General features: G+C 66.6%; 46 protein-coding genes (2 of these 46 cut by a window edge). 25 read left to right on the top strand and 21 right to left on the bottom strand.

What is annotated here, in order from left to right; all coding sequences use genetic code 11:
* The 3 genes from V3596_RS12915 to V3596_RS12925 all read left to right on the top strand — a co-directional run.
* Positions 1 to 1,634, top strand: partial view of an indolepyruvate ferredoxin oxidoreductase family protein gene (locus V3596_RS12915; protein ID WP_334278164.1) — the 3' portion only. The gene continues 1,921 nt to the left of window position 1, outside the view; the window shows 1,634 of its 3,555 coding nt (coding positions 1,922-3,555); the start codon falls outside the window, past its left edge; it ends in the stop codon at positions 1,632 to 1,634.
* Between the two features lie 87 nt (positions 1,635 to 1,721).
* Entirely contained in the window at positions 1,722 to 3,266 is a 1,545-nt protein-coding gene (locus tag V3596_RS12920) for a DUF1800 domain-containing protein (RefSeq protein ID WP_334278165.1), read from the top strand.
* Positions 3,267 to 3,268: 2 nt separating this feature from the next.
* Entirely contained in the window at positions 3,269 to 4,477 is a 1,209-nt protein-coding gene (locus tag V3596_RS12925; RefSeq protein ID WP_334278166.1) for a DUF1501 domain-containing protein, read from the top strand.
* A 4-nt stretch (positions 4,478 to 4,481) separates the two neighbouring features.
* Here V3596_RS12925 and V3596_RS12930 read toward each other — a convergent pair whose 3' ends face one another.
* A complete protein-coding gene (locus V3596_RS12930; protein ID WP_334278167.1) occupies positions 4,482 to 5,162 on the bottom strand; it encodes a glutathione S-transferase family protein in 681 nt (226 codons plus the stop codon).
* A gap of 11 nt (positions 5,163 to 5,173) precedes the next feature.
* On the bottom strand, positions 5,174 to 5,611 hold the full coding sequence (locus V3596_RS12935) for a DoxX family protein (RefSeq protein WP_334278168.1): 438 nt from the start codon (positions 5,609 to 5,611) through the stop codon (positions 5,174 to 5,176).
* 88 nt (positions 5,612 to 5,699) lie between these two features.
* Between V3596_RS12935 and V3596_RS12940 the strand changes: the two genes are divergently transcribed.
* Positions 5,700 to 6,578: a LysR family transcriptional regulator gene (locus V3596_RS12940; protein ID WP_334278169.1), complete on the top strand. Its 879-nt coding sequence runs from the start codon at positions 5,700 to 5,702 to the stop codon at positions 6,576 to 6,578.
* Positions 6,579 to 6,604: 26 nt separating this feature from the next.
* Here the strand turns inward: V3596_RS12940 and ald are convergent, their stop codons facing one another.
* From ald to V3596_RS12960, 4 genes are all read right to left on the bottom strand, one after another.
* Positions 6,605 to 7,720, bottom strand: a complete 1,116-nt coding sequence (gene ald / locus V3596_RS12945) for an alanine dehydrogenase (RefSeq protein ID WP_334278170.1) — start codon at positions 7,718 to 7,720, stop codon at positions 6,605 to 6,607.
* 131 nt (positions 7,721 to 7,851) lie between these two features.
* On the bottom strand, positions 7,852 to 9,273 hold the full coding sequence (locus V3596_RS12950) for a M20/M25/M40 family metallo-hydrolase (RefSeq protein WP_334278171.1): 1,422 nt from the start codon (positions 9,271 to 9,273) through the stop codon (positions 7,852 to 7,854).
* A 91-nt stretch (positions 9,274 to 9,364) separates the two neighbouring features.
* On the bottom strand, positions 9,365 to 11,053 hold the full coding sequence (locus tag V3596_RS12955) for an AMP-binding protein (RefSeq protein WP_334278172.1): 1,689 nt from the start codon (positions 11,051 to 11,053) through the stop codon (positions 9,365 to 9,367).
* 93 nt (positions 11,054 to 11,146) lie between these two features.
* A complete protein-coding gene (locus tag V3596_RS12960) occupies positions 11,147 to 12,439 on the bottom strand; it encodes a tryptophan--tRNA ligase (protein WP_334278173.1) in 1,293 nt (430 codons plus the stop codon).
* A gap of 136 nt (positions 12,440 to 12,575) precedes the next feature.
* On the opposite strand from V3596_RS12960, the gene V3596_RS12965 reads away from it, so the two are divergent.
* Positions 12,576 to 14,849 carry a putative bifunctional diguanylate cyclase/phosphodiesterase gene (locus V3596_RS12965; protein WP_334278174.1) on the top strand — a complete coding sequence of 758 codons (2,274 nt, stop codon included), beginning with the start codon at positions 12,576 to 12,578 and terminating at the stop codon, positions 14,847 to 14,849.
* A gap of 6 nt (positions 14,850 to 14,855) precedes the next feature.
* Here the strand turns inward: V3596_RS12965 and asd are convergent, their stop codons facing one another.
* On the bottom strand, positions 14,856 to 15,701 hold the full coding sequence (gene asd / locus V3596_RS12970; RefSeq protein WP_334278175.1) for an archaetidylserine decarboxylase: 846 nt from the start codon (positions 15,699 to 15,701) through the stop codon (positions 14,856 to 14,858).
* Between the two features lie 91 nt (positions 15,702 to 15,792).
* Between asd and V3596_RS12975 the strand changes: the two genes are divergently transcribed.
* The 3 genes from V3596_RS12975 (at position 15,793) to trhO (ending at position 19,102) form a co-directional block, all read left to right on the top strand.
* Positions 15,793 to 16,212, top strand: coding sequence for a DUF1801 domain-containing protein (locus V3596_RS12975; RefSeq protein ID WP_334278176.1), 420 nt, complete (start codon positions 15,793 to 15,795; stop codon positions 16,210 to 16,212).
* A 66-nt stretch (positions 16,213 to 16,278) separates the two neighbouring features.
* A complete protein-coding gene (locus V3596_RS12980) occupies positions 16,279 to 18,282 on the top strand; it encodes an aminotransferase class V-fold PLP-dependent enzyme (protein ID WP_334278177.1) in 2,004 nt (667 codons plus the stop codon).
* Positions 18,275 to 19,102, top strand: a complete 828-nt coding sequence (trhO, locus tag V3596_RS12985) for an oxygen-dependent tRNA uridine(34) hydroxylase TrhO (protein ID WP_334278178.1) — start codon at positions 18,275 to 18,277, stop codon at positions 19,100 to 19,102. Before V3596_RS12980 ends, trhO begins: the two co-directional genes overlap by 8 nt.
* Here trhO and V3596_RS12990 read toward each other — a convergent pair whose 3' ends face one another.
* Positions 19,103 to 20,839 (bottom strand): diguanylate cyclase domain-containing protein, encoded by a 1,737-nt coding sequence (locus tag V3596_RS12990; protein WP_334278179.1) that lies wholly within the window; start codon positions 20,837 to 20,839, stop codon positions 19,103 to 19,105.
* Entirely contained in the window at positions 20,836 to 21,957 is a 1,122-nt protein-coding gene (locus tag V3596_RS12995) for an extracellular solute-binding protein (protein ID WP_334278180.1), read from the bottom strand. Before V3596_RS12995 ends, V3596_RS12990 begins: the two co-directional genes overlap by 4 nt.
* A 67-nt stretch (positions 21,958 to 22,024) precedes the next feature.
* On the opposite strand from V3596_RS12995, the gene V3596_RS13000 reads away from it, so the two are divergent.
* The 4 genes from V3596_RS13000 (at position 22,025) to V3596_RS13015 (ending at position 25,831) form a co-directional block, all read left to right on the top strand.
* The gene (locus V3596_RS13000) at positions 22,025 to 22,567 is read left to right on the top strand and encodes an Lcl domain-containing protein (protein ID WP_334278181.1); all 543 of its coding nucleotides are present in this window, start codon (positions 22,025 to 22,027) and stop codon (positions 22,565 to 22,567) included.
* 101 nt (positions 22,568 to 22,668) lie between these two features.
* Entirely contained in the window at positions 22,669 to 23,973 is a 1,305-nt protein-coding gene (locus V3596_RS13005) for a UDP-N-acetylglucosamine 1-carboxyvinyltransferase (RefSeq protein WP_334278182.1), read from the top strand.
* Between the two features lies 1 nt (position 23,974).
* A complete protein-coding gene (locus tag V3596_RS13010) occupies positions 23,975 to 24,874 on the top strand; it encodes a hypothetical protein (protein WP_334278183.1) in 900 nt (299 codons plus the stop codon).
* 33 nt (positions 24,875 to 24,907) lie between these two features.
* Entirely contained in the window at positions 24,908 to 25,831 is a 924-nt protein-coding gene (locus V3596_RS13015) for a pseudouridine synthase (RefSeq protein WP_334278184.1), read from the top strand.
* A 10-nt stretch (positions 25,832 to 25,841) separates the two neighbouring features.
* On the opposite strand, the gene V3596_RS13020 is transcribed toward V3596_RS13015, so the two are convergent.
* Both V3596_RS13020 and V3596_RS13025 read right to left on the bottom strand, forming a co-directional pair.
* Positions 25,842 to 26,660 (bottom strand): HDOD domain-containing protein, encoded by an 819-nt coding sequence (locus V3596_RS13020; RefSeq protein ID WP_334278185.1) that lies wholly within the window; start codon positions 26,658 to 26,660, stop codon positions 25,842 to 25,844.
* 57 nt (positions 26,661 to 26,717) lie between these two features.
* Positions 26,718 to 27,479, bottom strand: coding sequence for a TSUP family transporter (locus V3596_RS13025; protein WP_416383982.1), 762 nt, complete (start codon positions 27,477 to 27,479; stop codon positions 26,718 to 26,720).
* Positions 27,480 to 28,270: 791 nt separating this feature from the next.
* On the opposite strand from V3596_RS13025, the gene V3596_RS13030 reads away from it, so the two are divergent.
* The 4 genes from V3596_RS13030 to V3596_RS13045 all read left to right on the top strand — a co-directional run bounded on the left by V3596_RS13030 (position 28,271) and on the right by V3596_RS13045 (position 34,258).
* Positions 28,271 to 31,738 (top strand): TonB-dependent receptor, encoded by a 3,468-nt coding sequence (locus V3596_RS13030; RefSeq protein ID WP_334278186.1) that lies wholly within the window; start codon positions 28,271 to 28,273, stop codon positions 31,736 to 31,738.
* Positions 31,739 to 31,888: 150 nt separating this feature from the next.
* The gene (locus tag V3596_RS13035) at positions 31,889 to 32,473 is read left to right on the top strand and encodes an RNA polymerase sigma factor (RefSeq protein ID WP_334278187.1); all 585 of its coding nucleotides are present in this window, start codon (positions 31,889 to 31,891) and stop codon (positions 32,471 to 32,473) included.
* Positions 32,470 to 33,024 (top strand): hypothetical protein, encoded by a 555-nt coding sequence (locus tag V3596_RS13040; protein WP_334278188.1) that lies wholly within the window; start codon positions 32,470 to 32,472, stop codon positions 33,022 to 33,024. Before V3596_RS13035 ends, V3596_RS13040 begins: the two co-directional genes overlap by 4 nt.
* A gap of 52 nt (positions 33,025 to 33,076) precedes the next feature.
* Positions 33,077 to 34,258 carry a hypothetical protein gene (locus V3596_RS13045; RefSeq protein WP_334278189.1) on the top strand — a complete coding sequence of 394 codons (1,182 nt, stop codon included), beginning with the start codon at positions 33,077 to 33,079 and terminating at the stop codon, positions 34,256 to 34,258.
* Between the two features lie 97 nt (positions 34,259 to 34,355).
* On the opposite strand, the gene V3596_RS13050 is transcribed toward V3596_RS13045, so the two are convergent.
* The 3 genes from V3596_RS13050 to gabT all read right to left on the bottom strand — a co-directional run bounded on the left by V3596_RS13050 (position 34,356) and on the right by gabT (position 38,995).
* Positions 34,356 to 36,128, bottom strand: a complete 1,773-nt coding sequence (locus V3596_RS13050; protein ID WP_334278190.1) for a hypothetical protein — start codon at positions 36,126 to 36,128, stop codon at positions 34,356 to 34,358.
* Between the two features lie 81 nt (positions 36,129 to 36,209).
* A complete protein-coding gene (locus tag V3596_RS13055) occupies positions 36,210 to 37,685 on the bottom strand; it encodes an NAD-dependent succinate-semialdehyde dehydrogenase (RefSeq protein WP_334278191.1) in 1,476 nt (491 codons plus the stop codon).
* On the bottom strand, positions 37,682 to 38,995 hold the full coding sequence (gene gabT / locus V3596_RS13060) for a 4-aminobutyrate--2-oxoglutarate transaminase (RefSeq protein WP_334278192.1): 1,314 nt from the start codon (positions 38,993 to 38,995) through the stop codon (positions 37,682 to 37,684). The genes V3596_RS13055 and gabT overlap by 4 nt, the downstream gene beginning before the upstream one ends.
* 138 nt (positions 38,996 to 39,133) lie before the next feature.
* Here gabT and V3596_RS13065 point away from each other — a divergent pair, with 138 nt between their 5' ends.
* Complete coding sequence (locus V3596_RS13065) at positions 39,134 to 40,534, top strand: aminotransferase-like domain-containing protein (protein ID WP_334278193.1); 1,401 nt, start codon at positions 39,134 to 39,136, stop codon at positions 40,532 to 40,534.
* 18 nt (positions 40,535 to 40,552) lie between these two features.
* Here the strand turns inward: V3596_RS13065 and V3596_RS13070 are convergent, their stop codons facing one another.
* The 4 genes from V3596_RS13070 to V3596_RS13085 all read right to left on the bottom strand — a co-directional run bounded on the left by V3596_RS13070 (position 40,553) and on the right by V3596_RS13085 (position 47,004).
* Positions 40,553 to 41,353: a helix-turn-helix transcriptional regulator gene (locus V3596_RS13070; protein ID WP_334278194.1), complete on the bottom strand. Its 801-nt coding sequence runs from the start codon at positions 41,351 to 41,353 to the stop codon at positions 40,553 to 40,555.
* Positions 41,354 to 41,422: 69 nt separating this feature from the next.
* Positions 41,423 to 42,997, bottom strand: coding sequence for a tetratricopeptide repeat-containing sulfotransferase family protein (locus V3596_RS13075; protein ID WP_334278195.1), 1,575 nt, complete (start codon positions 42,995 to 42,997; stop codon positions 41,423 to 41,425).
* 39 nt (positions 42,998 to 43,036) lie between these two features.
* Positions 43,037 to 45,415, bottom strand: a complete 2,379-nt coding sequence (locus V3596_RS13080) for a TonB-dependent receptor (RefSeq protein ID WP_334278196.1) — start codon at positions 45,413 to 45,415, stop codon at positions 43,037 to 43,039.
* A 50-nt stretch (positions 45,416 to 45,465) separates the two neighbouring features.
* On the bottom strand, positions 45,466 to 47,004 hold the full coding sequence (locus V3596_RS13085; protein WP_334278197.1) for an ABC transporter substrate-binding protein: 1,539 nt from the start codon (positions 47,002 to 47,004) through the stop codon (positions 45,466 to 45,468).
* A 295-nt stretch (positions 47,005 to 47,299) separates the two neighbouring features.
* Between V3596_RS13085 and V3596_RS13090 the strand changes: the two genes are divergently transcribed.
* From V3596_RS13090 to V3596_RS13115, 6 genes are all read left to right on the top strand, one after another.
* Entirely contained in the window at positions 47,300 to 48,322 is a 1,023-nt protein-coding gene (locus tag V3596_RS13090; RefSeq protein WP_334278199.1) for an ABC transporter permease, read from the top strand.
* Complete coding sequence (locus V3596_RS13095) at positions 48,319 to 49,197, top strand: ABC transporter permease (RefSeq protein ID WP_334278200.1); 879 nt, start codon at positions 48,319 to 48,321, stop codon at positions 49,195 to 49,197. Before V3596_RS13090 ends, V3596_RS13095 begins: the two co-directional genes overlap by 4 nt.
* A complete protein-coding gene (locus V3596_RS13100) occupies positions 49,194 to 50,177 on the top strand; it encodes an ABC transporter ATP-binding protein (RefSeq protein WP_334278201.1) in 984 nt (327 codons plus the stop codon). The genes V3596_RS13095 and V3596_RS13100 overlap by 4 nt, the downstream gene beginning before the upstream one ends.
* A complete protein-coding gene (locus V3596_RS13105) occupies positions 50,170 to 51,096 on the top strand; it encodes an ABC transporter ATP-binding protein (RefSeq protein WP_334278202.1) in 927 nt (308 codons plus the stop codon). Before V3596_RS13100 ends, V3596_RS13105 begins: the two co-directional genes overlap by 8 nt.
* Entirely contained in the window at positions 51,093 to 51,950 is an 858-nt protein-coding gene (locus V3596_RS13110; RefSeq protein WP_334278203.1) for a carbon-nitrogen hydrolase family protein, read from the top strand. Before V3596_RS13105 ends, V3596_RS13110 begins: the two co-directional genes overlap by 4 nt.
* Positions 51,951 to 52,016: 66 nt before the next feature.
* Positions 52,017 to 52,460: a VOC family protein gene (locus tag V3596_RS13115; protein ID WP_334278204.1), complete on the top strand. Its 444-nt coding sequence runs from the start codon at positions 52,017 to 52,019 to the stop codon at positions 52,458 to 52,460.
* Between the two features lie 7 nt (positions 52,461 to 52,467).
* Here the strand turns inward: V3596_RS13115 and V3596_RS13120 are convergent, their stop codons facing one another.
* Complete coding sequence (locus tag V3596_RS13120) at positions 52,468 to 53,445, bottom strand: MipA/OmpV family protein (RefSeq protein ID WP_334278205.1); 978 nt, start codon at positions 53,443 to 53,445, stop codon at positions 52,468 to 52,470.
* Positions 53,446 to 53,586: 141 nt separating this feature from the next.
* Here V3596_RS13120 and V3596_RS13125 point away from each other — a divergent pair, with 141 nt between their 5' ends.
* Positions 53,587 to 54,261: a response regulator transcription factor gene (locus V3596_RS13125; RefSeq protein WP_334278206.1), complete on the top strand. Its 675-nt coding sequence runs from the start codon at positions 53,587 to 53,589 to the stop codon at positions 54,259 to 54,261.
* Entirely contained in the window at positions 54,258 to 55,604 is a 1,347-nt protein-coding gene (locus tag V3596_RS13130; RefSeq protein WP_334278207.1) for a sensor histidine kinase, read from the top strand. Before V3596_RS13125 ends, V3596_RS13130 begins: the two co-directional genes overlap by 4 nt.
* Before the next feature lie 34 nt (positions 55,605 to 55,638).
* Here V3596_RS13130 and V3596_RS13135 read toward each other — a convergent pair whose 3' ends face one another.
* Both V3596_RS13135 and V3596_RS13140 read right to left on the bottom strand, forming a co-directional pair.
* Positions 55,639 to 56,550, bottom strand: coding sequence for a hydroxymethylglutaryl-CoA lyase (locus V3596_RS13135; RefSeq protein WP_334278208.1), 912 nt, complete (start codon positions 56,548 to 56,550; stop codon positions 55,639 to 55,641).
* A gap of 1 nt (position 56,551) precedes the next feature.
* Positions 56,552 to 57,671 carry the 3' portion of an acetyl/propionyl/methylcrotonyl-CoA carboxylase subunit alpha gene (locus V3596_RS13140; protein ID WP_334278209.1) on the bottom strand. 956 nt of this gene lie beyond the right edge of the window, so 1,120 of the gene's 2,076 nt are visible here — the last part of the coding sequence; the start codon falls outside the window, past its right edge; it ends in the stop codon at positions 56,552 to 56,554.

Below are 57,671 nucleotides of genomic sequence, written 5' to 3' on the forward strand. Positions count from 1 at the left end.
ACTGCGGCCAGGCCTCCAACTGCCTGAGCGTGGTGCCGGTCGAAACCGATTTCGGACGCAAGCGCGCCATCGAACAGAGCTCGTGCAACAAGGACTTCAGCTGCGTGAACGGCTTCTGCCCGAGCTTTGTCTCGGTGCATGGCGCGCAGCTGAAGAAGAAGGTCGGCGGCGGCTACACGGCCGAGGACCTGGCGCGCGAGCTGGCTGGCATCCAGGCACCTCGTGCCTGGGACTGGACCGGGCCGTTCGACTTGCTGGTCACCGGCGTTGGCGGCACCGGCGTGGTGACCGTCGGCGCGCTGGTGTCGATGGCCGCCCACCTGGAAGGCAAGCAGGCCTCGGTGTTGGACTTCATGGGCTTCGCGCAGAAGGGCGGCTCGGTGCTCTCCTTCGTGCGCCTGGCTCCGACGCAGGACTTGCTGAACCAGGTCCGCATCGACACCCAGCAGGCCGATGTGCTGCTGGCCTGCGACATGGTGGTCGGCGCCTCGCCCGATGCCCTGGGCACGGTCAAGCCCGGCCGCACTGTCATCCTCGCCAACACCCACGAGCTGCCGACGGCCGCCTTTGTGCGCAACCCCGACGCCAGCCTGCAGTCCGACTCGCTGCTGGCCAAGATGATGCATGCCGTGGGTGGTCAGGCCGACCTCCTGTCCACCATCGATGCGCAAGGCATCGCCCAGCAACTGATGGGTGACACCATGCCCAGCAACATCATCATGCTGGGCGCCTGCTGGCAGGCCGGCCTGATCCCCTTGAGCGAAGCGGCGCTGATGCGCGCCATCGAGCTGAACGGCGTGGCCATCGAAGGCAACAAGACCGCTTTCGCCCTGGGCCGGCTGGCCTTGGCCGCGCCGGAAGCGATCCGCCGCCTGGCTGGCGAGGCCAGCGCGCAGAAGGTGCAATTGCTGCTGGGCCAGGACAAGCTCGACGGCCCGGACGGCCTCATCGCCCGCCGAATTCGCCACCTGAGCGCCTACCAAGACGAAGCCTATGCCCAGCGCTACCTGACGCTCGTCACCAAGGTGCGGGCGGCCGAGGCGCAACTCGGCGAAGCCGGCAAAGCCGAACGACTGAGCAAGGCCGTGGCCCGCTACCTGGCCAAGCTGATGGCGATCAAGGACGAATACGAAGTCGCCCGCCTCTACACCGATGGCCAGTTCGAAGCGGCGATGAAATCGCAGTTCGAGAACTGGGCCTCGCTGTCCTTCCACATGGCGCCACCGCTGCTCTCGCGCCCCGGCGCCGACGGCCGGGCCAGGAAGATCGAGCTGGGCAGCTGGACGTTCAGCGCCTTCAAGCTGCTCGCCCGGATGAAGGGCTTGCGCGGCGGCCTGCTGGACGTGTTCGGCAAGACCGAGGAGCGCCGCATGGAACGCCAGCTGCTGGCCGACTATGAAGTCCTGGTCGAGGAGCTGAGCCAGCAGCTCACGGCCGAGAAGCTCGAGCTCGCCCTGCAACTGGCCCGCCTCCCGGAAAAGATCCGTGGCTACGGCCATGTGAAACTGGCCAACCTGGTCACCGCCCGGGCGCAATGGAAGGACCTGCTGGACCGCTTCCACGGCCGCGCCGCTGAGGCGCCGGTGGCCGTGGTGGCAATGCCGCAAAGGGTGAAGGGCGTCGCGGAGTTATGACCCAGCGCTGAATGGTGATCGCACAAATCGTGTGAAGCCATGCAAAGACGCTGGACAGGGCGGCCCGGCGCTTGGCATCCTTCGCGGATGCGCTTGACCCCTGCTTTCACCCGCCGTGCCGCCCTTCTTGCTGTCGCCAGCAGCGCCGCACTGCTGGCCGCCTGTGCCAGCCTGACGCCACAGCTTGATGCGCCCGCCCAACTGCGTGCCGCCAACCGTATCGGTTGGGGCGCCAACCAGGCCCAGCTGGACCAGATCGCCAGGCTCGGCTGGGGCGACTATGTGGAACAACAGCTGCGCGCCGACGCCAATGCGCCCCTGCCCACGTTTGCGCAGGACCAGATCGCCGCGCTGGACATCAGCAGCAAGCCGCTGCTGCAGCGCGTGCAGGAGGTGGAGACGCTGCGCAAGAACCAGGACAAGCCGCCCACCGAGCCCGAGCGCGTCGCCGCCCGCCAGGCCTACCAGAACGCCCTGAACAAGGGCACGCGCGAAGCCACTCACCGCCAACTGCTGCGCGCGCTGTATTCCGAGCAGCAACTGCTGGAACACATCAGCGCCTTCTGGTTCAACCACTTCAATGTCCACCAGTACAAGCGCGAGATCCGCGTGCTGGTGTCGGACTACGAGGACCGCGCGCTGCGCCCAAATGCCCTGGGCTCCTTCCGCCAGATGCTCGGCGCCGTGGCCCGCCACCCGGCCATGCTGCGCTACCTGGACAACGACCAGAACGGCATTCCCAAGGTCAACGAGAACTACGCCCGCGAGCTCCTGGAGCTGCACACACTGGGCGTGGACGGCGGCTACAGTCAGCGCGACGTCACCGAGGTGGCCCGCGTGCTGACCGGCTTCAGCGTGCGGCTCGAGCCCGAAGACCCAAAGCTGCCGGCCAGGTTCAACGGCCAGTACCGGCGCGACGGCCTGTTCGAGTTCAACCCGGCCCGCCATGACTTCGGCGACAAGCAGGTGCTCGGCCAGATCATCAAGGGCCGTGGCGCCGACGAGCTGGACCAGGTGCTGGACCTGCTGGTGGCGCATCCCTCCACGGCGCGCTTCGTCAGCCGCAAGCTGGGGCAGTACTTCCTGGCCGACCAGCCGCCGGCCGAAATCGTTGATCGCATGGCCGTCGCGTTCCAGAAAAGCAATGGCGACATCAAGGCCACCTTGCGGCCCCTGCTCTATTCGAGCGAGTTTGCCAACGCCCCGCCAGCCAAGTTCAAGGACCCGCAGCATTACCTGCTGTCCAGCCTGCGCGCCGGCTTCGAGGGCCAGGCGATGCTGAACAGCCAGCCCTTGGCCGGCTGGTTGCGCCGGCTGGGCCAAGGCCTCTACGACCGTCAGACGCCCGACGGCTACCCGCCCATGGCGGCTGCCTGGAACAGTGCCGGCCAGATGAGCGTGCGATTCGAGATCGCCCGCCAGATCGGCGGCGGCGTGCCCGCCCTGTTCAAGGGCGAAGCCGCCGATGCGCCCAAGCCAGCGCCCGCGCCCTACAAGCTCGATGCGCCGCCCCTGCGGCCGCGCCTCGAAGCGAGCCTCGGCCCGGCCACGCGCAGCGCCCTGGCGCAAGCCGATTCGCCGCAGCTGTGGCTCGCCCTCCTGCTGTCCAGCCCTGAATTCATGGTGCGATGAGTATGCAAAGACGTCACTTGATCCAAGCCGGCCTGGCCAGCATTGCCCTGCCCGGCGCGCAGCTCTTTGCGGCCGGCGCCGACCGCCCGCGCTTCCTGCTGGTCTTTCTGCGCGGCGGCTACGACGCCGCCAATCTGCTGGTGCCCACTGGCAGCTCCTTTTATTACGAGTCTCGGCCCAAGATCGCCATCGCCAAGCCGGGCAGCGAACCCAATGCCGAAGCCGCGCTGGCTGTCAACGCCGACTGGGGCCTGCATCCGGCGCTGCGTGAAAGCCTCTATCCGCTCTTGCAAGCTGGCCAAGCCACCTTCATCCCCTTCGCCGGCACCGACGACCTGACCCGCAGCCACTTCGAGACGCAGGACAGCATCGAGCTCGGCCAGAACCTGAGCGGCCAGCGCGACTTCCAGAGCGGTTTCATGAACCGGCTGGCGACGGAAATCGGCGCCCGCGGCGCGATCTCCTTCACTGACCAGTTGCCGATCGCCTTCCGCGGCAGCGCCAAGATCGGCAACGCAGCGCTGCGCGACAACGCCAAGCTGGCGGTCGATGCCAAGACCCGCAAGCTGCTCTCCGGCATGTACCAGGAGCAGCCGCTCTCGGCCCAGGTCGAGGAAGGCTTTGCCCTGCGCGAAGAGCTGGTGCGCGAGCTCTCGCCCGAGAAGATGAAGATGGAAATGGACGCGGCCGGCCGCAACGCCATCAATGCCAAGGGCTTCGAGCTGGAAGCCCGCCGCATCGGCAAGCTGATGCGCGGCCGCTTCAGCCTCGGCTTCATCGACGTGGGCGGCTGGGACACGCACGTCGGCCAGGGCGGTGCCACCGGCACGCTGGCCACGCGCTTCGAGGAACTGGGCCGTGGCCTGGCAGCCATCAGCAGCGAACTGGGCCCCGAGCTGTGGAAGCAGACCACCGTGATGGTGATCAGCGAATTCGGCCGCACCTTCCGCGAGAACGGCAACCGCGGCACCGATCACGGCCATGGCAGCTGCTACTGGCTGCTGGGCGGCGGTCTGGCCAGCAAGGGCGGCGTGGCCGGCGAGCAGGTCGCGCTCACCGCCAAGACCCTGCATCAGGGACGCGACTATCCGGTGCTGAACGAGTACCGCAGCGTGCTGGGCGGCCTGTGGAGGCGCCAGTTCGGCCTGTCGGATGATGCGCTGGGCCGCGTGTTCCCAGGCGCGCAGATCCAGGACCTGGGCCTGGTCTGAAGGCTCACGCAGCCAGCGCCGAAGCGGCCAACCGTCGCGACAACTCGCTGCCGCGCGCCAGCAGAAAGGCCTGCAAGCGCTCGGCATAGTCCTGCCGCGCGGCCTGCATGACGGACGGCCGCCACCGCAGGGCCTCGCGCCAGTCGCGAAGCCGGGGCAGCCCGGCCCACCAGCCGAAGTCCTCGATGCGGTCAAAGACCTCGAAGTAGCGGAGCACCGGGCCGAACACGGCATCGACCATGCTGAACTGCGAGCCCGAGAAGTACGGGCCATCGCCCAGCGCCGCTTCCAGCTGCTCGAAGCGTTGTCGCAGTTCGGCTGCTCTTGCAGCCAACGAAGCCGCATCGGCCGCGTTGTAGAAGCCGGCGATGTTGTTCAGCATCGCCGAGCCGAACTCCATCCAGCTGCGATGACGAGCGCGCTGCAGCGGATCGGCCGGATGCAGGGCGGGCAACAAGGTCTCGTCCAGGTACTCGCAGATCACGGTCGATTCGAAGATGGCCTGCTCGCCGACCAGCAGCACCGGCGTCTTGCCCAGCGGCGAGACCGCCAGGAACCAGCCCGGCTTGCGGGCCAGATCGATGTCGCGGCGCTCGAAGGCCTGGCCCTTCTCGTGCAGCACGATGGCGGCGCGCTGCACATAGGGGCACAGCTCGTGAGAGACCAGGACAGGCTTGGCACTCATGGCATGCGCCTTCATGCGGCCGAGAAGCGCGGCACCAGGAAGCTGCTGCGCCTGATCGCGGCAGCGCCATCGCCCAGCAGCCACAAGGCCACCGAGCTGATGCTCAGGAACAGCGGATATTCCCAGCCGCCGCCCGGGCTGGTGTGTACCCAGCCATTGGGCAGATGCACCCAGGCCGCGCCCAGCATGATGGGCAGCAAGGCGAGCGCCACCTGGCGCGCATAGATGCCCAGAGCTATGGCCAGGCCGCCCAGCAGCTCGGCGACGAAGACCGGGTAAGCGATCCAGCCCGGAAGCCCGATGCTGGCGAAGAAACCCGCCGTGCCTGGCAGCGTGAAGACAAAGAGCTTCAGGAGCGCATGGGCCATCCACATCACACCCAGGCTGAAGCGCAGGAGGCTGATGCCAAGATCGGTGGAGGTGGTGTTGGTGGTGCTTGTCGGATTCATGGTGGGATCCAGGCGTTGAAAGTGCGGCAAATCTAGGGCTTCCGGACTGCAATGAAAATAAGCGATTGAACAAACTAGGATTGCAGCCATGCAATACAAGCTCAGCGCCGTCGACTTGGAACTGACCCTGGCCCTGGGCCGCGCCGGCACCTTGGCTGCGGCCGGTGAGCGACTGGGCATCGATGCCTCGACCGTGTTCCGCTCGGTGCAGCGCATCGAGCGCGGCCTGGGACAGACGCTGTTCAGTCGCTCACGGGCCGGCTATCAGCTCACCGAGCTGGGCCGCTTGCTGGTGGAGCAGGCCGAGCAGGTCGAGGCCGCGCTGGAGCAGGCGCGTGCCGCTACCGAGGCCTTGCCGACTCAGGTTTCGGGCATGGTGCGCATCACCACGACCGACACCCTCCTGCATGGCCTGGTGGCGCCCGCGTTGCAAGCCTTGAAGGGCGTCCATCCCCTGCTCAACTACGAGCTGCACACCGGCAACGAGCTGGCCAGCCTGAGCCGGCGCGATGCCGACATCGCGGTGCGCGCCACCAAGCGCCCGCCCCAGCATCTGGTGGGGCGACATCTGGGGCCGGTGCGGGTCGCGCTGTTCACCGCGAAGAAGGCCAGGGGCGGCTTGCGCAGCTATGCCGAGGTCGAGGCCGGCGGCGCCGACTGGATCGCACCCGACGAGGCCTTGCCCGAGCATCCGTCGGTACTTTGGCGCAAGCGCTACTTTCCCAAGCAGCACCCGCGCTACAAGGTCAGCAGCATCCTGTCGGTGATGGAGCTGGTCGCGCTGGGGCTCGGGGTTGGCGTGATCCCGCTGTTCCTCGCCCAGGGCCGGACGGACCTGTTGCAACTGACCGAGGGCATCGACGAGTGCCAGACCGAGCTGTGGCTCCTGACGCACAGCGAGTCACGGCACCTGCGCCGTGTCTCGACGGTGTATGGGCATCTGGCGGAGAGCATCGCCCTGCCCTAAGGCAAGGCGATGCTCGCTTCGAACGATCAAGCCAGCAGGCTGTCCGCCGCCACGTACTCGTAACCCAGGTCGCGCGCCACCGCCTCGTAGCTCACCTTGCCGGCAGCCACGTTCAAGCCGGCCTTCAGGTGCGGGTTGTCGCGCAGCGCCTGCCTCCAACCCTTGTTGGCCAGCGCCACGGCATGACCGATGGTGGCGTTGTTGAGCGCGAAGGTCGAGGTGCGGGCCACGGCGCCCGGCATGTTCGCCACGCAGTAGTGGATGACGCCATCGACGACGAAGGTCGGGTCGGCATGCGTGGTGGCATGCGAGGTCTCGAAGCAGCCGCCCTGGTCGATCGCCACGTCCACGATGACCGAGCCCTTCTTCATGCGGCTGACCATATCGCGCGTCACGAGCTTGGGTGCCGCAGCGCCCGGGATCAGCACGCCGCCGATCACCAGCTCTGCCGACAGTACCGCCTCTTCCAGCGCCTGCGCATTCGAATAGGCCGTGGTGATGCGGTTGCCGAAGACCAGGTCCAGCTGGCGCAGGCGGTCCACGCTCTTGTCGAGCACGGTCACGCGGGCGCCCATGCCCACGGCCATCTGCAGGGCATGCGTGCCGACGACGCCCGCGCCGATCACGACCACATGGGCGGGCGCCACACCAGGCACGCCGCCGAGCAGCACACCCATGCCGCCCTTGCTCTTCTCCAGATGGGCCGCACCCGCCTGGATGGACATGCGGCCCGCCACCTCGCTCATCGGCGCCAGCAAGGGCAAGCCACCGCCAGGGCCGGTGATGGTTTCGTAGGCGATGCAGATCGCGCCACTCTTCACCAGGGCTGCCGTCTGCTCGGGATCCGGCGCCAGGTGCAGATAGGTGTAGAGGATCTGGCCTTCGCGCAGCATTGCGCATTCCTGCGGCTGCGGCTCCTTGACCTTGACGATCATCTCGGCCTGCGCGAACACGCTGGCCGCATCGCCGATGATCTGCGCGCCAGCGGCCTTGTATTCATCGTCGGACAGGCCGATGGCTGCGCCAGCGCCGGCTTGCACCAGCAGTTGATGGCCATTGGCCACCAGCTCGCGGACGCTGGCCGGCGTCAGGCCGACACGGTACTCGTGGTTCTTGATTTCCTTGGGAACGCCGATGCGCATGTTTTGTCTCCGTTGTATTGTTTTCGGAGACAGCGTTGTACGACTGCGCCAGCGCGGTGCAAAGCTGCAGCAATCGAACTACAGCGCCATTAGCAGCGCTAATTCTTGGGTCACCCAGTCGCCCGCCGCGCCTACTGCGCCGGCTTCTTCTCCACCGGCGGCAGCGGATGGAAGGCCACCGGGCTTTGCGATGACAGCCAGACCGCCGTGGCCCAGACGGCCACGTTCTGGCGCAGCTTGGCCGGGTCGATCTTGTCCAGCGTGTCGTTGGCGGTGTGGTGGTAGTCGAAGTAGTCGGTGCCGTCCTGGCTGAAGGACAGGATGGGCAGGTTGGCGACGCGCTGGATCGTGCCGGTGTCAGCACCGGTGCGAGCCTCGTTGTTGCCGGCCTCGACGCCGAGCGGCTTCAACTGCTCGGCAATCACCATGGCCACGCCCAGCGCCTCGGGGCGCACGCGGGTCTGGAAGCGGTAGATGTTGCCGGCGCCGAAGTCGCTCTCGGCCACCAGTTGGTGCTTCTGGTGCTTGTAGGTCTCGGAATAGGCGCGGCCGCCGTCCAGGCCGTTTTCCTCGTTGGCGAACATCACCACGCGGATGGTGCGGCGCGGCTTGACGCCGGTATCCAGGATCAGCTTGGCCGCAGCCGCGGTGATGGCCACGCCGGCACCGTCGTCAATGGCGCCCTGGCCCAGGTCCCAGCTGTCCAGGTGGCCGCCGATGGTGATGATCTCGTCGGCCAGGTCGGTGCCAGGAATCTCGGCGATCACGTTGTGCGAGACCGCGTCGATGCCCAGCTCGTTCTGCATCGCCAGATGCATCTTCACCGGCTTGCCGTAGCGCTGCAGACGGGCGATGGTGTCGGCATCGGGCACCGAGACAGCAAAGGCCGGTATGGCAGGCACGCCTTCGGCATAGCGGGTGGCGCCGGTGTGGGCCAGGCGGTCATGGTCCGTGCCCACCGAGCGGATGGCGAAGGCCAGCGCGCCGCGCTTGCCGGCCTCGGCCGGCCCCTGCGTGCGGGCGGTGGACGACGGGCCGTAGCCGCGGCCGTCCTTGAAGCGCTCGGTCTTCTGGTCGACGAAGACGATGCGGCCCCGGGCCTTGTCGCTGGTGTCGGCCTTCAGTGCCGCGAAGTCGGGGTAGTAGGCCACTTCGGCATTGATGCCCTCCTTGGGTGCAGCCACACTGCCGCCCAGGGCGGTCATGACGAGCGGCTGGGCAAACGGGGCAGTGATGTGGGCGTGGGCCTCGCCGCGCCTCCAGGCCTTCAAGGGCACCGCTTCGGCGCGCACCACCGGAAAGCCGAGCGACTTCAGCTTGGCCACGGCCCAGTCGACCGCCTTCTTGTCGTTCTCCGAACCGGCCGGGCGGGCGCCGACTTCGGTGACCAGCGAATCGACCAGCTCATAGGCCAGGTTGCTGCTCTGGCCGGCCTCGCGCAGCTTGGCGGCCACGGCCAGGTCGGCATCGCTGAAGGACTGGGCGCTCGAGCCCGTGGCAACGCCTGCAAAACAAAGGGCCACAGCAAGTGCGGCCCGGCGGATCTTAAACATGTGCTGACCTCCCGGTGAATGGAGGCCAGCATAGCGAGCGAATGCGCGAAGCGCCTCGGGGCCATCCCCCGGAGGCGCTACTGCACTTGCGTTATTCGCCCCAGACGATCTTCTTGCGCATGCCCACCCAGCGCTCGTAGCTGCTGGCGTACACATCTTCGATGCGGTTGCGCTTGACCTTGAAGGTGGGCGTGATGAAGCCGTTGTCCACGGTCCAGGGCGTGCTCACCAGCACCAGGCAGTCGAGCTGCTCATGCGGGTCGAGCTTTTCGTTGATGGTCGCAAGGTGCGCCGTCAGGTCGGCTTCGATCTTGGCGCGGCCCTCGGCCGTCTTCGCCAGCTCCACCGCGTCCGGCGAGAGCATCACGATGCCCAGCGGCTGGCCGAGGTTGGCACCGGTGACGGTGCAGGCCTCGATGTCCGGGTGCATGCCCAGGCGGTCTTCGATCGGCGCGGGCGCAACGTACTTGCCCTTGCTGGTCTTGAACAGGTCCTTGACCCGGCCGGTGATGCGCAGGCAACCTGCGCCATCGACGGCCGCCTTGTCGCCCGTGCGCAGCCAGCCGTCCTCGGTGAAGGCTTCCTTGGTGATGCCGGCTTCCTTGTAGTAGCCGAGCATCACGGCCGGGCTGCGCATCTGCAGCTCGCCGCTCACGGGGTCGATGCGCGTCTGCACGCCTTCGTAGGCCGTGCCCACGGTGCCGCGCTGGTTCTTGCCCGGCAGCGTGATGTGCGAGACCGCGAGGTTTTCGGTCATGCCGTAGCCCTCGTTGATCGGGATGCCCAGGCCGGCATACCACTCGAGCAGGGCCAGCGGCATCGGCGCCGCACCACCGGCACAGAAGCGCGCCTGGTCCAGGCCCAGGGCCTTCTGGATCTTGCGGCGGACGATGCCGCCCAGGATCGGAATGCGCAGCAGCTTCTGCAGCTTGGCCGGCGGCATCTTGTGATGAATGCCTTGCTGAAACTTGACCCACAGCCGCGGCACCGAGAAGAACACGGTGGGCCTGGCGCGCTGCAGGTCGGCCGCGAAGGTGTCCAGCGATTCGGCGAAATAGACGCGGAAGCCCACGGCCAGCCAGCCGTGCTCCACCAGCATGCGCTCGACCACATGGGCCAGCGGCAGGTAGGACAGCAGGCGGTCTTGCGCCGTCAGGTCGAAGCGGCGCTGGCCGGTCTGGATCGCCCAGGCAAAGGCAGCGAAGGAATGCATCACGCCCTTGGGCGCGCCGGTGGTGCCCGAGGTGTAGATCAGGGTGCAGAGATCGTCGGCCTTGCGCACCGGCTCACCCTTCAGGGGCTGGGTGCGGGCGCAGATGGCGTCCCAGCTTTCATAGTTGGCCTTGGCATCATCCGGCGACAGCGCGTAGGAGATGCAGGGCAGGCCGGCCGGCACGCCGGGCTTCATGCCTTCCCAGCCGTCGAGCTTGCCGACGAAGAGAGCCTTGGCTTCGCTGTGGTCCAGGATCTGGCGGATGGTCTCGGGTGCCAGCGTCGGGTACAGCGGCACCGAGACGTAGCCGGCCATCCAGATCGCCAGGTCGCTCATCAGCCACCAGGCGCAGTTCTTCGAGAGGATGGCCACCTTGGAACCGGGCTCCCAGCCCTGGCTCTGCAGGTAGGCGGCCATGCGGCGCACGCCATCGGCCACCTGGGCCCAGGTGAAGTCGCGAACCGTACCGTCGCCCATGGGCTGGGTCAGGACCACATGGTTGGCAGCTTCCTGCTCCCAGTGGTAGAGGCGTTGCAGCGCGAGCGTGTCGGCGGCTATCGTGGGCATAAGACTTGTCTCCTGTGTACTTCTGACTCTTGTCGAGGCACAGGCTACCCAGGGAACCCGGCATCGCCTACCGGGTTTGTGCTGGGCTTAGAGTCAGGACTCCAATGCCGCCTGCAATTGTGCCAAGGCAGAGGCAGCGTCGCCGAGCACCTCGACGGGCGCTTCCGCCAAGGCTGCCGCGCCTTCTGTCTTCAAACGAGACACCCATTGGCCCGCCTCCCGGCCGCCGGCAAACGCCTGGCTTTGCAGGAGGGTCGTGCCGTCGGCGGCCACCAGCTTGAAGTAGAACTGGCCGTCGCCCTCGCGGTATTGCTTGAACAGGGGCAAGGCGGCCTTGGCGGATTTCTCGACCTTGGTCGATGGGGCGATGGCCGTGAACGGCGTCAGGCCCACGGCCGCGCGGGCTTGTGCGAGCAAGGGAGCGGCAAGGGCACGGGCCTTGGCGGCGCCGCGCTGCAGGATCTCCTCGATGCGCTCCGGGTGGGCCATCAGCTCTTCATACTGCGCACGCATGCCGCCGATCTGGCCATCGATCAGATCGAACAACTGCTTCTTGGCATCGCCCCAGCCGAGGCCTTCGCGCAGCGCCGTGCGGAAAGCGGCGCGCTGCTCCTTGCTGGCGAAGGCGTCATAGAGCTGGACCAGGGCCTGGCCTTCCGGGTCCTTGGGCTCGCCGGGCAGCTTGGAATCGGTCACGACGCGGGCAATCGCATCGCGCAGGCCCTGGGCGCCGCCGTCGAACAAGGGGATGACGTTGTCATAGCTCTTGCTCATCTTGCGGCCGTCCAGGCCCGGGAGCAGTTCCATCTCCGCATCGACCTGAGCGTCCGGCAGCACAAACAGGTCGGTGCCGCGGCCGAACAGGTGGTTGAAGCGCTGTGCCACGTCGCGTGCCATCTCGATGTGCTGGACCTGGTCCTTGCCGACCGGCACGCGGTGGGCGTTGAAGATCAGGATGTCGGCGGCCATCAGGATGGGGTAGCTGAACAGGCCCATGGTGATGCCGGCGTCCGGTTCTTCGCCGGCAGCCACATTCGCGTCAATTGCTCCCTTGTAGGCATGGGCGCGGTTCATCTGGCCCTTGGAAGTGACGCAGGTCAAGAGCCAGGTCAGCTCGGGAATCTCGGGAATGTCGCTCTGGCGGTAGAAGGTGACGCGCTCGGGGTCCAGGCCGGCGGCCAGCCAGATGGCGGCGATTTCCAGGCGCGAGCGGGCGATGCGGGCCGGGTCATCGCACTTGATCAGGGCGTGATAGTCGGCCATGAAGAAGAAGCTCTCGACGCCGGGCTCGCGACTGGCCTCGATGGCAGGCCGGATCGCGCCGACATAGTTGCCGAGGTGCAGGGTGCCGGTGGTCGTGATGCCGGTCAGGACGCGCTGGGTCATGGTGGTTCGCTTGGGAAGCTGTTGCCTGTGGTGCCGAACCTGCATTGTCGCTCTCCCCGCAATACGGGACGCCAGACCCAAAAAAGACGGGCTAGCATGCAGCCATCTACGGCACCCCGGGGACCACGCCGCAACCATGACCGCCCTGATGCTTGTCAGCGCCTGCCTGAACATCATGCTCGGCGGAGCACTTCTGCTGCTCTGGGCACAGGAGAGGCATCAGGACCATGTGCGCGACTGGGGCTGGAGCTGGATGCTGCTGGGCATCGGCCTGACGCTCGGGCCCATCATGCAGGACTGGCTGGCGCCCGGCCCCCTGCGTGACCTGCAGGCCCTGATGGCCGCCGCCTCGCTGATGGCCTCGCAAGGCTTCCAGACCGTCGGTGCGCTGCGCTATCGCGGGCGACGCTTCTCCAAGCCCTTCACCTTCGGGCTGTTCGTTCTCAGCGTCGCGCTGATTGCCACGCTGGGCATGCATGACATGCGCGCCGCCTTGATTGCCGGTGCGGCCGTATTGAGTCTGATGTGCCTGGTCAGCGGCTGGCTGATCTGGCAGGGCGGCCATCGCTTCGAGCGCTGGGTCGCCATGGGCTTCGGCGCGCTGGCGGCCGTCCATGCGAGCGGTCCGGTGCTGGATGAACACGCCCGCTCCGTCCTCACCTACTCGCTCGGCATCCTGGTGCAGACCACGCTGTGCCTGGGCCTGATCCTGCTCTCGGTGCGTCGGGCGCATGCCCTGGCGCGCCAGCAGGGTGAACGCTTCACACGGCTGGCCGAGTTTTCCTTGCAAGGCCTGGTGGTGATGCGCAACCATCGCCTGCTCTATGCGAACCCGGCCGCGCTGGCCATCTTTGGCGCCACGGAAATGCCCAGCGAAGACGTGGACCTCATCGAACTCGCCGTGCCGCCGGAGCAGCATGACGCCGCCCGCATGCGCCATGCCCGCGTGCTGGCCGACCGCAATGCCCATATCGAGTGGGAGAGCCACCGCCTCGCCCGCGACGGCGGCGCCGTGCACCTGCAGTGCCTGTCCAGCCAGGTGGAATGGGATGGCACAGCGGCCGAGCTGATCGTGATGATCAACGACAGCTCGCGCTACGAAGCCGCCGAGGCGCTGCGCCGCCAGGCCTTGCATGACGAACTGACCGAGCTGCCGAACCGCAACCATGCGGTGGCGCGGCTGCAGGCACTGTGCCGGCCGGGCGCCCCGCCCTTCACCCTGCTATCGGCCGACCTGGACCGCTTCCAGCTGGTCAACGAAACCCTGGGCCACGAGGCCGGCGACGCGCTTCTGCGCGCCATCGCCCGGCGCCTGTCACGCCAGCTGCCGCCGAACGCGGAACTGGCGCGGCTGGGCGAAGACCAGTTCGTCATCATCGGCGCCGACGTGGGCGACACCATCGCCGCGCAGGCGCTGGCCGAACAGCTGCTGGGCATGCTGGCCACGCCCTTCTCGGTGGCCGGTGCCGAGCTGTTCGTGCATCTGTCGATAGGCGTGGCGCTGTTCCCGCAGGATGGCCGCGATGCCGCCACCCTCTTGCGCGCGGCCGACTCGGCCATGCACCGCGCCAAGGCCACGGCAGGCGCGTCCTGGCTGTTCTTCGACGCGACGATGAAGCAGGCCGCGCAGGCCCGGCTGGAGGTCGAGCAGGCCCTGGGGCGTGCCTTGGCGGCTGGCGAGTTCCTGCTGGAGTACCAGCCCAAGTTCTCGGCCGGTACCCGCCAGCTCTGCGGCTTTGAAGCGCTGGTGCGCTGGGAGAGGCCAGACCGCGGCCGGGTCAGCCCGGTCGAGTTCATACCGGCGGCGGAGCGCACCGGCCAGATCAAGGCGCTGGGCGGGCTGATCATCGCCATGGCCTGCACCCAGCTGCGCGAGTGGGAGCAGACGCTGGGCGGCGCCTTGCCGGTGGCCGTCAATGTCTCGCCCTTGCAGTTCGAAGACCCGCTGTTTGCCGAGCGCCTGCTCGAGCAGCTGCGTGCGCATGAATTGCCGCCAGGCCGCTTCGAGATCGAGATCACCGAGACGGCAGCCATCGGCCATGTCGAGCGAGTGCTGCCGCAGTTGGCGCAGTTGCGGCAGGCCGGCGTGCCGATTGCACTGGACGACTTCGGCATCGGGCAGAGTTCCCTGACCATGCTGCGCCAGCTGCCCATCGCAGCCATGAAGCTGGACAGCAGCCTGATCACGCCGCTGCCAGCCAGCGACGCCGCCGCCATCGTGCAGGCGGCCTGCGTGCTGGGCCGCTCCCTGAAGCTGGAAATCGTGGCCGAGGGCGTCGAGACCCCAGCCCAGGCCACGTCCGCGGAAGCTCTTGGGTGCACGCAGCTGCAGGGCTACCTGCTCGGCCGCCCTTTGCCGGCGGCGATCGCCACGCAGTTGCTTGAACAGGCGCTGCGCAAGGCGCCCTGACGGCGCTCAGACTGTCGCCATCACCTCGCCCAGGCGGATGGCGCCACCCGGTTGCCAGGCCGGGTTGAACTTCTGCTCACCCTTGGGGAACAGCATCACGACCGTGGAGCCCAGGAGGAAGCGGCCCATCTCGGCGCCTTGCGCCAGACGGATCTCGCGGTCTTCATAGCCCCATTCGCGCACGCGGCCGGGCCGGGGCGGATTCACCAGGCCATGCCAGACCGTGGCCATGGAGCCGACGATGGTGGCACCGACCAGCACCAGCACCCAGGGCCCGATCTCGTCGTTCTCGAACACGCAGACCACACGCTCGTTGCGGGCAAACAGGCCCGGCACGCCACGCGCCGTGGTCGGGTTGACCGAGAACAGATCGCCCGGCACGTGGATCATGCGCAGCAAGCGGCCCTCGCAGGGCATGTGGATGCGGTGGTAGTCGCGCGGGCTCAGGTAGAGCGTGGCGAAGCTGCCGTCGCGAAAGGCACTCGCCAGCGTGGCGTCGCCGCCCACCAGGGCCGTGGCCGAATAGCTGTGCCCCTTGGCCTGGAAGATCTGCTCGCCCTCGATCTTGCCGAACTGGCTGATGGCGCCATCCACGGGGCAAATCAGCTGGGCCTCGGCCAGCGGGCGCGCACCGTCCTTCAGCGCGCGGGTGAAGAAATCGTTGAAGCTGGCATAGGCCGCCGGGTCCGGATTCGCGGCTTCGTTCATCGCCACGCCATAGCGCTCGATGAAGCGGCGGATCGTCCAGGTCGTGAGGCCACCGAGCTCGGCACCGGCGAGCCGACCGGCCAGACGGGTCAGCGCCAGCTTGGGCATCAGGTATTGGGGCAGAACGGCAAGGCGGTCGGACACGGAAGTTCCCAGCGTTGAGAGCGGCGGCGATTGTAGGTTGACAGTGCTGGCTGGCACGCCAAACTGCAGCTACCGTCAGATGGAGCAACGCATGGCCGAACCCAAGACCCGCCCGACCCAGCAGCCCGTGTCCGAGTTCATCGCCGCCCAGGCCGAGCCGCGCCGGCGCGAGGAATGCCAGACCCTGGTGGACTGGATGAGCGAGGCCGCCGGGGTGCCCGCCGTGATGTGGGGCAGCGGCATCGTCGGATTCGGCAGCTATCTGTTCACGCCCTCGGGCGGCAAGCCGACCGACTGGCCGGTGCTCGCCTTCGCGCCGCGCAAGAGCGACCTGACGCTCTACGTGCTGACCAACTTTCCCGGCCAGGACGAACTGCTCGCCCGGCTCGGCAAGCACAAGACCGGCAAAGTCTGCCTCTACCTGAAGAAGCTGTCGGACGCCGACCCCGCCGTGCTGCGGCAGATCATCCAGGGCAGCCTGGACAGCATGGCATCGCGCCGGGTGTCCTGAGTTGCCACCGCAGGCTCTGACCTAAACTTGCCCACCTTTGTGCCCTGCCCGCCCCCGTTGCCCGCCATGGAAATCTATCTCGACGCCAATGCCACCACGCCCGTGCTGGACGCTGCCCGCGCGGCCGCCCTGTCGGCCATGGCCGAGGACTTCGGCAACCCGAGCAGCATCCACAGCACCGGGCTGAAGGCCCGCGCCCTGATCGACCGGGTGCGCAGCCAGGCCTCGCGCCTGCTTGGCGCCGGCAACGGTCGCCTGCTGTTCCTGAGCGGCGCGACCGAAGGCATCCAGACCGCCGTGCTGTCGGCCTTGCGTGCTCTGCGCGAGCGCCGCGCCGCTGGCGATGCGTCGGCCGAGCTGCTGCTTTATGGCGCCACTGAACACAAGGCGGTGCCCGAGGCACTCAAGCACTGGAATGAATTGCTGGGCCTGGGCCTGCAGGTGGAGGCGATTCCGGTCGGCCGCGATGGTCGCCACGACCTGGCCTGGTTGAAGGAACATGCGCCACGCGCCGGCCTGGTCTGCACCATGGCGGCCAACAACGAAACCGGCGTGATCAGCGATCTCGACGGCATCGAAGCGGCACTCGCCGGCAGCACCTGCTTCTGGCTCGTGGACGGCGTGCAGGCGCTGGGCAAGCTGCCCCTGCGCCTGGCTGAGCGTCGCATTGATTACGCGCCTTTCTCCGGCCACAAGCTCTATGCGCCCAAGGGCATCGGCCTGCTCTATGTGCGCGAAGGCGCGCCCTTCACGCCGCTGATGGCCGGCGGTGGCCAGGAAGGCGCCTTGCGTTCGGGCACCGAGAACATGTCGGGCATCGCCGCCTTGGGCGCGGTGCTGGAGGCGCTCGAGGACGGCAAGAGCTTCCGCGACCACGCCACGCTCGCCACCTTTCGCAATCGCCTGGCCGCAGCGCTGCAGCAGGCCTTCCCCGGCCTGGTCTTCAATGCCCCGCTGGAACAGACGCTGCCCACCACCTTGAACTTCTCGGTGCCAGGCCTTGCCTCGCGCCTTCTGCTGGACCTGTTCGATGCCGCCGAGTTGCGCGTCAGCGGTGGCTCGGCCTGCAGCGCGGCCAAGGCCCAGCCCAGCTATGTCCTGCAGGCCATGGGCCTGCCCGAGTCGCAGACGGCATCAGCGGTGCGCCTGTCTTTCGGCCCGGCCGCGGAGGAGGCCTTCATCAATGAAGCCTGCGAGCGCATCCGCGTCTGCGGCGACACGCTGCGAGAGAACTGCCTGGCGCCCTCGGGCAACCAGGCCCTGATCGGCGATGGCATCACCCGCTTCCTCATGGACGGCGAATGCTGCTGGCTGGTGGCCGACGCCGGCAGCCGACGCTGCGTCGTCATCGACCCGCAGCCCGCCCTGGCTGATCGGCTGGCGCAGCAGTTGCGCTGTCAAGGCTATCCGCTGGTGGCAGTCCTGCAGACCGGCTCGCAAGATGAAGGTGCGCAAGCGCTGCGCGCCGCCATCCCCGAACTGCTGGCTGAAGAAGGCGGCGATGCCTGGGCCCTGGGTCAGCAGACGCTGCGCCGCCTGGCCCTGGGCGACGGCCGCAGCGTCTTTCTGCTGGACCAGCGCGTTGCCTTCATCGGTCGCGCCAGCCCTGCGGAACTCGGCACGGCAGTACTGCCTGCGACGCTCCTGGCCCCGGCCTGCGACCCTGACAACCGCGTGGCCAGCACGCCCACGGCGGCACTCGCTGGCGCAGCAGGCCCCGCGCCCAGCCTGGGCCCAGACGCGCTGCATGCACTCTTGCGTGAGCATCCCGACGCGCTGGTGATCGACGTGCGCGAGCCCTTCGAGCAACGCCTCGGCCAGGCGCCTGCGCTGGACCCGGCCGTGGCCATCGAGGCCATGCCGATATCCCGCCTGCTCAATGCCCTGCCCGCCTGGCTGGCCATGCCGGCCGAGCGCCCCATCGTGTTCTTCTGCCGCAGCGGCAACCGAAGCCAGATCGCGGCCCAGTTGCTGGTGAGACTCGGCCATGAGCGCGCCTACTCGCTGGCAGGCGGGTTGGCCCTGTGGCCGCAGCGCGAAGCGGCAGCAGACCCGGCACTCTATGTCTGATTCAGCCGCGCACGAGCACAGCAGCTTCTACAAGTTCGTCGCGCTCACCGACCCCGAGCGGGTTGCCGTCCGGCTGCGCGAGCTCTGCGCCGCCCTGGGCGGCAATGTGCTGGTGGCGCCGGAAGGCATCAGCGGCGCGCTCGGCGGCCTGCCGCAGGCGCTCGATGAATTCGAACACGCGCTGCAGAACGATCCCGTCTTTGAATCCGCCTTCACCGGCATGCAGTTCAAGCGCAGCTTCTGCAAGACCCGGCCCTTCACGCTGTGCAAGGTGCATGTGAAGCCGGAGCTGGTCGCCTTCGGCCTCGAGGGCGTGTCGGGGCTCGTCGACCCCAGCGACACCCATGTCTCGCCGCAGGACTGGCGCGAGCTGATCCAGCGCGACGATGTGGTCGTGATCGACAACCGCAACAGCTTCGAATGGAAGCTCGGCCACTTCCGTGGTGCGGTCGACCCCGGCGTGCGCCATTTCCGCGACTTCCCGGCCTATGTCCAGGCCCACGCCCAGTCGTGGAAGGACGCAGGCAAGACCGTGGCCATGTACTGCACCGGCGGCATCCGCTGCGAAAAGATGGGCGGCTGGATGCAGGACGCGCTGGGCCTGAAGGTGGCGCAGCTGGACGGCGGCATCATCAACTACTTCGAGCAGATGGGCGATGCGGACGCCGACTGGCTGGGCGAATGCTTCGTCTTCGACAAGCGCATCGCCATCGACACCCACCGCGAAGAAACCGCCACCACGGCCGAGCAGGCCTATGGCGATGATCCGGCCGAGGCCTGGCGGCTGGCGCGCGCCAAGCGGCTGGATCCGGCGGGCTGATCAGCCGACGTCGCTCTCTGAAAACATCGCCCGCTGCCGGCCGCTGCTCTTGGCGCGGTACATCGCGTGGTCGGCCGCAGCGATCAGTTCGGTCGCATTGCTGCCGTTCTCCGGGTAGCGGCTGACACCGATGCTGGCGCCGGCCACCAGTTCCGCGCCGCCGTACAACACTGGCTGCACCAGCGACTCCAGCACCTTTTCGGCGACCGCCGTGATCGCTTCAGGGTCGTCGGCATGGTCCAGGAGGATCACGAACTCATCGCCGCCCATGCGGGCCACGGTATCGACCTCGCGCACCAAGAGGCGCAGGCGCTGCGACAGCGTTCGCAAGACGGCGTCCCCTGCCGCATGGCCGAGCGTGTCATTGATTTCCTTGAAGTTGTCCAGGTCGATGAACAGCATGGCCAGGCGGCTGCCGTTGCGCTTGGCATGCGCCAACGCATGATCCAGCCGCTCCAGCAGCACGCGGCGATTGGCCAGGCCGGTGAGGCTGTCGTGACTGGCCAGGTGGTCGAGTTCGCGCTGCTTCAGTTCGAGCGAATCGAACTGGGCGCCGATCTGCTGCTGCATGTGGTCGATGCTGCGCGCCAGCACGCCGATCTCGTCGTCGCGCTCCAGCGGCAGCACACCAGGCTCCTGGCGGCCGCTGGCGAATCGCTGCACCGCCAGGACGATCTGCGCAATCGGACGCGACAACGCGCGCGCAAGCAGGGCGGCCAGCAGCAGCGCCAGCGCGCTGAAGGCCAGCACGATGCGCAGGCTCACGGCACCCAGGTGCTCGCTTTCCTTCAGCACCAGCTCCAGTGGCTCGGACAGGCCGAGGATGAACTCCTCCTCGCTGCGCAGGCCCGCAATGGGCTGGCGCACGAAGGCTGCCACCTGGGCCGCGCCATCAACACCCGCCTCCACCGAGGTCACCAGCTGGCCGGGCAGGCCCGGCTGCTGCTTCACCAGGGCCTCCGCCGCCGGGAAGCTGTCCTGCAGGAGCGCGCTCTGGCCACGGTCAAAGGCAAAGGCCTTGCTGCGGTCCGGATGGATCAGGAACTCGCCCGCGCCATTGCTGAGATAGAGCTGCAGGCCAGGAGGCAGGTCGGCAGCCAATTGATCGAACAAGCGATCCAGGTCGACATTGATCACCATCACGCCAAGCACCTGGCCATCGGCCGAGCGCACCGGCGCGGCCACTTGCAGCGAAGGCTTTTCCAGGCCCGCATGTGCGCCGACTTCGTGATTGATCACCGCCCTGGAGACATAGACCGCGCCCGGCGGCAGGGCCAGGGTCTCGAACACATAGGGATAGTGGCCCTTCTCCTGCAGATCGTCTTCCGCCACCCGCAGCACGCCGGCGTTGTCGCGGTCCACCCGCAAGCGCTCGAGGCCGTGATCGGCGGCGGCGATCAGCCGCATCTGGTAGTACTCGGGATGAGTTGCCAGCATGCGCTGGAACAGCAGGGCGCTGTTGACCTCGCTGCGCGCCAGAAGCGCCGGATCGCTGCGCGCCAGCAGGCGGGCTGCCATCGGATGCTCGGCAAACAGGAGAACGTCACGCGCCGTGTTGTCCAGGCCGACGGCCAGCTGCCGCACCAGCACGCGCGTGGCGGTAAGCAAGCGCTCTTCTGCCGCAGCCACCAGCAACTGCCGGCTCGCCGAGTAGCCGTAATAGCCGGTGAGACCAGCGGCGAGCACGCCCACAGCGGCCAGCGCAAGGCCCAGTCGCCACGCGATGCCGAGTTTCATGGCGCCAGCACCTTGGCCGCGCGATCGCCCGAGCGGATGCGGGCCCACAGCGTTTCGCGCGCCGCGGCGTCTTCAACCGGTTCCAGCCAAAGGAGCTTGGCCGAGCTGGCACCGGCCGCCGACTCGGCCGTCGTGCTGGCCAGGCCTTGCCGGCTCACGAGCAGGGCACTGGCCTGCTTGCCGAGCAGATGATCGATCCAGGCATGGGACAGCGCGAGGTCGGCCGCGGCGCTGGTCAGCGCCCAGCAATCCAGCCAGGCGAGCGCGCCTTCCTTCGGGATTGCATAGCCCACATCAACGCCGGCAGCCTTCAGCAGCTGGAACTGCTGCATGCCGTAGTTGGCGTACATCAGCGCGGCGCCATGGCGCTGGAACATGCGCACCGATTCTTCCGGCTGTCCGTAGAAGGACAGCACATTGCGGCGCAAGTCCACCAGTTTGTCCACGGCGCGCGGCTTCATATCGGCCGGCAGCTTGAAAGGCGTGGGCAAGCCCAGCGCCAGGGCGGCGAGCGAGAAGTTGTGGCTGCCGCCGTTGTAGGCGATCACCTTGCCACGCCACTGCGGGTCCCAGAGCGCGTGGATCGAAGTCGGCGGCTCCTTGAACTGGCGGCGGTCGTAGATCAGACCCATCTCGGCATAGGCGAAGGGAATGCCGAAGACCCGGGCACGCTCGCCCTGGCCGTGCACCAGGCCAGGTATCGCAGCCAGATCGCGAAAGCGCGGCAGCTGCTGCGCCGTGTTCGGAATCAGCCGACGGTTCACCTCGCGCACGAGGCCCGCGGCGATATAGCGCTGCAGTTCGGCGGTATTGACCGCAAACAAGTCAAAAGCCGGACCCGGCTTGGCGTTGAGCTTCTGCCAGAGCGCCTCGTCGGAATCGATGACGGTCAGCTCGACCTTGGCGCCCGTCTTCTTCTCGAACTCACGCAGCACCTCGGGCTCGACATAACCGGGCCAGGCCAGCACCCGCAGCCTGGGGCCGGCAAGCGCGCCTTGCAGCGACATCAAGGCCAGCAGCAAGCCCAGGACCCAGGCCATGCGGAGCCGGCCCAGGACGGGGTTGAACTGGAAACTGCGGGCATCCATGCGGCCATCGTAGATGATGGAGTCACGCATCCTCAGGGATTCACCCGAGCAAAACCTCATGACCCGCCTTTCTTTTCACTTTCTACGACTTGCCGCAATGCTTCTGCTGGCTTGCAGCCCACCGGCCCGGGCTGCGCCTGCCGCGCCTGCTGCACCAGCGGCCTCTGCGCCGAGCGCCGACTGGCTTGACTCGCAATCCCAGCTGAGCTGGGCCCGGTGCGTCGAGGGCATGCAATGGACGGGCAAGACCTGCACCGGCCAGCCCCTGCTGCTGACCCATGCGCAGGCGCTGGCCCGGGCCGCCTCGCGTGCCAGGGAAGAAGGCCTGCCCTGGCGCGTACCGCGCGTGCCCGAGTTGCGCCGCCTGCAGGAGAAGGCCGGCAGGTCGGGCTTGAACGGCGGCGAATTCCCGGCTGCGCCCGCCGAATGGCATTGGACGGCGACGGCCAATGTTCGCCAGGACAAACCCAACCCGTACAACTACGGCAATGTCGCGAACGCCCGCGGTTCCAACGCCAACGACACGCCCTTCTTGCTCGGCTGGGCGGTGCAATGGCCGGGCGGCGAGGCGCGCGGCGACATTCCCAAGAGCCGGCCCTTGCCCGTGCGCCTGGTGCGCTCCGCGAATGTCGCGAACTAGGCCCGCATGCAACAGAAGGCAAGCGCCGGCGGGGGCGCTTCGCCAACCGCGATAATCGCGCCCTGTCGCTGCATCACCAGCCCTTCGCGCCCCTTTTGCCCATGTCCAACCTGATCGTCCACGGCGGCACCCCTCTGAATGGCCGCATCATTCCATCGGCCAACAAGAATGCGGTCCTGCCCATCCTCTGCGGCACGCTTCTGAGCGCCGAGCCGATCCGGCTGCGCGGCGTGCCCGAGATCACCGATGTGAAGAAGATCGTCGAGGTCTTCCGCAAGCTGGGCAGCGAGGTCGAGATCGACTTCAAGACCGGCATCCTGGACGTTCACCACAAGAACACGCACTTCGACCCGGCGGCGGACCGCCTGCCGGAAGAGATGCGCTCGTCCATCATGCTGGTACCCGGTCTGATGGCCCGCTTCCGTGCGGCGCGCGTGGAAGACGACGTCAAGGGCTGCACGCTCGGCGCCCGCGAGATCGACCCGCATGTGGAAGTGTTCCAGCGCTTCGGCGCCGATGTTCAGCGCCTGCCCGACGGCCTGCTCTGCACCGTGCCGGGCAAGCTGCAGGCCAACGACCACTGGACCGATTACGCCTCGGTCACCACGACCGAGAACTTCGTGCTCTGCGCGGCGCTGGCCGAAGGCACGTCCACCTTGATGAACGCGGCTTCAGAGCCGCATGTGCAGGAGTTCTGCCAGTTCATGGTGATGCTGGGAGCCCAGATCGAGGGCCTCGGCACCTCGCGCCTGAAGATCACCGGCATCGACGCCCTGAAGGGCGGCGAGTTCAGCTTCGCCGAAGACTTCCACGAGATCGTCACCTTCCTGGCGCTGGGCGCCATCACCGGCGGCGATGTGCGGGTCAAGAATTCGCAGCCCGAGCAGTTCCCGCTGATCGATCGCACCTTCGCCAAGTTCGGCGTGCAGATCATTCATGAGGACGGCTGGTCGCGCTCCGTCACCGAAGGCGGCAAGCTCAAGGTGAAGGAACCCTTCACCCGCAACATTCTGCAAAAGGTCGAGGCCGCGCCCTGGCCCTACCTGCCGGTGGACCTGCTGCCCATCTTTGTCGCCCTGGGCGTCAAGGCCGAGGGCAGCGTGATGTTCTGGAACAAGGTCTATGACGGCGCGATGGGCTGGACCTCGGAGCTGTCCAAGTTCGGCGCGCACGCCTTCCTGTCGGACCCGCATCGCATGGTGACCTTCGGCGGCAAGCCGCTGGCGCCGGCCGAGGTCGAGAGCCCCTACATCATCCGCGTGGCCATCGCCCTGCTGATGGTGGCGGCCAGCATCCCCGGCCGTTCGGTGATCCGCAATGCCACGCCGATCCGACGCGCACATCCGCATTTCGTTGAAAACATCTCGCGCCTGGGCACACGCATCGAGTGGGTCGAGGGCGACTGAAATGGCTTGGTGGCGTAGCGCTGCGGCGCTCCTGGCCTTGCTGGCCGGCTTTGCATCGGCCCAGCCGGGCGAACCGGCGGCCCTGCCGACCCTGCGCTGGCTGGTGCAGGACATGCCGCCGCATTTCAGCTATGCCAATGGCCATGCGCCCAAAGTCGTCGAGGACCTGGGCGACGGCGAGATCTCGGGCTTTCTGCGCCTGCTGATCCAGCGCATGCCGCAGTACCGGCATGAGTTCATCGAAGCCAGCCTGCCGCGCTTCGAGACCCTGGTGCGCCAGGGCGAAACGCTGTGCTCGGCCTTGCACCTGCGCAAGCCCGAACGGCTGGACTGGCTGCACTTCACCCAGCTCCATCCGCCGCTGTTCTCGCGCCAGATCCACGTGGTCGTGCATCGGGACAACCTGGCCCGTTTCGAGACACAGGGGCAGCTGCTGCGACTCAGTGAGCTGCTGCAGCGCAAGGACCTCGTCGGCCTGCTGTCGCGCGACCGTGGCTATGGCAACCAGATCGACAAACTGCTGCTGGCCGCAGCCGCAAGTGCGCCAGCGACGGTGGTGACGGGCCGCAGCATGCACCTGCTGACCATGCTGCGCGCCAAGCGCATGGACTGGACGCTGGAATACCCCTCGGTGGTGGATGCTTCCGGCGGCGGTGACCTGGTCAAGCTGCCACTGGCCGAAGGCCGCAGCACGGCCGTGGCCACCGTGGCCTGCAGCCGCAATGCCGAGGGCAAGCAGCGCATCGAGGCGATCGATGCCGCAGTGCGCAAGATGGCGCAAGACCCGCAGCGCGACAGCTGGGTCCGAGCCTGGCGCGGCGATGCACTGGACGATGCCGATCGACGCATGATCCAGCGCTACATGGACGAGCGCGCTCGCGGCGGCTCGCTGGTCGAGTGAACGCCGTGCCGGGCCGAGCCTGAGGGTGCACCGATGACACGGCCGACCAAGCCTGAGCTGCCGTTGCTGCACGGGGTCAATGCCAGCGCCGTGGCCTGTCCGGCCGGGCCCTGGCTCTTGCTGCTGGACTTTCTCGCCGAGCGCCTGCCCATGGTGAGCAGGGATGAATGGGCCACACGATTGGCCAACGGCGAGGTGCTCGCCGAGAGCGGCCAGGCGCTGGCGCCCACGGCACGCTATGCCACCGGCACCAGAGTCTTCTATTACCGACAACTGGCGCACGAAGAAGTGATTCCCTTCGAGGCGCAGGTGCTCTACCGCGACGACTGCCTGCTGGTCGCGGACAAGCCGCATTTCCTGCCCGTGACACCCAAGGGGCGCTATGTGCAGCAGACGCTGCTGGTGCGGCTGCAGCGCGAGCTGGGGCTGACGAATCTGAGCCCCGTCCATCGGCTGGACCGGGAGACGGCCGGCCTGACACTGTTCTGCATCCAGCCTGCTCACCGCGATGCCTATCAGCGCCTGTTCCGCGAGCGTGTGGTCGATAAGGTCTACGAGGCGGTCGCGCCGTTTCGGCAAGACCTGAGCCTGCCGCTGGACTATCGCAGCCGCCTGGCGGAGCGCGAAGACCGGTTCATGCAGATGCACGATGTAGCCGGCGAAGCGAATGCCGAGACGCGGATCTCGCTGATCGAGCGACTGGCGGCTGGCTTGGCCCACTACGAACTGCGGCCGCGCACCGGCATGAAGCATCAGTTGCGGGCACAGATGTCGGCACTCGGGATGCCCATCGTTGGCGACCGGATCTACCCGGTCCTGCAGCCGGAAGAGGCAGTGCCGGACTACCACCGCCCCTTGCAATTGCTGGCGCGCAGCATCGCCTTCACAGACCCGGTCACCGGGCAGCATCGGCAGTTTGAATCGCGATTGCGGCTGGTGGCCGCAGCAGGCAACTGAGCGCTGCTGGTCAGCGGCCGTGCGATTGGGCCTCGAGCACCTGCTCGCTGACCCGGCGGGCGGCGCGCAGCACCAGCGTTTCGTCCATCTGCGCCTGGGCGGCCATGCTGTGGGCCACGGCCTCCAGCTCACCGGGCTGGTTCGTCAGCACCCAGGCGAGTGCCGAGATGGCGCAGATCGAGCGGCGCTGGATCGCTTCGCCCATCAGCATGGTGTCCTGCACCTGCACATGGTGGCGCACGCTGGCCACTGCCGCTGGCGCCAGGCCCCAGCTTTCGCACAGCGCAGCGCCCAGCGCATCGTGGCTCACGCCAAAGGCCGTGTGCTCCAGCTGCACGAGCTCAGCATCGCGGGTGGCGGCCCGCAGCATCGCAGGATAGTGGGCCGGCGCATGGCGATAAAGCACTGCCTTGCCGCATTCCTCGAACAGACCGGCCGAATGGGCGGCCCAGGGATCAACTCCCAGCATCTGGCCCATGCGGCCCATCAGGAGGCCACGTTGCGCGGCGCGGTTCCAGACCGGCTCCAGCTCGGCAGCCGGCGGAAAGGCGGCGCGCAAGCCCATCTCGAACGTGATGGCCGACACCTCGCGCATGCCCAGATAGGTCAACGCCTGGTGCACCGTCTGCACACGGCCCTTGAGGCCGTAGAGCGAGGAGTTGACCGCCTTCAGCACCGCTGCGGCCAGCGCCATGTCAGATTCGACCAGCGCAGACAGCGCCTGAAGATCCACGTCCTCGGCCGCCATCAGCAAGGAGAGCTTCACCAGCACTTCGGGCTGGGTCGGGATCTCGATGTCGAGTGAACGCAATTGGGGATCAACGGGCATGGTGAATTGAATTGTGTGGGGCGTAGCCTGAGCTCGCAATGGTAGCCGCCCCGAGTATCACCTCAAGAAGGCGTCCCAGGCCGTTTTGAGTATCAAGGCTCCCACCACCACGATGAACATGCCACGCACGAAACCGGCGCCGCGCGCCAGTGCCATGCGGGTGCCGATCAGGCTGCCGGCCACATTGGTCACAGCCATCACGGCTGCCACATGCCACCAGACATGGCCCTTCATCCCAAACAGCAGTAGCGCAGCCGCATTGGTCGCGGTGTTGAGCAGCTTGGCGCTGGCCGAGGCATGCAGGAAATCGAAGCCCAGCAAACGGACGAACAGGAAGACGAAGAAGCTGCCGGTGCCCGGGCCGAAGAAACCGTCATAGAAGCCGATCAGCAGGCCGATTGCGCTGGCGATGAGCGCCTGCAAGCGGCCGGCGAAACGTGGCTCATGCAGCCGGCCCAGGTCCTTGCGTGCCAGTGTGTAGGCGAACACGGCCAGCAGGATCAGGGGCAAGGCCTTGCGCAGGCCGTCCGGGTTGATCAGGGTCACGGCCCAGGCACCGGCAAAGCTGCCGACCAGGGCCGCAGTGGCTGCCGGCAGCAGGGCCGACCAGGGCATCTCGACGCGGCGGGCGTATTGCAGGGTCGCCCAGCCGGTTCCCCAGATGGCGCCGCCCTTGTTGGTGCCGAACAGCGTGGCCGGCGCCGCTTGCGGGAACACGCCGAACAGTGCGGGCACCAGGATCAGACCGCCGCCTCCGACCACTGCATCGACAAAGCCGGCCAGCAGGGAGGCGGCAGCGGCCACAGCAAGTTCAATCATCGGGGCTCAGCTCGGTTCGCAGGACAAAGGTTGACGAAGAGGGGTCGGCATGCGACGAAAAAGAACGGGCGCCTGGCTTGTGGCCGGCGCCCGCGAATTGTGTATGTCAACGAATCAGTTCGTTCGTGTTGCTCTGCTTGTGTATGTCTCCTCAGCCCCGCCGGCGTCTGCTGCTCGCACAGCCACGCTTCGAGTGGGATGAATGTAGAAGGATGACCCGATGCACGCACTTGGGGTTTCACCCGAACGTCACGCACCAAAATGGAATGTTTGCGTGCGCACACATCCTGAAATTACTAGAAAATTCCGGTGACTTGATCTGCCATCAAGCCGCACCTGAATCACCAACGAAGCCTGCGTTCGCGCAAATCGATGGTCTTCCGGCGTTGGGCAGCTGCATCGAAAGCAACACTTTGTCTGCCGCTCACAACAGCAGTCCGAGGCATTCGCGGCGACGATACGAACCTTGCGTCTGGCGCCCCAGCCGGCCCCCTGAGGGGCCGGTGCAAGTCGCCTGGGAGTTTGTAGCGTCATGCCGACTGTCACAGACCCACAACATGCGCGCGGCACAGTCGCCGCCGAGCTCGCCCGCAGTTCAGGCGTCGCTTGGCTGCGCGAAAGTACCGGGGCAACCAGGCGGCAAACAGTCACAAAGGCGTGGATATTTCAAGCCGTACTTTCTCGGGCGTGGCGCAAACGTTGAGCAAAACGTTTGCGCACCCCTCGGGTGCTACATTTTTTTGACGTACGGCGTCCCGGATTCGTTGGCATCTTTTTTGGAGTAAGCACAGATGAGTAACAGAAATTGGACAGGGTTCTCGCTGTCGGCGCTGGGCGCCGCGGTGGCCATCGTGGCGGCAGCGCCGGCCATGGCACAGAACACGACCGCGGCCATCAACGGCCGCATCACCGCCACTGACGGCAAGGCAGTGGCAGGCGCCACGGTGACCATCGTTCACCGCGAATCTGGCTCCACCAATACGCTGACCACCGATGCCGAAGGCCGCTATTCCGCCCGTGGCCTGCGCGTTGGCGGCCCCTACGACATCACGATCACCAAGGGTGCCGACAAGGAAGCCCGCAGCGGCATCTTCCTGGCCCTGGCCGAGAACCTGAGCCTGGACCTGCGCCTGGGCTCGCAGCAGCTGCAGACGGTGACCATCACCGGCAGTTCGGCCGCCAGCAAGTTCAACAGCGGCACCATGGGCGCCGGCACCAGCATCGGCCGCAACGAGCTCGACGCCTACGCCTCGATCAACCGCAATCTGCAGGACTACGCCCGCACCGACCCGCGCCTGTCGCAGACCGACAAGGAACGTGGCGAGATCTCGGCCGCCGGCCAGAACGTGCGTTACAACTCGGTGACCATCGACGGCGTCACGATCAATGACACCTTCGGCCTCGAGGCCAACAACATGCCGACGGCCAAGCAGCCGATCTCGATCGATGCGATCCAGTCGGTGCAGGTCAACATCTCGAACTACGACGTGACCCAGAAGGGTTACACCGGCGCCAACATCAACGCCGTCACGAAGTCGGGCACGAACGAGCTCAAGGGCAGCGTCTACTACGTCTACCGCAACGACAAGTTGGTCGGCCAGCGCTACAACCGAGCCGCGGGCAACTATTTCAACTTCCTGCCCTTCAAGGAAGACACCAAGGGCTTCACCCTGGGTGGCCCGATCGTCAAGGACAAGCTGTTCTTCTTCGCCAGCTATGAAGAGCTGAAGAGCACGCGCGCACAGCCCGAATTCGGCCCCGTGGGCAGCCAGCTGACCACCGTGCCGATCTCGCAGTCCTCGCTGGACTCGCTGAAGAACATCGCCAAGACCAAGTACAACATGGACGTCGGCGACTCCATCGGCCCGAGCCCGCTGACCGTCAAGGACTCGCTGGTGAAGCTGGACTGGAACATCAGCGACCAGCACCGCGCCAACGTCCGCTTCGCTCGCACAGAGCAGGACGAAACCAACTTCGGCTCCTTCAGCGCCTCGGCCATCAACCTGACCTCGTGGTGGTGGAACCAGAAGAAGAAGATCGACACCGTCATCGGCCAGGTCTTCTCCGACTGGACGCCGAACTTCTCGACCGAAGTCAAGATCTCGAACCGCGACTATCACAGCGAACCGCAGAACAACAGCAAGCTGCCGGCCATGGCGCTGCAGTTCAGCGGTGCGGTGCCTGCCGGTTCGCCCGCTGGCGCCAGCACCGGCAACCGCTTCGTGAACTTCGGTACCGAGCTGAGCCGTCACTACAACATCCTGGACACCAAGACCGTGGATGCGTACTTCGGTGCGAACTGGGTCATCGACGACCATGAACTGAAGTTCGGTGCCGACTACCAGAACAACAAGGTCTTCAACGCCTTCTTCCAGAACACCAACGGCAACTACACCTTCAACTGCAACAACGGCTGGGCCTACAGCACGATTCCGGGCATCGCCCCGGGCACCGTGCTGCCGACCTCCGGCGCCAACTCCTGCGCCGGCATGACGTCTGCGCAGGTCGAAGCGGCCGTGCTGGAAAACTTCTCGCTGGGTCGCCCGATCAACTACCAGGTGCAGACGCCTGTGCCGGGCGGCACGCTGGAAGACGGCATTGCCAAGTGGTCGCTGGCCCAGACCGGCCTGTTCCTGCAGGACACCTGGTCCGTCAACGACAAGCTGACGATCACGGCCGGCGTGCGCCTTGACCAGCTCTCGACCGGCGACAAGCCTGCCTACAACGCAGCCGCTGGCGCAGCCTTGGTGGCCGGCAGCGTGGTCGGCACGACAGTGACCCGCAACTCCGGCGGTTTCGGTCTGGACAACTCGGCCACGGTGGATGGCAAGAGCCTGGTGCAGCCGCGCTTCGGCTTCAACTACCTGCTGAGCTCCAAGAAGGACGACAAGGCCCAAGTGCGCGGCGGCTTCGGCCTGTTCCAGGGTGCCGCAGCCAACGTCTGGCTGTCCAACCCCTACTCGAACACCGGCCTGGCCACGCGCATCATCGGTTGCGGCATCTCCGGTTTCAGCAGCTGCCCGAACACCGGCGGCCTGTTCAACCCGGATCCGTCCAAGCAGACGACCTCGTTCACCGGCACCCAGCCGGCGGCCAACGTCGACTTCGTGCAGTCGGGCCTGGGCCAGCCTTCGGTCTGGAAGCTGAACCTGGCCTATGACGGTCAACTGCCCTTCGGCGGCCTGGAATGGTCGGCTGAATGGCTGTACACCAAGACCGAATCGGGCATCTACTACAAGCACCTGAACCTGGGCGCTGCCACCAAGATCGGTCCTGACGGCCGCGAGATGTACTTCCGTCCGGAAGGCTACAACCCGGCCTGCTTCACCGCGACCGGCGGCAACAACACGACCGGCGCCTGCGCAACGCCGTCCGGCCAGACCCGCACGCGTGCCTTGAGCAACCCCTTGTTCAACAACGTGCTGCAAGCGGTGGAGAGCAACAAGGGCGGCGGCAACTCGATCACGCTGGCAGTCTCGAAGCCGGCCCGCCTGGGCTTTGGCTGGCAGGTGGCCTACACCCGCTCGGCCGCCACTGAAGTGAGCCCGCTGACCTCCTCGGTCTCGAACTCCAACTTCAATTCCCGCGCCATCTTCAACCCGAACGAAGACAGCACCGGCAATTCGGCAGCCCTGATCAAGGACCGCGTCAGCGCGGCCGTGAACTGGTCCAAGGCCTTCATCGGCAACTACAAGACCACGGTCGGCCTGTTCTACGAAGGTCGCAAGGGCAAGCCTTACAGCTGGACCTATCGCAACGACATGAACGGCGACGGCACCATCAATGACTTGATGTACATCCCGTCGGCCGTCGGTTCGGGCGAAGTCGAGTTCCTGGGCGACACCGCAACCAACAAGGCCAACGAAACCAACTTCTGGAACATCGTCAATTCCTACAAGGAACTGCGCGACTCCAAGGGCGGTGTCGTGAAGCGCTTCGGCAGCCTGTCGCCTTGGGTCAACAGCTTCGACCTGCGCATCAGCCAGCAGATCCCGGGCTTCTCCGACAAGCACAAGGGCACGTTCTCGTTCGACATCCTGAACGTGGGCAACCTGATCAACCCGCGTTGGGGCCGCATCAACGAAGTCGGCTTCGCCTCGGCAGGTGGCAACAAGCGTACGTTCGTGAACTACGTCGGCCTGAACGCCGCCGGCAAGTACATCTACCAGGTGAACACGAACATCGACGACCTGACGCTGAAGCAAGTCAAGGGCGAATCGCAGTGGGCCGTGCAGGCCACCGCTCGCTACGAGTTCTAAGCAAGAAGCCTCGCGGCCCGCTTACGCCGGCCACGAACAAGCCCCGCCTCGCAAGAGCCGGGGCTTTTTTTCGCCTTTTTGAGAATCGGCGGGAACTTTTTGGCCAGCCCGGCGCAATAGAGTCAGCACACGTCGCATGACCCGCCACCCATGATGCCCTTTGTCAGCCCGGCCGCCGCCAGCGAAGCCAGCCTCGAAACCGTCGCCCTGCTGCGCCGGCTCGGCAAGGGCGAGCCTGAAGCGCTGGACCAGATCTACCGGCGCGAGTCGGCCTCGGTCTATCGCTACGCGCTGGCGCTCAGCGGCAACCCGGCCTGGGCGGCGGACGCAATGCAGGACGCCTTTGTCAGCCTGGCAGCCCGGCCGGCCGGCTTCGACCCGCTGCGAGGCACGCTGGGTGCCTACCTGGCCGGCATTGCCCGCCATGCCTTGATGCAGCGCTGGCGCGAGCCTGGCGCACCCGACACAGAGAACGAGGCGGCCAGCGACGAAGCCCAGCCCTCGCCCGAAGACCTGCTGGTACGCGCGCAGGACCAGGCGCAGGTCTGGGCCGCGATCCGCCGCCTGCCCTGGCCGCAGCGCGAAGCCCTGGTGCTGGTGGACCTGCAGCAGCGGCCCTATGCCGAGGCGGCCGCTATCGCCGCCGTGGAGATCAATACCTTGCGCACCCGCCTTCACCGGGCGCGCCTTCGGTTGGCGCAAGACCTGAATGCCGGCCGTGGAGAACAGCGATGAACAGCAGTACCAACCTCCATACTCCGCAAAGCCTGCGCCCCCTGTCGGCCTGGCTCGAAGATTGCGCCGGCGAACTGAACGAGCAAGGGCCAGACGCCCAGCGCGAAGCCGCGGCTCGCCATGCCATGCAGCTGTCGCTGCAATGCCGGCCCAAGGACAAGGCACCCAGCACCGCCGCCTCCTGGTGGAAGCGCCTCGGCGCCGCCGGCCCGCGTGCCAGCTGGGCAGCGCCGCTGGCCTGGTCGGGCGCCGGCGTCTGCGCGCTTGTGCTGGTGGCCGCCAGTGCGCTGCTGCTGCTGGAGCCGCCAGCCGATCCGGCCCAGCAAAGCTATGCCAGCGAATTTGTGCCCCTGGTGCCCGCAGATCGCTGGGCCAGCTACCTGCGTGAGACCGGCCAGGCCAAGGCCTGGCTGGTCACCACCGACATGCCGCGCGACCGCCTCGCGCTGATGGGCCTGCCCTACGACCCCGGCCAGGCCGGCGAACGGGTGAAGGCCGAACTCCTGATGCACCAATCCGGCGATGTACTGGCGGTGCGCTTTGTCCGCTGATCGCTTCTTCTTTTCTTCGCTCAACCAATTCGTCCAACGAGGCAAGACCATCATGAAACTGCATCAAATCTCGGCCGCCTGCGGCCTGGTCCTGAGCCTGAGCGCCGGCGCCGCCATCGCTCAATCCGATGCCGCCGACGAGGCTCGCGCGGCCAGCGAGTCGGACCGCGCTCGCCAGGCGCAACAGCGCGCCAACGAAGCCGTCGCCCGGGCCCAGGGCGCAGAAGCGCGCGCTCATGCAGCCGCGCAGGCCGGCGAGCATGCCCGCTTCATGGCGCAGGACATGGCATTCGCCGCCCACGAGCTGGGCCAGGAGCGCGTGGTCAAGGGAGCGCCCTACTGCGCGGACGCCATCCACGAAACCATCCAGCCGCTGGCCGATGGCAACCGCATCTATCGCAAGCAGGTGAGCCGCCTGTGCCGCGACAGCGAAGGTCGCACCCGCCAGGAAGTCGAGCGCAACGGCAAGCGCAGCATCTTCCTGAACGACCCCGTCGCCAAGGAGCACTGGGCGCTCGACCCTGACAGCAAGACCGCGCGCAACCTGCGCATCGCCATCAATACCAACTTCAATTTCAGCTTCGGCGACGGTGCCAGCTGGAGCGGCCTGGGCGAGAAGTTCGGCAAGGAAATGCGTGAGTACCGCCGAATCGTCAGCGAGGGCGGCACGCCGCGTGCGCCACAAGCCGCACCACCGGCTCCCCCGGCTCCGCCGGCCCCGGCCCTGATCAAGGAAACCGAGAGCACCGACGAGAAGGGCCGTGTGCGCCGCGATGTGGAGGTCCGAGTCATACGCGTGGGCGACGGCGACAAGGTGGTCACCGCCGTCGCGCCGATGGCACCCCTGCCGCCGATGCCCCCAATGACTGCCATGCCGGCCGTCCCGGCCAACGTGCAATTGCGTGCCCTGACGCTGGCACCTCGCGGCCCCGGTGTGCTGACCTCGCTGGGCGGCAAGGAGATCGAAGGCGTCAAGGTCAACGGCGAACGCACGACCTGGACTGTTGAAGCTGGCAAGCAGGGCAACGAGAAGCCCATGGTCACGACCCGCGAGGTCTGGACCTCGCCCGACCTGATGCTCACCGTCAGCTCGCGGGACTTCGACCCGCGCACCGGCGAAGTGAGCTACAAGCTCAGCAACATCAAGCGCGGCGAGCCCGATGCCAGCCTGTTCAAGGTGCCGGCCGACTACGAGAAGCCCCGCGCCACGCCCAAGCCTGCATCGAAGGGCTAATAAGGCCTGATCGGCCGCCATTCGACGGGGGCCTCAGCAGGCAGTTCTCAAGCCCCTCGTCAGGTGGCTTGAGAACCTCGCCAACACCCAGCTTGCCTCAAGTGCAGATGGCGCGGATCTTGGCCGACTCCTTCACCGCATCCACCCAGAGGAACTGGCTGTTGTCATTGAACATGTAGTAGATGGTGTTGTTGGGCATCAGCGCGATGGTGATGCCGCCGAAGCCCGACATGAAGGGCACGTACTTGTCGCTGGCGCAGGCGAGCGAGCTCTTCACGTTGTAGGCCCAGAAGCCGTTGTTGTAGCGGGTGTCGGTGGTGGCCACCAGGCCGGGGTCGGCCGGCGTCTTCTGCAATGCTGCATTCAGCAGCGTGGTGTCGAGCAACTGCACGCCGCCGGCCACACCCAGATTGATGCCGGCAAAGGATGCAATCTTGGCCACGTCATCAGGTAGATAGACCAGGCCGTAGCCGGTCAAGGGCTGGGCCGTCGTGTCGTAAGTGCGGCGCGTGTACTTGGCGGTGGGGCTGGCGTTGATCGCACTCCAGAGCTCGCCGGCCACGATGTCGGTGTAGATGTCCTTGGTGCTGCCTTCAACACTCTTCAGGTAGGCGTTCATCGCCGTGCCGGCCAGGTAGGTGTCGGAGGTGTGATAGACCCACTTGCTGCCTGGCGCCACCTTGGCCGGCCACTGCGTGCAGGCGAAGTTGATACGGTTGGCATGGCCGGTCTGCAAGAAGAAGTTGTTGGACATCGCGGTTCCGCCTTCGTCCACCTCATAGCTTGTGGACGTGTAGTTGCCGGAGGCCATGTCCGAAGCGTGCTCGATGGTCACGCCGTTCCATTTCGTGATGTTGCAGTTCGACACCAACGTCTTGATCGCCTGGCTCTTAGTGCCCGGATACTTCTTTTCGAGCCGCATCAGGGCCAGCGCGCCAAAGGCCGACTTGGCGGTGGAGTAGCTGGGCAGGATCAACTGATCGCAGTACGGATACTCGCCGTAGCGTGTGGTGCATCCCCCGCGGTAGTGCACGCCATCGCTGATGAATCCCACCGTGCTCACATGCGCGGCCACCGTCGTTGAAGGTGTGCGCAGCTTCTGCACATTGATGCCTGAGGACGGATAGTCGGTGGCAAGCGCGCTGAGCGGCCTCACCGGCATGCGGGCCGCCACCTCAGCCTGGTAGGCGGTGATCAGGCTGGCGGCATTCGTGATCTGCTGCGGCGTGTAGCTGGCGCTGAGCACGCCCCACATGTTCACCTTGAAGTACGAGCAGGTCTCGGAGGAAATCTGGTAGCTGAGCTTGGAGATCGTGCCGTCGGCCTTGAAGAGAAAGCTCATCACACCGTTGTGCACGCAGTTCTGGTTCTTCTGCATCAGCGCGAACGGCAAGGCTACGCGGCTGTAGCCGCTGTCGCTGGTCTCATTCCAGACGCGCCCCGGCGCCAGCACGTACTCCCATTCCGGGTGGGTGCTCGCTATGGCGCCCCGCTGCAGTGGGAAGATGTGGCTGCCGGTCTGGATGTACTGGAAGGCAAAGGGCGGCAGGTGCTTGCGCGTGGCGTCGGCCGCGGACGTGTAGTTGTTGGTATCCACCACCTCCTGGAAGCCGCCGCTGGTGGCGGTGTTGTTCAGGGCCAGCGTGCCTTGCAGGAAATTGGTCGGGTGCGCGGCGGTGGCTGGCAAGGCGTAGGCGGAGACGTCGATCAGGCTGCCTGGATCGGTCGCGCTGGTCGTCAGGTAGCTGTAGCCCAATTGGCTGCGGCTGACGGTGCCGCTGCCGCTGAGCAGGTCGAAGTTGTCGGCCCAGGCAGGGAGGCTGGCGGCGCCGATTGCGACGCTGATGAGGACATGGGAAAACCGATTCACATCTGACTCCTGTATCGCCCCGCCAGCAAGAAGGCAGCCTGGCCACGGGGCGTGCGCACCCGGCTGCCCGAGAGTGCGAAGTCAGGGCGATGCCATTCCGCCCAGACACAAGGTCTTGAGTTCCAGATAGTCCTCGATGCCATGCCGCGATCCCTCGCGGCCCAGGCCCGATTGCTTGACGCCGCCGAAAGGCACTTCGGCCGTGGAGATCAAGCCGGTGTTCACTCCCACCATGCCGCACTCCAGCGCCTCGCCCACACGGAAGATGCGACCGACGTCTCGGCTGTAGAAGTAGCCAGCCAAGCCGGACTCACTGGCATTGGCCAGGGCGATGGCCTGCGCCTCCGTACTGAAGCGCGCCACCGGCGCGACCGGCCCAAAAGTCTCTTCGCGCACACAAAGCATGTCGGCGCTGACGTCAGCCAGCACGGTGGGCGCGAACAAGCGCGCTGCGAGCACGTGGCCACCGGTCAATGCCCGAGCGCCCTTGCCAAGCGCATCTTCTACATGGCGCTGCACCTTGGCCACGGCTGCCTCGTCGATCAGCACGCCGAGATTCACGCCCGGCTCGAAGCCATTGCCCGGCTGCAGCGCCGCAGCGCGTGCCGCCAGCTTGGTGACGAACTCGTCGTACACACCATCTTGCACATAGAAGCGGTTCGCGCAGACGCAGGTCTGCCCGGCATTGCGAAACTTGCTGTGCATTGCGCCCTCCACTGCGGCGTCCACATCGGCGTCGTCGAAGACGATGAAGGGCGCGTTGCCACCCAGCTCCAGCGAGAGCTTCTTGATGGTCGGTGCGCACTGCATCATCAGCACCCGCCCTACCTCAGTGGAGCCGGTGAATGACAGATGGCGCACCTCCTCGCTGATGCAAAGCCGCTGGCCGATGGCAATGGAACCGGCTGCATCAGACGTCAAGACATTGAGCACGCCGGGCGGAAAGCCGGCGCGCTGCGCGAGCTCGGCCAGCGCCAGCGCCGACAACGGCGTCTGTTCTGCAGGTTTGACTACCACCGGGCAGCCCGCCGCCAATGCAGGCGCGACCTTGCGGGTGATCATGGCCAGCGGAAAGTTCCACGGCGTGATGGCGGCGCAAACACCGATGGGCTGCTTCAGCACCAGCAGCCGCTTGTCGCGGTCATGCGTGGGAATGGTCTCGCCGTAGACGCGCCGGCCCTCCTGCGCAAACCACTCGATGAAGCTGGCCGCATAGCCCACTTCACCGCGCGCCTCGGCCAGCGGCTTGCCTTGCTCGGCAGTCATGATCATGGCCAGGTCGTCGGCATGCTCCTGCATCAGGTGGAACCAGCGCATCAGCAGCGACGCGCGTTCCTTGGCGGTCGTGGCACGCCAGGCCGGCCAGACGTGATGGGCCGCCTGGATCGCATCTTCCGCATGGCGCGCATTCAGGGCAGGCACGCACGCCAGCTCGATGCCGGTGGCCGGGTCGGTCACCGCAAAGCGCTCGGGCGCGCCGATCCAGCGTCCGTCGATCAAGGCATCGACCCGAAGCAGGGCCGCGTCTTTCAACAAGTGCAAAGGCGAATGCCTCATGGCTGCACTCCCAGCGCAGCCTGAAGGCTGGCCTCCAGCAGCAGCAAGCCTTCCTGCAGCAACGCGTCGGAAGCGGTGAGCGGCACCAGGATGCGGATCACATTGCCGTAGTTGCCACAGGACAAGAGGATCAGCCCGCGCCGGCAGGCCTCGGCCACCGCGCGGCGGGTCAATTCGGCAGCCGGGCGATGCAGGTCGGCCTGGCCGTTCCTGGTTTCGAACAACTCGATGGCCACCATGGCGCCCAGGCCACGCACATCCCCGATATTGGGCACTCGCGTTGCCATGTCGCGCAGCTTCGCGCCGAGGAACTCGCCCACGGCCTGGCTACGCGCGAGCAATTGCTCTTCTTCAAACACCTTGAGCACCGCCAGCGCAGCAGCGCAGCCAATCGGACTGCCAGCATACGTGCCGCCCAGGCCGCCAGGGCCGGGTGCATCCATCACCTCGGCACGTCCCACCACGGCCGAGATCGGGAAGCCACCTGCCAGCGACTTGGCCGTGGTGATCAGGTCGGGCGCCACGCCCCATTGCTCGCTGGCAAACCAGGTGCCGGTGCGGCCGGCGCCAGTCTGCACTTCATCGGCGATGAGCAGGATGCCGTGCTGGTCGGCCAGAGCGCGCAGCCGCTCGATGAACTCGCGCGGCGCCACATAGAAGCCACCTTCGCCCTGCACCGGCTCGACGATGAAGGCCGCCACGCGCTCGACCTCAACATCGTTCTTCAGGATGAGCGCCAGCGAATGCATGGCCGCGTCGACCGAGACGCCATGCAACTCATTCGGGAACTCGGCATGGAACACCTCGCCCGGGAACGGACCGAAGCCGGTCTTGTAGGGCTGGACCTTGCCGGTGAGGCCGAGCGTCATCATCGTGCGGCCGTGGTAGCCGCCGGTGAAGGCAATCACGGCGGAGCGGCGGGTGTAGGCGCGAGCGATCTTCACCGCGTTCTCCACCGCCTCGGCACCACTGCTGAGCAACAGCGTCTTCTTCTCGAAGTGGCCGGGCGCCAGCTGGTTGAGCCGCTCGGCCAGCTCCACATAAGGCTCGTAGGCCAGCACCTGGAAGCAGGTGTGGGTGTAGAGGTCAAGCTGCTCTTTCACTGCAGCTATCACCGCCGGGTGGCAATGGCCAGTATTGAGCACGGCAATGCCGCCAGCGAAGTCAACGTAGCGGCGCGCCTCCACGTCCCAGACTTCGGCATTGCTGCCGCGCGCCACAAAGACTTCATGGGCCTGGCCCACACCGCGTGCGACCGCCGCGCGGCGGCGCGCCATCAGGTTTTCGTTGGTCAGAGTCGCTGAGTTCATGAGTGCCTTCCAAGCTGTGTGATTGGCAGCCAATGTAGGCAGCCGCGCGCTCCGGCAACAGGTACAGTGATTGCCACACAGCCCGCGTCTGTACAGGGCCGAACACCGGTACAGCCAAGCCACTTCACCGCCTGCTTCATGCTTCGACTCGATACCGAATCCGCCGTACCGCTGGTCGTCCAGATCGTCGATGGACTCCAGTCCCTTGTGGCCGCCGGCACGCTGGCGCCGGGGGCGCGCCTGCCGTCGATCCGGCAACTGGCGCCGACGCTGGGTGTGAGCGTATTCACCGTCGTTGAGGCCTATGACCGGCTGGTGGCCCTGGGCACCTTGCAGTCGCGCCCGCATGCCGGCTTCTTCGTGCGACAGCGCAGCGCCGTGCCAGCACCGCACGATGCAGCGCAGGCAGTGCAGTTCGACGCGCAGTGGTATCTGCGCCAGATCTTCGAAAGCCGCACACTGGCCATCAAGGCCGGCTGCGGCTGGCTGCCGCAGGATTGGTTGTTCGACGATGGCCTGCGCCGCGCCTTCCGTCAGCTGGCCAGCGAAGACGCTGATCTTGGAGGCTATGGTCATCCCTTCGGACACCCAGGCCTGCGCGGTGTGGTGGCTGATCAATTGCGGGAGCGGCAGGTTTCCGCCAGCGCCGATCAGGTGCTGCTCACCCAGGGCTCCAGCCAGGCCCTGGACCTGCTGGCGCGCCAGCTTGTGCAGCCGGGCGAAGCGGTGCTGGTTGACGAGCCCGGCTATCCGAACGTGCTCTACATCCTGCGCTTTCTCGGTGCCCGCCTTATTCCGGTGCCGCGCACGGCCGAGGGCTACGACATGGCCGCCTTCGAGGCGGCGCTGGCCGAGCACAAGCCCCGGGCCATTTTTACCCAGCCGCGGCTGCAGAGCCCCACCAATTCGGTGGCGCCGCTGCGCCAGCTTCTGCGCATGCTGCAAGTGGCGGAGCAGGCGAATCTCACGATTGTCGAGAACGACATCTATGCCGACCTCGACCCCGGCCTGCATCCCACGCTGGCCAGCCTCGACCAGTTGCAGCGTGTAGCCTATCTGGGCAGCTTCTCCAAGACCATCTCGCCCAATCTTCGCGTCGGCTATGTGGCCGCACGCAGCGACTTGCTGGAGCAACTGGCCCTGCGCAAGATGGTGTCGGGCCTCACGTCCTCAGGCCTGAACGAGCGCCTGATCCACCGCGCACTCACCGAGGGTCGCTGGCGAAAGCACCTGAGCGCCGTGCGCGAGCGCCTCGCCGGTGCGCAGCAGCGCGTGGCTGCGCGGCTGCGTGCGCTTGGGTTCGAGTTGTTCAGCGAGCAGTCTGCCGGCTTGTACCTCTGGGCCCGGCATCCCGACCTGGCCGACTCGGCTCACTTGTCCAGCCAGGCGGCCGAGCGCGGCATCATGCTCGGCCCCGGGCACTTGTTCTACATCGAGCCCCGGCAGACCGGCTGGCTGCGCTTCAATGTGGCGTTCAGCGAAGACGAAGCGCTCTGGGCGTTCCTTGAAACCGCGATCCGCGAACAGGCACCGGACTGAGCCCGAGAGCCTCAGCGCTCACCGCGCCTCGTTCTTCGCCTGCAGATAGATCGCAAACAGCTCCGCATGCGACTTCACGCCGAGCTTGGTGTAGATGTGCTTGCGGTGGCCCTTGACCGTTTCGGGCGAGATCTTCAGCTTCTGCGCTATGCCCTTGGACGAGAAACCGCTGAGCAGCAGGTGCACGATTTCCATCTCGCGGTTGGTGAGATTGGATGAGCCGCGCGCCAGGGCCGACGAGGTATCAGCCGTTTCGCTCACGCACTCCATGCTTTGCGGCAGCACTTCGCGCAACTCATGGTTGGTGGTGCGCTGACGCATCAAGGCCAGCACCCAGGGAGCTATGGCGCTGAGCACCGACATCTCGTCTATGCCGAAGCGATGCTGGCTGCCAAGCGACAGGATCAGCACCGTGCCATCGGACTGCGGCAGATTGAACTGCACCTCGTCCATCACGATATTGAGCTTGAAGTAGCGCTGGTAATAGTCTTCGGCTTCGAAGCGGTCGGGCGCCACGTCGTCGAGCCGCTGCAGGCCGGCACGGGCTTCGTCCATGCAGGCGATGTAGAAGGGGTCGAGCAGATAGAAGCCGTTCAGATAGTCCTGGAACAGCTCGTCGTCGCCACCATCAGGGTTGGGGCTTTCGGCCAGCACCACCGGCTTGTGCTCGCGCGAGAACTGCAGCACCACCCAGTTGTCGAAGCGCACCACGTCGCCGAGATAGCGAAGCAGGATGTTCCAGAAATTGGGTTTGTCGAGCGCTTCGATCAGGCCACCGATCAGGCGGTGCCAGGCTGCGCTTTCGATCAGGTGCGCCATGTGCATTTGCGTAGGGCTGAGCAGGTGAGCGGCAGGATAGCAGCGCGCTCACCGGCGGCACGTTGCCGGCTAGTCACAGTCCACACCATTCGCCCTGAGAAAGTCGGCCAGCGGCGCCAGCTCGCGCTCATAGCTGCGCCAGCGCTGTACCGATGAGGCGTACAGCGGCCGCCGCACCTGGCTGGCGCTGGCCGTGGCAGCCGGCGCAACATTGCTGTGGAACTGCAGGCATGCGTCTTCCCAAGGCAGGCCACAGTGCTGCACGAGCGCGCGGCTTTGCGCCTCCTGTTCCTGCACCAGCAGCTCGTAGTCGATCTCGTGAAAGCTGCCGCGAATCAGCTCGCGCCAATGCGCCATCAGCCGGTGATAGGCCAGGTAGTAGTGGCCGAGATCTTCGAGGCTGTACGAGAACGGATAGCCCATTCGGAACAAGGTCTTGTACATCGCATAGCAGCTGTCCAGCGGATGACGGCGCAGATGCACCACGCGAGCACCCGGCAGGGCGAGGTGAATCAGACCGAGGTAGAGATAGTTCGACGGCGTCTTGTTGAGCAACAGGCCGGCGTCCACACCATAGCTGCGCAGCGCCGTGCGGTAGTCATTTCCCAGGCGGGCGAAGTCCAGCTGCGCGCTGCGATCGATCATGGCCAGCTTGTCGCCGGGGCCATTGGCCTGTGCCATCAGCGCAAAGGCAAGGCTGTTGATCTCGCCGAGGCTCCTGACCCGGCTGTGCGAGCAAAGGATGCGGTCGACCAAGGTGGTGCCGCTACGTGGCAGGCCCAGCACGAAAAGCGACGGATCGCCGGGCGTGGCTGGCGGTCGCGGCTGCGAAAGCACCTTCGCATCGAACACCGCGCGGATGCGCGCCATGGCCGCCACGTCGCCTTCCACACGGTAGGCCAGGCGTTGCCTGCGGCTGTTCGCAGCCGCCTGCAGCGCCGCGAACGACAGCGCGTGCTCCTGCAAGTCTTCATATTCCTTGGCCAGTGCATAGCCCAGCGCCACGCGCCCCGCATGGTCAGTCGGCAAGCGGGCCAGCGCAGCCTTCAGCTCGTCCACATGGTTGGACTCGCGGCTCCAGGCGCGCAGGCTGGCGCGGTTCTGGTACGCATCGAAATCATCCGGCCGCAGTGCAATGACCCGGTTGAACAACTGCTCGGCCCGCTCCAGCTCTCCCATGGCCACGCAGGAAGACGCGAGGTTGTAGAGCGTGGGCGCGTCAATGGCCATCAGCGCCGCCGCGCGTTCGTAGCAGCGATGCGCTTCGGCGTGGCTGGCCGCGTGGATGTAAAGCGTGGCCACATGCTGCAGCAAGCCGCCATCGAGCCAGGCTATGCGCTCCATGCGGCCCAAGAGCAGGCGGGCCTGGTCGATGCGGCCGCTGTAGATCTGGCATTCGATCTCGCGCGTCTGCAGCTTCACGTCGCCCGGCGCCAGCGCCGAGGCACGCTCGGCGCAGCTGAGCATCTGCGCAAAGTCGCCCAGCTGCTGGAAAACCTGGCTGGCCGCCGTGAGCCGCTCCACCGAGGCCGGCTGCAGCAAGGCCTCGACGCCACAGCGCGCTTCGTCCGCGCGGCCTTGCGCCAGCGATTCCTTGATCGCCTGCAAGGCCTGCGGCAATGAGGGTTCAGCGGTGGTCAGCATCGGTCACTTGAGATCGGCCCGAGAGCCTAGCACCGAGACTCAGAAGTTGTAGACCACCGAGACCCCCACCGTGCGCGGCTGCGAGATGAAGACCTTGGAGCCATTTCCGAAGTAGTTCTGCGCCGCGTCGGTGCCCATGTGCTGCTCAAGGAAGCCGCCAGTGATGCCTTCATTGTTCAGCAGGTTCTTGACGAAGACCGTGGCCGACCACTTGTCGCCAGCCAGCGTGGACGCCAGGCCCACTTGCGAGAAGCCGCCCCAGGTCTGCTTGAACTTGGCGCTGGCCGAGATCGCGTTCTCGGTGGCACCCTGGTAGTAGAGCGAAAGCCGGTTGGTCCACTGCCAGCCGTTCTCGAGATTGGCCGCATGCTCCAGCGAGCCGCTGATGGTGTGTCTGGCCGTGCCCGGCAAGCGGGTGCCGGCTGGCGCCACGACCACGGAGGGTTTGTCGACCCGCAGCACATCATCCACCAGCTTGGCATCCACATAGGCGTAGTTGATGCCTGCGCGCCAGGCGGTGCTCAGCGGCGCACTCAGCTCAAACTCGATGCCCTTGCTGCTGGCCTTGCCGCCGTTCTGTGCGGCGAAGAAGCCCCAGTTGGGCGTGGTGGTCTCCACCTGCACATTGCGCCAGTCGATGTAGAAGGCCGAAACGCCGTAGCGCATATTGCCGCTCGCGCCCTTCAGCCCCACCTCATAGTTGGTGTTGGTGTCGGGCGCGTAGGTCAGGTAGGTCGCGCTTTCCTTGAAGTTGCCAACCAGCGGCACGGCGTTGGCGCCACCGCGCCGGTAGCCCTGCGAGACGGTGGCATAGGCCATCTGGTTGGGTGCCAGGTCATAGGCCAGATTCAGCTTGTAGAGCTGGCCGCTGTCCTTCTGGTTGAAGACCGTGCGCTCCGGCGTCATGCCCCATGCCGGGATGCCCATCACGGTATCGTTGTTGAACTTGTTGCTGTAGTGGCGCACGCCCACGGTGCTGCGCATCGCGGGGCTGAAGTGATAGGTCAGCTCGCCATAGACCGAGGTCTCCTTGAAATTCTGGCTGCGGTCGTACAGGAAGTCGTTATCGTTGACCAGGAAGTTGCCCGGCACTGCCGCGTCGGCCCAGACCTTGAGGCCGCGCAGATAGCTGCGCTGCGAGGAAGTGAGGACCTGGTCCTGGTAGTACAGGCCGGCGATGTAGTCGAAGGAGCCACCCTTCCTGGACACCAGGCGCAGCTCCTGCACCGTCGCCTTGTCGCTGTAGCCGCGCTGGGCCTGCGCCATCGGGCGCGGGTAGTTGTAGTAGAAATCGCGCAGCCAGTTGTTCTTGGCATAGAAGCCGGTGTTCTCCGACAGACTGGTGCCGGTCTGCTCGTACTGCGAACTGGCGCTGGTGAGCGTGGCAAAGCCGAGGTCCAGCTCCATCTCCAGGCTGGTCATGTGCACATCGCGGCTCGAGGGTTCAAGCTGGATCGAGCCGTTCTCGTACTTGCCGTAGGGCACGCCGCTGCCGTTGTTGCCGCGGGTGGGCTGGCGGCGGCCACCGATCTCGTCAGACTGGGTCTGGTGCGTCAGCGTGGCCGAGAAGCTGGCATTGGGCTTGAACAGCAGGGCCACGCGGGCGTAGTCGATGTCCACCGTGTCGGCGTCCTTGATCGACTCATAGCTGGCCGCCTTGTTGATCAGGCCGCTGGGCGCCACCGGCGCGCCCTTGGCGTCGAGCTTGTAGACGTTCACGTAGTCAATCAGGCCGGCGTTCTTGACCTTGCCGGCAAGCACGCGCGCCGCCAGCATCTCGCCCAGCGGCAGGTTGATCATCAGGTCGCCGGTCTTGTTGCTGCCGTCGGAGCCATCGGTCTTGCTGAAGCTGCCTTCCACACGGGCGGCGAAGGCCTTCAGGTCAGGGGCGTTGGTGATGTAGCGCACCGTGCCGCCCAGCGAACCCGATCCGTACAGCGTGCCCTGCGGGCCGCGCAGCACCTCCACGCGGGCCAGGTCCTTGATCAGGAAGTTGGCGTAGATCGGCGTCTGGTTCACATAGGTGGACACCGCCGGCACGGCCGAGGTCTGGTAGTCGCCGAGCGCCGAGCCATTGAGGTTCAGGCCGCGCACCGTCACGCCGCTGAGCACGCCCGAGTTGCGATAGCCGCGGTCCACCACGGAGGCGCCCGCCACTTCGCGCAGCAGGTCCACCTGGTCGGTGATGCGGCGCTCCTGCAGGTCGTCGCCGCTGATGGCTGAGATGTTGTAGGGCACCTTGAGCGGATTCTCCTTGCGGCCCTGGGCGGTCACGACCACGGTCTCGAGCGTGGTCTTCTCCGGTGCCGGCGCCTGCTGTGCCATGGCCGGCAGGCCGAAGGTCACGAAAGCCGCGCCCATGGCGACCACCAGCGGGCTTCTCTTCAGATGCGAGGTCGATGTCAATGTCGATGCCACAGGAATACTCCTTTGAATTGTTGGATTCAATAAACCCGGGCCGGCCGCGCTCAGCGACTCAACCCATAAAACAGCACGGCGTCGTAGGCCGGATTGAGTTGCACGCCCTTGAGCGAGCGGCGATGGATCACACGGCCCTGCAGGTCGGCCACGAAGAGCGCCACCGCGTCGTCGAGCAGCAGTTGCTGGGCTTGCGAGAACTTGGCGGCGGCCAGCGCACGATCGCGCGCCTCTTCAGCAACGCCGGCATTGACCAGTGCGTCGTACGCCGGGTTGGCGTAGCGCGAGAGGTTGAAGACCGTGGGCGACTCGCTGCGGAACAGGCCGATCAGCCAGTCCGATGGCGTGCCATAGGTGGGCCACCAGGTCATCGAGATCAGGTTGGGCGAGCTCTCGACGCGCTTGGCGTCGTCCCAGATCTTTCCCCATGGTCCCGGACGCAATTCCAGCGTCACGCCCAGCTGTTCCAGATTGGCCTTGAACAGCAGGAGCGAGTTCTTGTACTCCTCGCTGGTACCGATATAGCTGGCCGTGATCTTCCAGGCCGAGCGCGGCACGCCCGAGGCTTCAAGCATGCGCCGAGCTTGCGCCAGGTCGAGCCGCGGCGACTTGAGCGCTGAGTCGTGGCCCCACATCGTGGCCGGGATCGGGCCGGTGGCGGGGCTCGCTCCGCCTTCGTAGATCTTGTCCGCCACGCCGCGGTAGTCCCAAGCGTAAGTCAGCGCACGGCGGAAATTGGCGTTGTTCGTCGGCGCCTTCTGCGTGTTGAGCAGGAACTGTGTGTTGCGCCAGGACGGTCCACGAAGCACCGCGATCTTCGGGTCGCGTACCAGCGCCTTCACCAGGTCGGCCGAGGGCAAGGTGATGATGTCGGCCTCGCCGGAGCGGATCAGTTGAGCCTGGGTCGAAGCCTCCTGCACCACGCGAAGCTTGACCTGCTGGAACTGGCCTGGCTGCCAGCCGCCCCAGTAGCCGTCGAACCGATCCAGCACCACCTCCTGGCCGCGCGTCCATTGGCGCACCGTGTAGGGGCCGGTGCCGCCGTCGCGGCCTTCGTTGAACCAGGCCGTGCCGGCCGCCATGGCCTTGGGCGAGACCATATAGGCCGCATACTGCGAAGACGCGATCAGGTCGACCGGCGCCGGCACCTTGGTGCGAATCACCAGGGTCTGGGCGTCGGGCGCGCTGATGCTCTCCACCCGGTCCCAGATGAAGGACGAACCTTTCGCTAGTTGACGGGTGCGTTCAATCGAGGCCTTGGCAGCCGCCGCATTGAAGGGCTCGCCATCATGGAAGCGCACGTTCTGGCGCAAGGTGAAGCGCCATTCGCGGCCATCCTTGCTCACGCTCCAGGCGGTGGCCAGGCCGGGGCGCAATTTGTCTTTGCCGGCTTGCGGGTCGTACCAGACCAGGGGCTCGTAGACATTGCTGAGCAGGATCACCTCGGTGGACGAGGCAATCGCCGGGTCCCAATCCTTGATGTCGGCGTACATCGCATACACAAGGGGCCGCGTGCTCTGTGCTGGCACGGCTGCCGCCAGCACGAGGCCGGCAAACAGGCAGAGCAAGCAACGCAGAAGTTTTTTCATCGAGGTCTCGTTCCCAATCGTTCCTGGAAGCTCATTCACTGTTTTGCGATGAGCGGATTTTTCACAGCCGCCACCCGCTTGCCTATTCCCTGTGCGGGGCGCCCCCGCAGGGGTAGTCGGGCAGCGTGCGGCCGTGAAGCTGCGGCAGCCTACGCTGGGGGCAAGACCCGTCCCTCAGGGTTTCCATCTAACCCCGAAGAGGGGCCGCGCCAAGGGTCTGGCGGCTCAAGTGCCGCAGTGGCGAGAATCGCGTCCAGCAAGGGCCTTGCGGCCGCAACAAGGGAAGCTGGGACGGATGTCGCGACTCTGGGTTTATGTGGCCAAACGCTGCCTCGCTCTGATAACCATCGTGCTGGGCGTGATGGCGCTGGTCTTCGTACTCAGCCGTCTGCTGCCCAGTTCGCCCGTGGAGCTGGCGCTGGGCTCCAAGCCGACGGCGGAGCAGATTGCCACAGCCCGCGCTGAGCTCGGCCTGGACCGCCCGCTCGTCGAACAGTTCGCCCGCTTTGCCGCGAACGCGGTGCAAGGCGACCTCGGCCGCAGCCTGCGCACCGGCCTGCCGGTCGCGCAGGAGGTGCGCCAACGCTTTGCAGCCACCGCCGAGCTGGTGTCGCTGGCTCTACTGCTGGCGGTGCTGGTGGGCGTGCCGCTGGGTGTGTGGAGCGCAGCGCGACAGGGCCGCGCGTTCGACCAGAGCAGCCGTACGGTGGCGGTGTCGCTGCTGGCGGTGCCGGTGTTCTTTCTCGGCATTCTTCTGCAATTGCTGTTCTACGGCCACTTGCAATGGCTGCCGCTGCAGGGACGCATCGACTCCGACCTGATGCTCGACCAGCCCTTCGCGGCGGTGAGTGGCCTCTACCTGATTGACACCCTGCTCGCCGGCGACGGCGCCGCATTCCGCAGTGCGCTTGAGCACCTGGTGCTGCCGGTCACAGCCTTGGCCGCGGCCTCGCTCGCGGTCATCTTGCGCACCACTCGCAATGTGATGGCCGAGATTCTGCAGACCGACCATGTGCGCACAGCGCGCGCCTACGGCATGCATCCCCAACGCCTGCTGTTCGGCCATGCGCTGCGCGCCGCCATGTTGCCCCTGCTCACCGTCATCGGCCTGAGCTACGGCTTCATGCTCGGCGGCAGCGTGATCGTCGAGTACGTGTTCGACTGGCCTGGCATCGGCGGCTACATCGTCGAATCGGTCGTCACCAATGACCAGCCCGCCGTGATCGGCGTGACGCTGCTGGTTTCTACCGTCTACCTCTTGATCAATCTGCTGATCGACCTCCTCTACTTCGCCATGGACCCGCGCCTCTCGCCATGAGTGCCCCGTTCACCCATACTTTCGCCCTCTCCCCCACCCGGTCGGCCACGCGGTGGCTGCGGCAGAACGCCGTGATCGCCGGTACCGCCGGGCTGCTGCTGGCCCTGCTGCTCCTGAGCCTGGCCGCACCGTGGCTTAGCTTGCCCGACCCGGCCCGCATCGACCTTGCCGTCAAGCTCATGCCGCCCGGTGCCGAACACTGGTTCGGCACCGACGCGCTGGGCCGCGACCTGTTCTCGCAGGTGTTGCATGGTGCGCGCATCTCGCTCCTGATTGGCGCCGGCGTAGTGCTGGTGGCCGCGCTGATCGGCGTACCCCTGGGCCTGGTGGCGGGCTACGCGGGCGGCTGGCTTGACAGCCTGCTGATGCGCACGGCGGATCTCTTCCTCGCCTTCCCGCCCTTGCTATTGCCCATCCTGCTGGTGGCACTGCTCGGCCCGGGCCTCGAGAACGCGATGCTGGCCGTGGCGGTGTCCTGGTTCCCCTGGTATGCGCGCATCGCGCGTGCCGCCGCGCTGAGCGTGAAGGCCGAGAACTACATCGTGTCGGCACGCGCTTTCGGCGCCTCACATGCCCGCATCGTCTGGCGTCATGTGCTGCCCAACTGCAGCACGCCCATCCTCGTGCAAGCCAGCCTGGACTTCGGCTACGCCATCCTCACCACCGCCTCGCTGGGCTTCATCGGACTGGGTGCCACACCGCCCACGCCGGAATGGGGCTTGATGATCTCCAATGCACGCTCCGTCTTCCTCGAATACTGGTGGACTGCCGCCTTCCCCGGCGCCGCGATCTTCATCGCCGTGATGGCCGCCAACCTGCTGGGCGACGGCCTGCGCGACCGGCTCGACCCCAAGTTCGAAGGGCGGTCGGCATGAGCAGCGGCCTGCATATCCAGGGTCTCCAGGTGAGCATCGGCGCCGGCACACCGCTGCGCGCCTGCTCCTTGCAGGTTCGGCCCGGCGAAGTGCTGGGCCTGGTGGGCGAATCGGGCAGCGGAAAGTCGCTCACTGCCCTGGCCTGCCTGGGCCTTTTGCCACCGCGTGCACGCGCCAGCGGCAGCATCCGCATTGGCGACACCGAACTGCTCGGTGCGCCCGAACCCGCGCTGCGAGCCGTGCGTGGCCGCCGCGTGGCGATGATTTTTCAGAATCCGCTCAGCGCTTTGAACCCTTTCTACACCGTGGGCCGGCAACTGCTCACCGTGGTGACCACGCATTTCAAGGAGCCGCGCACTGCGCTGAAGCATCGGGTGTCGCAGGCATTGCAGAAGGTGCAGCTGGGCGATGCCTATCTGCAGCGCTATCCACACCAGCTCTCGGGCGGCCAATTGCAGCGCGTGATGATCGCCATGGCCGTGGCATGCGAGCCCGAGGTGCTGATCGCAGATGAGCCAACAACCGCGCTGGACGTCACTGTGCAGGCCCGCATCATGCGGCTCCTGCGTGAGCTGAGCGACCAGGGCATGGGCCTGCTCCTGATTTCGCATGACCTTGACCTGGTGGCGCAAATGGCCGACCGGGTAAGCGTGATGTATGGCGGCCGCACGGTCGAGCATGGTCCGGTGCGCGAACTGATGGCCTCGGCCTCGCACCCCTACACGGCCAGCCTGCTCAAGGCCCAGCCGCGCCTGGGCGAGCTGCAGCGTCGCCTGCCAGTGATCGACGGCCAGGTCTTGCCATCGACGGCGGTGGTAAGCGGCTGCGTGTTCGTCGAGCGCTGCCGCCGCGCCGTGCCCGCCTGCACTGGCCAATTGCCGCCCACGGTGAGCCTACGCGCGGCCAGTCATGTGGAATGCCACAACCCCATCCTGCCAGCCACGCTGGCTGCGCCGAGCACGGGGGTGGCCCATGGTTGAACCCGTGCTGTGCGTGCGCGGCCTGCGCAAGAGCTATGGACCTGTAAAGGCCTTGCGCGGCCTCGACCTCGAGCTGCAACCCGGCCGCTCGCTGGCCATCGTTGGTGAATCGGGCAGTGGCAAGACCACGGCGGCGATGTGCATCGCCAAGCTGGTGTCGGCAGATGCCGGCGAAGTGCGCATCGGCGGCGCGGAGTTTCTCGGCACCGGTGCAAGCCAGACGGTGCTTCTGCGCCGCGAGTTCGGCGTGGTGCTGCAGAACCCCTTGAGTTCGCTGGACCCGCGCCAGCGGATCTGGGTCAGCGTGATCGAGCCACTGCAGGTGCACATGAAGGGGCTGGACCGCGCCGCCCTGCATGACCGCGCCTTGGAGATGCTGACCCGCGTGGGCTTGGGCGAGGCCATGGCCGACCGGCTGCCGCACCAGCTCTCGGGCGGCCAATTGCAGCGCGCCGTGATCGCGCGGGCGCTGATCCTGCAGCCGCGCCTGGTCATACTCGACGAGCCTACCTCAGCGTTGGACGTGTCGGTGCAGGCCCAGGTCCTGAACCTGCTCTGCGACCTGCGCGACGAGCTGCAGCTCAGCTACCTCTTCATCACTCACAACCTCGCGCTGGTGGAGATCCTCGCGCACGAGGTGCTGGTGATGTATGCCGGCGGCGTGGTCGAGCGTGGGCCAGTGCACCAGGTATTTGCGGCGCCACGCCATCCGTACACCGCCGAGCTGCTGGCCGCTGTCCCAGGGGCCGGCACGCCATTGCTGGACGCAAAACCCGACCCCGGTTTTGCAGCTACTGGATGCGCCTACCAGCTGCGTTGCGCGCATGCACAGGCTGCCTGCAGAAGCGTGGCGCCCACAGAAGCCGCTGGACAACTGTCCGCGTCTTGTCACTTCCCCCTCGGAGGCACAGCCCCATGAGCAAGTTCTCGATTGCCGGCCTGCAGCTGGCCCTGCCCCATGACGACAACCTCGACACCATAGACCGCGAGGTGGCCGGCACCCTGGCCCGCTTCCCCTGGGTGCAGATGGTGGTGCTGGCCGAGCTGGCGGCCTTCGGCCCCGAGCTACGCTTTGCCGAAGCCCTGCCCGGCCCCACCGAGCAGCGCTTCCAGACGCTGGCCAGGCGCCATGGCATCTGGCTGATCCCGGGGTCGATCTACGAAAAGCACGAAGGTCTGATCTACAACACCACGCCGGTGATCAACCCGGCCGGCGAGGTAGTGGCACGCTATCGCAAGATGTACCCCTTCCAGCCCTACGAGCAGGGCGTGGCCAGCGGGACCGAGACAGTGGTGTTCGATGTACCGGACGTGGGCCGCTTCGGCGTGTCGATTTGCTACGACGGCTGGTTCCCCGAGACCACGCGCGCCATGATCTGCCAGGGTGCCGAGGTGATCCTACACCCGACGATGACGGGCACCATTGACCGCAGCGAGGAGCTGATAATCGCCCGCGCCAATGCCATCATGAACCAGTGCTATTTCTTCGACGTCAACAACGCCGGCCGGTTGGGCAATGGCCGCTCCATCGTGGTGGGGCCGGAGGGCGACGTGCTGCACCAGGCCGGGCCTGAGCAGGAGCTCATTCCGCTGACGCTGGACCTGGAGCGGGTGCGCCATACGCGCCGCCACGGCCTGAAGGGCCTGGGCCAGGTACTCAAGTCATTCCGCGACGCACCCATGCGCTTCCCCTGCTATGCGGCGAGCGCTGACGCCTCGCCCCATCTGCAAGCGCTGGGGCCGCTGGAACTGCATCGGCGCAGCGGCGCCTGAGCTTGTGGCGCGGCAGGCGCCGGCCTATGCTTCGGGCTCGCCGCACAGCAAGGGAGCCTGTCCCCCATGAATCCCACCCCTGCCGACTGGCCGCGCCTCTCCAGCGCGCTGTTCTATGAAGACGCCAACCGTGCGATCGAATGGCTGATGAAGGCCTTCGACTTCGAGCTGCGCATCAAGGTCGATGCCGAGGACGGCTCGGTGGCGCACAGCGAGCTGAGCTACGGCGAGGCCGTGATCATGGTGTCCGAAGGCGGCGCGGCACGCCAAGCACGCTTTGGCGTGCCCTCGCGCAGCCCACGTACTGTTGGCGGCGCCAACACGCAAAGCGTGATGCTTTATGTGGACGATGTGCAGGCGCACTGCGAGCGAGCCCGAGCTGCCGGCGCCGTCATCACCATGGAGCCGGCGCTGCACGACTACGGCGAGGCCTACTGGGCCGACCGAGCCTATGGAGCGCTCGACTGCGATGGCCACCTGTGGTGGTTCTCCGAGCGCGTGCGCGGCTGAGGCAGCCTCAGAGCGGCCGGCTGATCGTCATCATCAGCGAAGGCTGGTTGCGCTCCTGGACCAAGGGGCTGGTGGCAGCCGCGCCGCGCAAGCGGTCGAGGTTCATGCGCGACGTGAAGGTCCAGTCCTTGTCGATCTGCACCTGGGCCTGCAGGCCGAGACCGGCGCTCATGACGCCCGAGCCGAGGCGGTATGGCCGGATCGGCGGCGTCGCCGCACTGCCGATCTCGGCCGGCACGGCATAGAAGTTCTCGGCAAAGCGGCTGTCCATAGCGGCCACGCGCAGGCCGCCACGCAACTGGAGCCGTTCGGTGCGCACCATGCCCATGCCGACTTCGAGATCGACCGTCGCGCCGTCGCCGTGATCCTTGTAGGGGCTGACGTAGGTGCCCAATCGCGTCTTGTGCTCGCGGTCACGGGTGCGCAGGCGAGCCACGGCATTGAGCTCCAGGTAGGCCGGACCGAACTGCAGCTCTGCCGCCGCCAGAAAGGCCGGCCGCATCTTGTGCTCGCCCAGCACAAGGGCTCGCGGGTCGTCCTTGCGGCGGCGCTCGCGGGCATCGAAGCCACCGGCCAGGCTGACGCGTCCGACTTCGCCCAGGCGGAACTCCCAGCCCACGCCGCGCAAGCTGCTGGCAAAAAAGCCGCTGCGATGGCTCGCCTCGAACAGCGGGATCGCCATCAAGCGCGACTTGTCGGCGCCTGGAAAGCGCTGCCACGAGGCCAGCGCGCCGCCCCAGCGCATCTCCCATGCAGGCGTCGGCGCTGACACTTCCGTCCCTGCTTCGGCGTTCCCGGCTGCCTGCGCAGGCTCGAATGCACACAGGCCCACGCCCGCCAGCAGCGCCACCGCGCTCACCAGCCCCCAGTGCCGCAGGGAGCGCCCCGGCGCATCCAGTCCTTGCTTGGTCTTGGTCTTCATCTCCATGTCCTCGTCTCCACTCGTCACAGCAGCCCCTTGCTGCAGTTCGGCGGGCAGTGTCATGGCAGCAACATGAAGCCCGAATGAAGCAGGGCACTGCAGATGAAGGCGCGATGAAGCACAGGCCTTGCGCCGCTGGTGACGCGTCATTGCAAATCTAGAATTCCTGCAATCCGGGCAGAGGGCCCAGGTCAAGGACGAGAGATGAGCAAGCTATTGCTGGTTGAGGACGATCTGCCGCTGGGCAGTTCCTTGCAGCGCGTACTGACTGTGGCCGGCCACCATGTGGTCTGGGTTCGCAATGCGGCCGATGCCCAGCGATTCCTGGCCCAACCTGACTGGGCTGCACTGCTGCTGGATATCGGGCTGCCTGACCGCTCCGGGCTCAGCCTGCTGGCCTGGCTGCGCTCACTCGGTCAGGATCTGCCGGTCATCATCCTGACCGCGCGTGATTCGGTGGATGACCGCGTCCAGGGTCTGGACAGCGGCGCCGATGACTACCTTCCCAAGCCCTTCGCCATGGAGGAGCTGCTCTCCCGCCTGCGGGCGCTGCTGCGCCGCAGCGCGCGCCAGCCAAGCAATGTCTGGCAGCTGGGCGAACTGGCACTCGACACCGCCAGACGCCGCGCGCTCTGGGGTGGTGCCGAGGTGCCGCTTTCCACCCGCGAGTACGACATCCTTCAGGCCATGGCGGCCCAGCCCGACAAGGTGCTGACCCGCCAGCAGATTGAGCGTGCCATCGGCGCCGCGAGCAGCAACGACAGCAATGCCATCGACGTGCACATGTACAAGCTGCGCAAGAAGCTGCCCGAGCTGGCCCTGACCACGGTGCGTGGCGTCGGCTATGTGCTCGAGGCCGGTGCGGCCCAGCCGCAATGAAGGGCCAAGCCAAGCAGGCCCCTTCGCTCGGGCGGCGCATGATCGCCTGGCAAGGCATGGCGCTGCTGCTGGCCTGGCCTGTGCTGAGCCTGCTCCTCAGCTACCGCCAGCTCTACGGCGACCCGACACAGGTCAAAGCTCAGCTGCGCGACTGGGGCGGGCTGCTGGTCGAGGCTGCTCGGGGGCCGGCGGACGGCCGCCAGCAACGCCTCGACGCCGCCGAGCGAGCCTTGGTGCGGGCCTACAGCCTGGACCAGCTCGGCGAGCAATTGCGGCCACGCTATCAACTCTGGTCAGCGGATGAGCGGCAGCTGCTGGCTCGCTCCGCCGAGGCGCTGGACCCTGCCGAACCCTCGCTCTCGCTGAGCGCGAGCGACGGTCAGCTGCGCCTGCACATCGGCGCTGCGCCCCGCCCGCCAGACAGCGTGCTGCCAGTGCTTGCCCAGGTATTGCCCATGCAACTGGGCGTATTCATATGGCACGGGCTGTGGATCTGGCTGTCGGTTCGCTGGGGCCTGATGCCGCTGCGCCAGCTGGCCCAGCGCATCGCGCAGCGGCGCGCTGGCGACCTGACACCGTTGATGGTCGATCGCAGCTATGCGGAGACCGCGCCCGTGGTGAGCTCGCTCAATGCCCTGCTGCAGCGCGAGAGCCAGCGCCTGGACGCGGAGCGCAACTTTCTGGCAGACGCCGCCCATGAGCTGCGCACGCCACTGGCCGCGGTCAGCGCCCAGGCCCATCTGCTGCTGCAGGAACCTGAACCCGACGCACGGCGCGACGCAGCCACGGCGCTGCGCCAGGGCATCGAGCGCGTCTCACACTTGCTGGCGCAATTGCTGACCATGGCGCGCGCCGAGGCCCGCGATGACCCCGCCAAGCAGGCTGGCCAGCGCCTGGACCTCGCCGAGCTGCTGCGCGAGCGGGCGGCGCTGCTGGCACCGCTGGCACGCGGCCGCCATATCGAGCTGTCGCTGCAGGCGCCGGACGAGCTCTACTGGCTGGGCGAGCGCAGCGCCCTGCACTCGGTCATCGACAACCTGCTGGACAACGCGATCCGCTACACCCCACCGGGCGGGCGTGTCGAGGCCAGCCTGCGAGCCCGGTCCGGTGGCGAGCTGTGCCTGAGCGTTGCCGACGACGGCCCAGGCATCGCCTTGGCCGAGCAGGAGCGCGTGTTCGAGCGCTTCTACCGCGTGGCAGGCAACAGCGAAACCGGGACTGGCCTGGGCCTGGCCATCGCGCGGCGCATGGCGCAGCGCCTGCGCGGGCGCATCGAGGTGGGCGGCGGCCTGGCCGGCCGTGGCGTCGGCTTCAGCCTGATCCTGCCGCTGCCCGCCGACTGACGGGGGTGATGCAACTGCCGGCGCGGCCCGCCCCTCAACCTGCCCGCTTGGCCAGCAAGGCGCGGCCCACCCGTGACACCGGCTGGCGGCCCAGCTCGTTCGAGATGAAGGCGCCGGCATCGACCAGCTTGTCGATGTCGATGCCGGTCTCGATACCAAGACCATTGAGCATGAAGACGATGTCTTCGGTCGCGACATTGCCGGTCGCGCCCTTGGCATAGGGGCAGCCGCCCAGGCCCGCCACGCTGGCATCGAAGCGATGGATGCCCAACTCCAGACAGGCATAGATGTTGGACAGCGCCTGGCCGTAGGTGTCGTGGAAATGCCCGCTCACCTCATGCAGCGGATAGTGCTTCAGGGCCCGCTCCATGGCCGCCTGGATGCGGCGGGGCGTGCCCACGCCAATCGTGTCCGCGACGCCCATGTGGTCCACGCCGATCTCCTTCATCAGCTGCACCACACGCTCCACTTCGTCCGGCGAAACATCGCCCTGGTAGGGGCAACCGACCGCGCAGGACAGGGCGCCGCGCACCTTGATGCCAGCGGCATGGGCCGCAGCCACCACCGGTGCGAAACGCTCGATGCTCTCGGCGATGGAGCAGTTGATGTTCTTCTGGCTGAAGGCTTCGCTCGCCGCCGCGAACACGACGATCTCATCCGGCTGGGTGGGCAACGCTGCCTCCAGGCCCTTCATGTTCGGCGTCAGCACCGCATAGCGAATACCGGCGCGGCGCTCGATGGCGGCCATCACGGCCTCGTTGTCGGCCATCTGCGGCACCCACTTGGGACTGACGAAGCTGGTGACCTCGATCTCCTTCAGGCCGGCGTCCTGAAGCATCGAGACCAGCCGCGCCTTGTGCTCGGTGGCGACCGGCTGCTTCTCGTTCTGAAGGCCGTCGCGCGGGCCGACGTCAACGAGCGTCACATGGCTGGGCAGTGTCGTCATGTCAGCTCTCCAAACGCAGGAGTTCCGCGCCATCGCTCACCTGATCACCGACAGCGTAGAGAATCTCCGCCACCACGCCGTCGCGCGGGGCATTGATGGTGTGCTCCATCTTCATCGCCTCCATCACCGCCAGTGCCTGGCCCTTCGTGACCTTGTCGCCGACGCCGGCCAGGAAGGACACCATCTTGCCCGGCATGGGCGCGGTCAGGCGGCCGCCTTCGGCACCGCCCTCGCCCGCATGGGCAATCACGTCGAACTCGGTGACCACAACCGAGCCCTGCGGCGCAAACACGGCGACCTTTTCGCCCTGGGCATAGGTCTTGACCGTGATGCGGCGTTGCGGCGACGCCGGACCGCCCCAAGTCGCCCCGGCCCCCTCGGGGGGTGTCAATGCGACAGCATTGGCCTGGGGGCTCGCTTCCTTCAGGCCTTCGCCGAGCAGCAGCTCATGCGATTCCAATCCCGCTGAATTCACGGCGAAGGGCAAGACCTGGCCCTCGACCTTCAACTGCATGCCACCCTGGTGATGACGCGACAGCAAGACCTGGTGGTGAACGCCGTTCACGTCCAGCTCGAAGCGGCGGGCCGAGGCGCCATACATGCGCCAGCCGTCACGACGGCTCCACGGGTCGTTGTTCTGCAGCGTGGCTTCCACGGCCAGCGTGTGTGCAACCACCGCGGCCGCCGCGACATCCAGCGGCAGGCCCGGCTGATCGAACAGCGCTGCACGCTCACGCTCGATCAGCGCCGTGTCCAGATCGGCATTGGCAAACGAAGCCGTCGCGGCGCAGCGGCGCAGGAAGGCGACATTGGTCTGCAGGCCGACGATGTGCGTGTCGCGCAGCGCAGCATCCAGGCGAGCCAGCGCCTGCGCGCGGTCTTCACCCCAGACGATCAGCTTGGCGACCATGGAGTCGTAGTAGGGACTGATCTCGTCGCCCTCGCCCACGCCGGCATCGAGCCGCACGGTGCCGCGCTCGAAACTCACATGCGCAGGCCAGCGCGCCACGTCCAGACGTCCCGTGGCAGGAAGGAAGCCGGCCTCGGGGTTCTCGGCACAGATGCGCGCCTCGATGGCATGGCCCTGCATGCGCAGCTCACTCTGCTTGAGCGGCAAAGGC

Source organism: Roseateles microcysteis, assembly GCF_036880965.1.
Lineage (GTDB): Bacteria > Pseudomonadota > Gammaproteobacteria > Burkholderiales > Burkholderiaceae_C > JAUASW01.

Bases quoted from the DNA above. Each gene is read 5' to 3' on its own strand.
- V3596_RS12920 (WP_334278165.1), top strand. From the start codon at position 1,722: ATGCGCTTGACCCCTGCTTTCACCCGCCGTGCCGCCCTTCTTGCTGTC.
- V3596_RS12925 (WP_334278166.1), top strand. From the start codon at position 3,269: ATGCAAAGACGTCACTTGATCCAAGCCGGCCTGGCCAGCATTGCCCTG.
- V3596_RS12930 (WP_334278167.1), bottom strand. From the start codon at position 5,162: ATGAGTGCCAAGCCTGTCCTGGTCTCTCACGAGCTGTGCCCCTATGTG.
- V3596_RS12935 (WP_334278168.1), bottom strand. From the start codon at position 5,611: ATGAATCCGACAAGCACCACCAACACCACCTCCACCGATCTTGGCATC.
- V3596_RS12940 (WP_334278169.1), top strand. From the start codon at position 5,700: ATGCAATACAAGCTCAGCGCCGTCGACTTGGAACTGACCCTGGCCCTG.
- ald (WP_334278170.1), bottom strand. From the start codon at position 7,720: ATGCGCATCGGCGTTCCCAAGGAAATCAAGAACCACGAGTACCGTGTC.
- V3596_RS12950 (WP_334278171.1), bottom strand. From the start codon at position 9,273: ATGTTTAAGATCCGCCGGGCCGCACTTGCTGTGGCCCTTTGTTTTGCA.
- V3596_RS12955 (WP_334278172.1), bottom strand. From the start codon at position 11,053: ATGCCCACGATAGCCGCCGACACGCTCGCGCTGCAACGCCTCTACCAC.
- V3596_RS12960 (WP_334278173.1), bottom strand. From the start codon at position 12,439: ATGACCCAGCGCGTCCTGACCGGCATCACGACCACCGGCACCCTGCAC.
- V3596_RS12965 (WP_334278174.1), top strand. From the start codon at position 12,576: ATGACCGCCCTGATGCTTGTCAGCGCCTGCCTGAACATCATGCTCGGC.
- V3596_RS12975 (WP_334278176.1), top strand. From the start codon at position 15,793: ATGGCCGAACCCAAGACCCGCCCGACCCAGCAGCCCGTGTCCGAGTTC.
- V3596_RS12980 (WP_334278177.1), top strand. From the start codon at position 16,279: ATGGAAATCTATCTCGACGCCAATGCCACCACGCCCGTGCTGGACGCT.
- trhO (WP_334278178.1), top strand. From the start codon at position 18,275: ATGTCTGATTCAGCCGCGCACGAGCACAGCAGCTTCTACAAGTTCGTC.
- V3596_RS12990 (WP_334278179.1), bottom strand. From the start codon at position 20,839: ATGAAACTCGGCATCGCGTGGCGACTGGGCCTTGCGCTGGCCGCTGTG.
- V3596_RS12995 (WP_334278180.1), bottom strand. From the start codon at position 21,957: ATGCGTGACTCCATCATCTACGATGGCCGCATGGATGCCCGCAGTTTC.
- V3596_RS13000 (WP_334278181.1), top strand. From the start codon at position 22,025: ATGCTTCTGCTGGCTTGCAGCCCACCGGCCCGGGCTGCGCCTGCCGCG.
- V3596_RS13005 (WP_334278182.1), top strand. From the start codon at position 22,669: ATGTCCAACCTGATCGTCCACGGCGGCACCCCTCTGAATGGCCGCATC.
- V3596_RS13010 (WP_334278183.1), top strand. From the start codon at position 23,975: ATGGCTTGGTGGCGTAGCGCTGCGGCGCTCCTGGCCTTGCTGGCCGGC.
- V3596_RS13015 (WP_334278184.1), top strand. From the start codon at position 24,908: ATGACACGGCCGACCAAGCCTGAGCTGCCGTTGCTGCACGGGGTCAAT.
- V3596_RS13020 (WP_334278185.1), bottom strand. From the start codon at position 26,660: ATGCCCGTTGATCCCCAATTGCGTTCACTCGACATCGAGATCCCGACC.
- V3596_RS13025 (WP_416383982.1), bottom strand. From the start codon at position 27,479: ATGATTGAACTTGCTGTGGCCGCTGCCGCCTCCCTGCTGGCCGGCTTT.
- V3596_RS13030 (WP_334278186.1), top strand. From the start codon at position 28,271: ATGAGTAACAGAAATTGGACAGGGTTCTCGCTGTCGGCGCTGGGCGCC.
- V3596_RS13035 (WP_334278187.1), top strand. From the start codon at position 31,889: ATGATGCCCTTTGTCAGCCCGGCCGCCGCCAGCGAAGCCAGCCTCGAA.
- V3596_RS13040 (WP_334278188.1), top strand. From the start codon at position 32,470: ATGAACAGCAGTACCAACCTCCATACTCCGCAAAGCCTGCGCCCCCTG.
- V3596_RS13045 (WP_334278189.1), top strand. From the start codon at position 33,077: ATGAAACTGCATCAAATCTCGGCCGCCTGCGGCCTGGTCCTGAGCCTG.
- V3596_RS13055 (WP_334278191.1), bottom strand. From the start codon at position 37,685: ATGAGGCATTCGCCTTTGCACTTGTTGAAAGACGCGGCCCTGCTTCGG.
- gabT (WP_334278192.1), bottom strand. From the start codon at position 38,995: ATGAACTCAGCGACTCTGACCAACGAAAACCTGATGGCGCGCCGCCGC.
- V3596_RS13065 (WP_334278193.1), top strand. From the start codon at position 39,134: ATGCTTCGACTCGATACCGAATCCGCCGTACCGCTGGTCGTCCAGATC.
- V3596_RS13070 (WP_334278194.1), bottom strand. From the start codon at position 41,353: ATGGCGCACCTGATCGAAAGCGCAGCCTGGCACCGCCTGATCGGTGGC.
- V3596_RS13075 (WP_334278195.1), bottom strand. From the start codon at position 42,997: ATGCTGACCACCGCTGAACCCTCATTGCCGCAGGCCTTGCAGGCGATC.
- V3596_RS13085 (WP_334278197.1), bottom strand. From the start codon at position 47,004: ATGAAAAAACTTCTGCGTTGCTTGCTCTGCCTGTTTGCCGGCCTCGTG.
- V3596_RS13090 (WP_334278199.1), top strand. From the start codon at position 47,300: ATGTCGCGACTCTGGGTTTATGTGGCCAAACGCTGCCTCGCTCTGATA.
- V3596_RS13095 (WP_334278200.1), top strand. From the start codon at position 48,319: ATGAGTGCCCCGTTCACCCATACTTTCGCCCTCTCCCCCACCCGGTCG.
- V3596_RS13100 (WP_334278201.1), top strand. From the start codon at position 49,194: ATGAGCAGCGGCCTGCATATCCAGGGTCTCCAGGTGAGCATCGGCGCC.
- V3596_RS13105 (WP_334278202.1), top strand. From the start codon at position 50,170: ATGGTTGAACCCGTGCTGTGCGTGCGCGGCCTGCGCAAGAGCTATGGA.
- V3596_RS13110 (WP_334278203.1), top strand. From the start codon at position 51,093: ATGAGCAAGTTCTCGATTGCCGGCCTGCAGCTGGCCCTGCCCCATGAC.
- V3596_RS13115 (WP_334278204.1), top strand. From the start codon at position 52,017: ATGAATCCCACCCCTGCCGACTGGCCGCGCCTCTCCAGCGCGCTGTTC.
- V3596_RS13120 (WP_334278205.1), bottom strand. From the start codon at position 53,445: ATGACACTGCCCGCCGAACTGCAGCAAGGGGCTGCTGTGACGAGTGGA.
- V3596_RS13125 (WP_334278206.1), top strand. From the start codon at position 53,587: ATGAGCAAGCTATTGCTGGTTGAGGACGATCTGCCGCTGGGCAGTTCC.
- V3596_RS13130 (WP_334278207.1), top strand. From the start codon at position 54,258: ATGAAGGGCCAAGCCAAGCAGGCCCCTTCGCTCGGGCGGCGCATGATC.
- V3596_RS13135 (WP_334278208.1), bottom strand. From the start codon at position 56,550: ATGACGACACTGCCCAGCCATGTGACGCTCGTTGACGTCGGCCCGCGC.